Annotated in this window: 34 protein-coding genes and 4 pseudogenes; 22 read left to right on the plus strand and 16 right to left on the minus strand. The window is 69.2% G+C overall.

Features of this window, described 5'->3' with window-relative positions:
- Positions 1–262 precede the first annotated feature (262 nt).
- The 6 genes from ABT115_RS26850 to ABT115_RS26875 all read left to right on the plus strand — a co-directional run bounded on the left by ABT115_RS26850 (position 263) and on the right by ABT115_RS26875 (position 5,546).
- Positions 263–463: a hypothetical protein gene (locus tag ABT115_RS26850; protein ID WP_351794826.1), complete on the plus strand. Its 201-nt coding sequence runs from the start codon at positions 263–265 to the stop codon at positions 461–463.
- Positions 464–770: 307 nt separating this feature from the next.
- The gene (locus ABT115_RS26855) at positions 771–1,847 is read left to right on the plus strand and encodes a tyrosine-type recombinase/integrase (protein WP_351794829.1); all 1,077 of its coding nucleotides are present in this window, start codon (positions 771–773) and stop codon (positions 1,845–1,847) included.
- Positions 1,847–2,176: a helix-turn-helix domain-containing protein gene (locus ABT115_RS26860; RefSeq protein ID WP_351794831.1), complete on the plus strand. Its 330-nt coding sequence runs from the start codon at positions 1,847–1,849 to the stop codon at positions 2,174–2,176. Before ABT115_RS26855 ends, ABT115_RS26860 begins: the two co-directional genes overlap by 1 nt.
- A 10-nt stretch (positions 2,177–2,186) precedes the next feature.
- Positions 2,187–3,830 carry a site-specific integrase gene (locus ABT115_RS26865; RefSeq protein ID WP_351794834.1) on the plus strand — a complete coding sequence of 548 codons (1,644 nt, stop codon included), beginning with the start codon at positions 2,187–2,189 and terminating at the stop codon, positions 3,828–3,830.
- A gap of 169 nt (positions 3,831–3,999) precedes the next feature.
- Positions 4,000–4,863, plus strand: a complete 864-nt coding sequence (locus tag ABT115_RS26870) for an LLM class flavin-dependent oxidoreductase (protein WP_351794837.1) — start codon at positions 4,000–4,002, stop codon at positions 4,861–4,863.
- A gap of 176 nt (positions 4,864–5,039) precedes the next feature.
- Positions 5,040–5,546, plus strand: coding sequence for a GNAT family N-acetyltransferase (locus ABT115_RS26875; RefSeq protein ID WP_351794840.1), 507 nt, complete (start codon positions 5,040–5,042; stop codon positions 5,544–5,546).
- A 283-nt stretch (positions 5,547–5,829) separates the two neighbouring features.
- On the opposite strand, the gene ABT115_RS26880 is transcribed toward ABT115_RS26875, so the two are convergent.
- Entirely contained in the window at positions 5,830–6,045 is a 216-nt protein-coding gene (locus tag ABT115_RS26880; RefSeq protein ID WP_351521646.1) for a hypothetical protein, read from the minus strand.
- 92 nt (positions 6,046–6,137) lie between these two features.
- Between ABT115_RS26880 and ABT115_RS26885 the strand changes: the two genes are divergently transcribed.
- The 7 genes from ABT115_RS26885 to ABT115_RS26915 all read left to right on the plus strand — a co-directional run bounded on the left by ABT115_RS26885 (position 6,138) and on the right by ABT115_RS26915 (position 14,324).
- A complete protein-coding gene (locus ABT115_RS26885) occupies positions 6,138–6,731 on the plus strand; it encodes a TetR/AcrR family transcriptional regulator (protein ID WP_351794842.1) in 594 nt (197 codons plus the stop codon).
- A 1,166-nt stretch (positions 6,732–7,897) separates the two neighbouring features.
- Positions 7,898–9,160, plus strand: coding sequence for a sensor histidine kinase (locus ABT115_RS26890; protein WP_351794844.1), 1,263 nt, complete (start codon positions 7,898–7,900; stop codon positions 9,158–9,160).
- Between the two features lies 1 nt (position 9,161).
- The gene (locus tag ABT115_RS26895) at positions 9,162–9,821 is read left to right on the plus strand and encodes a response regulator transcription factor (protein WP_351794907.1); all 660 of its coding nucleotides are present in this window, start codon (positions 9,162–9,164) and stop codon (positions 9,819–9,821) included.
- Positions 9,822–9,927: 106 nt separating this feature from the next.
- Entirely contained in the window at positions 9,928–10,875 is a 948-nt protein-coding gene (locus ABT115_RS26900) for a CPBP family intramembrane glutamic endopeptidase (RefSeq protein ID WP_351794847.1), read from the plus strand.
- A 65-nt stretch (positions 10,876–10,940) separates the two neighbouring features.
- A complete protein-coding gene (locus tag ABT115_RS26905) occupies positions 10,941–11,990 on the plus strand; it encodes a hypothetical protein (RefSeq protein ID WP_351794850.1) in 1,050 nt (349 codons plus the stop codon).
- Between the two features lie 103 nt (positions 11,991–12,093).
- On the plus strand, positions 12,094–12,990 hold the full coding sequence (locus tag ABT115_RS26910) for an aminoglycoside phosphotransferase family protein (protein WP_351794852.1): 897 nt from the start codon (positions 12,094–12,096) through the stop codon (positions 12,988–12,990).
- Positions 12,991–13,271: 281 nt separating this feature from the next.
- Positions 13,272–14,324 (plus strand): threonine/serine dehydratase, encoded by a 1,053-nt coding sequence (locus tag ABT115_RS26915; protein ID WP_351794855.1) that lies wholly within the window; start codon positions 13,272–13,274, stop codon positions 14,322–14,324.
- Between the two features lie 162 nt (positions 14,325–14,486).
- Here the strand turns inward: ABT115_RS26915 and ABT115_RS26920 are convergent, their stop codons facing one another.
- The 4 genes from ABT115_RS26920 to ABT115_RS26935 all read right to left on the minus strand — a co-directional run bounded on the left by ABT115_RS26920 (position 14,487) and on the right by ABT115_RS26935 (position 18,177).
- Positions 14,487–14,705, minus strand: a complete 219-nt coding sequence (locus ABT115_RS26920) for a hypothetical protein (protein WP_351794858.1) — start codon at positions 14,703–14,705, stop codon at positions 14,487–14,489.
- Positions 14,706–14,789: 84 nt separating this feature from the next.
- Positions 14,790–15,683: an SDR family oxidoreductase gene (locus tag ABT115_RS26925; protein WP_351794861.1), complete on the minus strand. Its 894-nt coding sequence runs from the start codon at positions 15,681–15,683 to the stop codon at positions 14,790–14,792.
- Complete coding sequence (locus tag ABT115_RS26930; RefSeq protein ID WP_351794864.1) at positions 15,680–16,657, minus strand: alpha/beta fold hydrolase; 978 nt, start codon at positions 16,655–16,657, stop codon at positions 15,680–15,682. Before ABT115_RS26930 ends, ABT115_RS26925 begins: the two co-directional genes overlap by 4 nt.
- Positions 16,654–18,177: a flavin-containing monooxygenase gene (locus ABT115_RS26935; protein ID WP_351794867.1), complete on the minus strand. Its 1,524-nt coding sequence runs from the start codon at positions 18,175–18,177 to the stop codon at positions 16,654–16,656. The genes ABT115_RS26930 and ABT115_RS26935 overlap by 4 nt, the downstream gene beginning before the upstream one ends.
- A gap of 168 nt (positions 18,178–18,345) precedes the next feature.
- Here ABT115_RS26935 and ABT115_RS26940 point away from each other — a divergent pair, with 168 nt between their 5' ends.
- On the plus strand, positions 18,346–18,996 hold the full coding sequence (locus tag ABT115_RS26940) for a MerR family transcriptional regulator (RefSeq protein ID WP_351794910.1): 651 nt from the start codon (positions 18,346–18,348) through the stop codon (positions 18,994–18,996).
- A 583-nt stretch (positions 18,997–19,579) separates the two neighbouring features.
- Here the strand turns inward: ABT115_RS26940 and ABT115_RS26945 are convergent.
- A complete protein-coding gene (locus tag ABT115_RS26945; protein ID WP_351794869.1) occupies positions 19,580–20,923 on the minus strand; it encodes an NAD(P)/FAD-dependent oxidoreductase in 1,344 nt (447 codons plus the stop codon).
- 288 nt (positions 20,924–21,211) lie between these two features.
- Here ABT115_RS26945 and ABT115_RS26950 point away from each other — a divergent pair, with 288 nt between their 5' ends.
- Entirely contained in the window at positions 21,212–21,793 is a 582-nt protein-coding gene (locus ABT115_RS26950) for a TetR/AcrR family transcriptional regulator (RefSeq protein WP_351794872.1), read from the plus strand.
- Here the strand turns inward: ABT115_RS26950 and ABT115_RS26955 are convergent.
- Positions 21,771–22,054: pseudogene (locus ABT115_RS26955) on the minus strand (P-loop NTPase family protein); the annotation flags it as partial. The gene ABT115_RS26950 and the pseudogene ABT115_RS26955 overlap by 23 nt on opposite strands.
- A gap of 20 nt (positions 22,055–22,074) precedes the next feature.
- Positions 22,075–22,437, minus strand: coding sequence for a DUF6042 family protein (locus ABT115_RS26960; protein ID WP_351794874.1), 363 nt, complete (start codon positions 22,435–22,437; stop codon positions 22,075–22,077).
- A gap of 95 nt (positions 22,438–22,532) precedes the next feature.
- Here ABT115_RS26960 and ABT115_RS26965 point away from each other — a divergent pair, with 95 nt between their 5' ends.
- Both ABT115_RS26965 and ABT115_RS26970 read left to right on the plus strand, forming a co-directional pair.
- Positions 22,533–23,276 (plus strand): SDR family oxidoreductase, encoded by a 744-nt coding sequence (locus tag ABT115_RS26965; RefSeq protein WP_351794877.1) that lies wholly within the window; start codon positions 22,533–22,535, stop codon positions 23,274–23,276.
- A gap of 253 nt (positions 23,277–23,529) precedes the next feature.
- Positions 23,530–23,760: pseudogene (locus ABT115_RS26970) on the plus strand (recombinase family protein); the annotation flags it as partial.
- A gap of 87 nt (positions 23,761–23,847) precedes the next feature.
- Here the strand turns inward: ABT115_RS26970 and ABT115_RS26975 are convergent.
- Positions 23,848–24,441, minus strand: a complete 594-nt coding sequence (locus tag ABT115_RS26975) for an XRE family transcriptional regulator (RefSeq protein ID WP_351794912.1) — start codon at positions 24,439–24,441, stop codon at positions 23,848–23,850.
- 286 nt (positions 24,442–24,727) lie between these two features.
- Here ABT115_RS26975 and ABT115_RS26980 point away from each other — a divergent pair, with 286 nt between their 5' ends.
- Positions 24,728–24,922, plus strand: a complete 195-nt coding sequence (locus ABT115_RS26980) for a hypothetical protein (RefSeq protein WP_351794880.1) — start codon at positions 24,728–24,730, stop codon at positions 24,920–24,922.
- A gap of 263 nt (positions 24,923–25,185) precedes the next feature.
- Here ABT115_RS26980 and ABT115_RS26985 read toward each other — a convergent pair whose 3' ends face one another.
- Positions 25,186–26,001: an exodeoxyribonuclease III gene (locus ABT115_RS26985; protein ID WP_351794882.1), complete on the minus strand. Its 816-nt coding sequence runs from the start codon at positions 25,999–26,001 to the stop codon at positions 25,186–25,188.
- Between the two features lie 50 nt (positions 26,002–26,051).
- On the opposite strand from ABT115_RS26985, the gene ABT115_RS26990 reads away from it, so the two are divergent.
- Positions 26,052–26,531, plus strand: coding sequence for a GNAT family N-acetyltransferase (locus ABT115_RS26990; RefSeq protein ID WP_351794885.1), 480 nt, complete (start codon positions 26,052–26,054; stop codon positions 26,529–26,531).
- A gap of 78 nt (positions 26,532–26,609) precedes the next feature.
- Here ABT115_RS26990 and ABT115_RS26995 read toward each other — a convergent pair whose 3' ends face one another.
- The 5 genes from ABT115_RS26995 to ABT115_RS27015 all read right to left on the minus strand — a co-directional run bounded on the left by ABT115_RS26995 (position 26,610) and on the right by ABT115_RS27015 (position 37,919).
- Positions 26,610–27,395, minus strand: coding sequence for an SAM-dependent methyltransferase (locus ABT115_RS26995; protein ID WP_351794887.1), 786 nt, complete (start codon positions 27,393–27,395; stop codon positions 26,610–26,612).
- 189 nt (positions 27,396–27,584) lie between these two features.
- Positions 27,585–29,726, minus strand: a complete 2,142-nt coding sequence (locus ABT115_RS27000; protein WP_351794890.1) for a DEAD/DEAH box helicase — start codon at positions 29,724–29,726, stop codon at positions 27,585–27,587.
- Entirely contained in the window at positions 29,723–31,072 is a 1,350-nt protein-coding gene (gene brxD, locus ABT115_RS27005) for a BREX system ATP-binding protein BrxD (protein ID WP_351794893.1), read from the minus strand. Before brxD ends, ABT115_RS27000 begins: the two co-directional genes overlap by 4 nt.
- Positions 31,069–33,858 (minus strand): BREX-2 system phosphatase PglZ, encoded by a 2,790-nt coding sequence (gene pglZ / locus ABT115_RS27010; protein ID WP_351794895.1) that lies wholly within the window; start codon positions 33,856–33,858, stop codon positions 31,069–31,071. The genes brxD and pglZ overlap by 4 nt, the downstream gene beginning before the upstream one ends.
- Positions 33,858–37,919, minus strand: a complete 4,062-nt coding sequence (locus tag ABT115_RS27015; protein WP_351794898.1) for a DUF6079 family protein — start codon at positions 37,917–37,919, stop codon at positions 33,858–33,860. Before ABT115_RS27015 ends, pglZ begins: the two co-directional genes overlap by 1 nt.
- Before the next feature lie 155 nt (positions 37,920–38,074).
- Here ABT115_RS27015 and ABT115_RS27020 point away from each other — a divergent pair, with 155 nt between their 5' ends.
- From ABT115_RS27020 to bla, 3 genes and pseudogenes are all read left to right on the plus strand, one after another.
- Positions 38,075–39,028 (plus strand): LysR family transcriptional regulator, encoded by a 954-nt coding sequence (locus tag ABT115_RS27020; protein ID WP_351794901.1) that lies wholly within the window; start codon positions 38,075–38,077, stop codon positions 39,026–39,028.
- Positions 39,029–39,178 (plus strand): annotated as a pseudogene (locus ABT115_RS30950) (transposase); the annotation flags it as partial. It lies immediately after the preceding gene.
- A 222-nt stretch (positions 39,179–39,400) separates the two neighbouring features.
- Positions 39,401–40,321 carry a class A beta-lactamase gene (bla, locus tag ABT115_RS27030; RefSeq protein WP_351794904.1) on the plus strand — a complete coding sequence of 307 codons (921 nt, stop codon included), beginning with the start codon at positions 39,401–39,403 and terminating at the stop codon, positions 40,319–40,321.
- Between the two features lie 256 nt (positions 40,322–40,577).
- Here the strand turns inward: bla and ABT115_RS27035 are convergent.
- A pseudogene (locus ABT115_RS27035) lies at positions 40,578–40,778 on the minus strand (hypothetical protein); the annotation flags it as partial.

The raw sequence follows: 40,778 nt of genomic DNA on the forward strand, positions 1-40,778 counted from the left end.
GTCACGAGCCATGTACCCGACGGCGTCTGGACGACCGGGACCGGCATACGGCCCTCCTTCGCCCACGTCCACGCGGTCTGGTAATGCACACCGTTACGCACCGCCCACTCCGAAAGCTTCACAACATCACGATATTCACCGAAGGTGACAGATATCCACTGAAAGAAATAGGAACTGTTGTTCACCCCACTGGCTACCGGGCCAGGACAAACCGCTGCCCCTCGGCCCGCACAACGCCGTCCCCTCACTCCGAGAGGCCCTGATGCCCTCCCTGGACCGCCGGTCGTTCATCGTCTACACCAGCGGCTCGCTGGCCGTTCTCGCCCACCAGTGGGCCGTCACCGAGCCCGGCTGGTTCGCACGGATCGCCGCGCCCGGCGAAGTCGACGCCGAGACCGGCACCGACTCCTACCGCCTCGCCAGCACCCGCGCACGAGCCGAAGAGCCTGCCAAGGCCGGCTGACCTCTGCCGCTACGTCTCGATGGTCCGCCGCCCTCACGAGCGGCGGACCATCCCCGCTCAGCCCGCCAAAGTGCCCTGGTGAAAGTACATGCACCAGCCCGTTTCCGTCATACGCCACAGGGAGCTTCGCCATACTGTGCGACATCCCGTGAGTTCTTCTGAGCCTCGCTGAGTCTCTGACCCTGTGGCCAGGGGGTTTTTCCTCCTTCGAGTGCCCTGTGGTCGCGTGACGTAACTTCGGGATTCTTGAAGCGTTCTCACCGTGTCCGACTGATCCGCAGTCGGGTCGAAGGTGAGGGGGCTCGGGTTGGCGGCGCTGGCAGTTGTACGGGACATGCGCGAGCACTGGGCGCCCGCGTCGGCGGAGGAACTGGAGCAGTTCGAGACCGACGCGCTGTCCGGGTTCGTCCTCGCACGCGCCTCGGCAGGACTGGCGGACGGCACGATCCGCGGGGATGTCGGACACCTGGACCAGATCAGAACCTGGTTCGGCCGACCGCTGTGGGATATGGAGCCGGCCGACGCCGACGCGTACTTCGGCAAGGTGCTGCGTGGCTCGCCGAGCGGCACTCGGCTGGCCCGGTCCCAGGCGCTGAGCACGTACTTCATCTTCCTGGAGCTGCGGCACAAGGTCGAACTGCACCGGATGACCGGCCGGGTCATCGAGTGCCCGATCGACGAGATGAACAAGCCGCGCGGCGCGAAGGACGCTCAGCTGCGGATTCCACCGAGCGAGCCGGAGGTCGGGGCGCTCTTCACCGGCTGGGGCAGTGAGCTGGCCACCTGCCGCAAGTTCGCCCCTACCGCCAGGAACTACACCGCCTCGAAGCTGTTGTCCCAGGTCGGCCTGCGGGTGAGCGAGGCATGCGGGCTCGACCTGGATGACATCAAGTGGGACCTGGGTCGCTTCGGCAAGCTCCACGTCCGCCACGGCAAGGGCGCCCGCGGATCGGGCCCGCGCGAACGGATGGTCCCGCTGATCAACGGGGCCGACCGAACCCTTCGGTGGTTCATCGAAGACGTCTGGGGCCAGTTCGACGACGACCACACCCGCCCCGGCGCCCCGCTGTTTCCCTCCGAGCGCAAGAACGCCGACGGGTCCTCGCGGCGGGTGGGCGACGATGCCCTGCGCAATGGGCTCAAGGACGCGGCCAAAGTGCACCTGCCCGGGTGGGGCAAGAAGCTGACACCGCATGTCCTGCGACATTTCTGCGCGTCCCAACTCTATGGAAACGGACTGGACTTGATGGCAATCCAGGAGGTTTTGGGACACTCGTGGATCGCCACCACGATGCGATACATCCACGTCCAGCAGACCCGGGTCGAGGACGCCTGGGTCGCCGGAATGGAACGGGCCGCGAAGCGGCTGGAAGGACTGGTCTGATGAGGTGGAACCTGCGGCTGACCGCCGCGAACAAAGGGGTCTGGAAGGCTTCTGAGCTCCAGCGGAACCTGGCCGAGCATGGGTTGGTGATCTCGGCGGGGAAGATGTCCGGCCTGTGGTCGGGGCAGCCCGTTTCGCTCAAGCTGGAGGACCTGGACGTCATCTGCGTCGTCCTCGGCTGCGAGATCGGCGACTTGCTGATCCCCGAGCCCGAGAAGGTCAGCCGCCCGGGGCAGGCGGAGACGGAACGAGCGGTAGTCGGCGCGGGGACTGCCACACCGGCGGTGATCCCCAAGCGCCGGGACGGCCGATCCCTCCCGCCGGCCTGACGCCGCCACGATGAGCAAAATCCGCGACAACAAGCCTGCGGTCTCCTGCGTGGGCTGCTTCGCCTGGGGACAGCTGCCCGGCCGGTTCTGCCGGGCCTGCTACACCTACGGCCAGCTCAACTCGCCTGGCACGTGTGCTGTCTGCCGTCGCGAGGTTCCCGTCCACGACGGCCACTGCCGGCTCTGCCGGGCCCAGGCCAGCTGGGCCATCAAGGCTGCGGGCGTCAACGGCGAGGCCGCCGCACTGGCGATCTTCCTTCGGCGGGTGAAGCACCAACAGCTCTTCTTCGCGAACCTGCAGCGGCCTCGCAACGGCGGACCGCCCGTCGGCAAGCAGGGGCGCCGCGTCCTTAAACGGGCACCAAGGCCAGCCCCTGCGCTCGTGATGACGGGCTGGATCCAGCCGCCTCTTTTCACCACCACCCGGGACTACCGCACCTTCGAACGGGAACGGCACGCCGACCTGGCCAACCCGTGGCTAATCCGGGCCCGGCGGGCAGCGCGCGCTCTGGGCGAGGCGCGCGGGTGGACCCGCTGGGTCGCCAGCGATGTCGACCGGGCCCTGGTCATCGTGCTGTCCGGCCATGCCGAGGGCGAGTCGATCCGCTACACCGAGATCTTCCCGGCCCTGCGAGGCCGGGGACTCCCGGTCGGTCGGACCGCCGAAGTTCTCGATCAACTGGGCCTGTTCACCGACGACCGCACGCCAGCGGTCGACCGGTGGTTGGACCGCAAGCTCGACGCCGTTGCCCCGGGCATCCGTGGCGAGGTCGAATCCTGGGCCCGGACCCTACTCGACGGCGGCCCGCGGTCCGAGCCCCGTGCACGACAGACCGCCTGGACCTACCTCAACGAGATCCAATCGGTTCTGCTGGAGTGGTCCAGCCACTACGACCATCTGCGGGAGGTCACCCGGGAGGACATCATCGCCGCCCGGGACGCCGCCAGCGGCAAGCAGCGGGAAAGCCGGGTCGTCGCGCTGCGGTCGTTGTTCCGTCACGCGAAGAGGAACGGCCAGGTCTTCCGCAACCCCACCCAACGGATCCGTGTCCCCCGGCAGGCTGGCGGCGTCGCCCAGCCCCTGGGGCAAGCGGACATCGACCAGGCCGTCGCCAGCGCGACCACCCCGGACATCAAGCTGATCACTGCCCTGGCCGCCGTCCACGCGGCACGGCCGAAGATGATCCGAACGATGCAGTTGGACGACGTGGATCTCGGCAACGGGCGAATCACCGTCGCCGGTCACGTCCGCCCGCTCGACGACCTCACCCGCCAGGCCGTCCTGGACTGGCTCGACCACCGCCGAACCCGCTGGCCGAACACCGCCAACCCACACCTGCTGATCACCCAGAAGACGGCCGTCGAACTCGGGCCGGCGGGCAAGCTCTGGACCACCCGGGCCACCCGCAACCTCACTGCCACCCTCGAACGACTTCGCGTCGACCGACAGCTCGAAGAGGCCCTCACCCACGGCGCTGACCCGCTCCACCTCGCACTGGTCTTCGGCATCGACGAGAGGACCGCCATCCGCTACGCGGACTCGGCGCGGGCACTGCTAGAACAGACAGCCGAGCACTCACCATCTGTCGACGGTCACTCGATTCCCCAGGGGCTGTGCTCACGTAGTTCCTCAGGTGGTGGCCGTAGCAGCTGACGGGTTTCGCGCGTGATGCGGAGTCCGACGGGTCAGTCCTGTCCGTTCGACTGTGGTTCGGAGATCACCATGGAGCCTGCGTGGTCCTACGCCTGTCCGTAGCCTGCCAGGAAGTCACCTGGATTGAAATCCGATTGCCCCCTCGTGGCCGGCTGCACATCCTGCTGAGATGCGCTTCTCCATCAACATCCCCAACTTCGGCGACTTTGCCGACCCCCGTAACGTCGCGACCGTGGCGGCCGCCGCCGAACAGGCCGGCTGGGACGGACTCTTCGTCTGGGACCACGTGCTGCACCGACGGCACCAGGATCGTCCCTTCGGTGACCCCTGGATGCTGCTGACCGCGGCCGCGCTTGCGACCTCCCGGATCCGACTGGGCACCCTGCTTACGCCGGTCCCCCGTTACCGTCCGCAGCAACTCGCCCGCCAAGTGGCCACCCTGGACCACCTCAGTGGCGGCCGGGTGGTCTTCGCCGCCGGCCTGGGCGGTCCGATCGAGGACGAATACCGCAGCTTCGGCGACACTGCCGAGCCACGCCTCCTCGCGCAGCGGCTGGACGAGGGACTGGAGTTGTTGAGACGCTTCTGGTCCGGCGAGCCGGTGAACCACCACGGTCAACACTACGAGGTCCGGGACGTGAAGATGCCGCCCGCCAGCGTGCAGCGGCCGGGTCCGCCAGTGTGGATCGGCGGATTCTGGCCGCACCGTCCGCCCATGCGGCGGGCAGCGCGGTGGGACGGCGCGGCGCCACTCTTCGAGACGGCCCGGCATGGACATGTGCCCGATGCCGCGGAGGTACGGGAACTGGTCAGCTATGTACGCAAGCACCGTACAGCCGGGGACGAGCACCCCTACGAGTTCGTACTCGGCGGAGCCACGCCGCCGGACGCAGCGAAGGCCAAGGACGTGATCGGCCCACTGCACGACGCCGGCGCCACCTGGTGGGACGAGCGACAGGTCCAAACCGGCCCCGACCTGGACCGCCTGCCCCCCGTACTGCGCCGCATCGAGGCGGGGCCACCGGTGGTCTGATCACCCTTCGAGGGTGTGCCGCGCGGTCACCATCCCCCTGGAGAATCGTGACCGCGCGGGTGGGGAACCACGTGACGCTGATCATGCAGGTCGTGGGGAAAATCCTTGACCGTCGACACCATCGCCCTCGGGAAAAAAACTTGGCCCAAATTGACGGGACTTGAAGAATGACAGCCATGCAGATTCGACAGGCATGGCCTGATGATGCTTCAGAGGTCGCTGGCGTCTACGTGCGCTCCTGGCAGGTGGCCTTTGCCGGTCTTGTTCCCCAGCACTACCTCGACGCCATGGACCCGAGCCGCGAAGAGTCCGAGTGGAAGACACGAATCGCGAAAACACGGTGGCCGTCGTCGGGAGTACTGGTAGCTGAAACCGGGGCCGGGATCGTCGGATTCGCAAGTTTCGGCCCGTCTCAGGACACCCCTGTCATCGCGGAAATCGGCACGCTCTACGCGATGCCCGAGGTCTGGGGCACGGGAATCGGAAGGCAGTTGATGCTGGCCACGTTGGCGGCCCTCGGACAGGCCGACTACACGCAAGCCACCTTGTGGGTCCTGGAAGACAACGAACGCGCCCGGCGCTTCTACGAAGCCGCTGGCTGGGGCGCAGACGGCGCGGCCGTGGAGGACTCCACTGGCGGCGGATCTCTCAACAAGTTGCGTTACCGCTGCCCTCTTGGCTAGCTGTTCTGTCCACGGAGCCCGGAAACGGCGTGGTCACGAGTTGGAGTCGAACTCGCGGGTCCAATGCCGTTCAGCACGACGACGGACCCCCGGGTTCCCAGCGAGAACTCTTCAGTTTGCCTGAACTCGCGGAACTCTCGGCCCCGGACTCCTATCTCTGACCCACGGTGCAAAGCAGGCCGCCGGGCCCGCTGATGGTCCCGGCGAAGCGGGCCCGGCGGGACTCCGAGCGGGATAGAGGCCGGAATGTGCTGCGGCAGCCCGCTGGGCGCCGTGGTGGGTGTTACTTGAGGTGTCCGAGGGCCTTGGCGCGACCCTGTGCCCAGCCGGCGAGGAGGACACCGATGGCGAGGGCAGCGATGTAAACGCACAGGGCGCCCGGAAACGGTAATCCGCTGAGCACCCCACCGTTGTCGTGATCGATGAGCAGCCGGATCGCGGCTTGGCCGCTGAAGACTACTAAAGCCATTCCGATGATCAGCAGAACGACGAACTTCATGATACCCCCTCAGTTTTTCACAATGCACTTGCATTGTAATAGACTGCCGATGGCGATGCAATGCGAACGCATTGGCTTGCCAGGGAGGATGCATGCCGAAGATCGTTGACCATGAGGAGCGCCGACACCGCCTGGCCGAAGCCGTCTGGACGCTGACGCTCCGCGACGGACTGGAGGGTGTGACGCTTCGCAAGGTCGCGGTGGAGGCCGGGGTGTCCATGGGCCAGGTGCAGCACTACTACGCCACCCGGGAGGACCTGGTCCGTGACGCGATCGACCGCGCCGTGCGGGCACTGAACGCCCGAATTGAGGCATCCATCAAGGCAACAGACCCGGCGAGCGCGGAGACGATGCTCCGTGAATGCCTGCGCGCGATGCTCGCCCGTGACCCGGAAAGCCTGCGCCTACTCCAGCTGTCAGTCGCGGCCGTCGGAAGGGCGATCTCGGATCCGGCAATGGCCGGCGTGCTGGCGCCAGGTAGCGGCGAGCTTCTGGACTTCACCGCAGGACTCATCGCCGCAGCCCGGCAGGAACGGGGCGCGCCAGCACGGGGCAACGGCCTGATCGACGCCGACATCTGTTGGAATCTGGCCACGAGCCTGGGGGTCGACGTCGCCCTGGGGCAGCGTTCTCCCGACGAGGCACTCAGGGTGCTGGACTATCACCTGGACAACCTCCTGGGCTGACCACCGCCTCGCCCAGCGCATCACGCGGCGACACCGCGTTTCGTAGGTGGTCGCTCATAAAACAGCGAATCGACGTCGCATTCCAGCGCCTGCCAGACGCCGGCCAGGAGAGCGGCAGTGAGGCATCGGAAGAACGCTCGGCTGCCGGAATCGGCGGTGAGGGTGAACGTCGAGTCGCGTCGCGGAGCTGTTCGATCTCGGCTCGGATGTCAGGCTGACAGTAGAGCCAGGAACGGGCGATGCTGGCGCGCGCCGGGCGACGCCCTCGAAGGACACCGGGGCTCCAGTGCGGTCGAGTTCCCGCACGGCCTGGATGGCCTTGGCGCGTGTCAGTTCGTGGCGCTTTCGGGCAGCAGCAGCGAGCGGTGCGGTGTTGGGCCCAGGAGGCATCGGCCGCCGCCTCAGCGCTGTCTGACCGGCCGTCGTCATGTGCTCGGACCCGCCGGGGCCGATCTCCTCGTAGGAGGCCGTGAAGTCCTCGACGTCGGGCCGTCCGTGCGCAATCCAGCGGCCGTCATGGCCGGTGCAGAGCACCGCGGTTCCCCTCACCCACAAGTCGCAGTAGCTGATCCGGCAGACCTCGGACAGCGGCGACGGGGGCGGCAAGGGCGCCGCGGAGTTCTGCCATGCCTCCATCTGACGGATGTGACCGTCCGGCCCGCAGCAATCGCATGTGCTGGGGGCACTCCGTCCGTTGGGCTCACGCGGGCAGGCCCGATCTCGACACGTTCATCGCGACCACGGCCCTCCTGCCGAAACTCGGGGCGGATCGCAGCCATCAGCTTCTCCAGCAGACCCACATGCTGAGCTTGTTCGCGGTCTGCTGAACCTGGTCGGCGGGAACGCGGTTAGGGCGCGCACCTGCTCGGCGGTGGGCAGGGCGGTGACGGTCGTGGTCATGCTCCTGGAGCGTACGGGCGTGGAACCCGGCAGATCAGCCGGACAGACGAAGCTAAAGCTACTGGCGGGTTACTTGCTGGTTCGCTGCTCGTTAACGGCACCCCAACGAGAGATACGGCAGGTCGTACGTCCCGACCCCGGGCGGGCGTCAACACCCTTGCGGCATAAGACCGACCGGCAGATGAGGGGAGGCGCCCCGACCCCGGCCAGGAGTCAACGCCCTTGCGGTTTAAGGTGGTACCGAACGATGGAGTACGGGGGAGTGCATGGCGACCCGGCAGGACACCGCGGCCGACGGCCTCGCGGCGATCGGCATACGGACCTTGCGAGCCGCCGGTGCCGCGATCGGGCAGCTCGCCGGCGGGCTCGGTACGGCCGTCATGGCGCTGGGCGTGCTGGTTCTGCTGGCCCTGACCGTGGTGACCGCTCCGATCGGCGCGGGCCTGCTCATGGCGCCCGTCGTGCTGCGCGCCCTGCACGCCCTGGCCGGCCGGGAACGCGAACGGCTCGCCCGCCGGGGTCACGAGGTCGTCCCCCCTGAGCCGCCGCCGACGCGGCTGCGGCTCGCCGTCACCGACCCCACCACTCGGCGGGAACTGCGCTGGCTGGTCCGGCACAGCACCCTCGGGTTCCTGCTGGCACTGCTCGGCGCCTTCCTGCCGCTCTTCGCCGTGCGCGACAGCACCTTTCCGCTGTGGTGGCGGTTCATCCCTGAGGACGCGAGCAGTACGTCACTGGGGTTCGGCATCGCGCACTCCTGGCCGGACGCCTTCGCCGTGTTCCTGCTCGGCGTGGGCTGGATCGCGATCATCCTGGGCCTGGCACCCGGCATGGCACGGCTGCAGGCCCGGCCAGGACAACGACTCCTGTCGGCCGGACCGGACACCGACCTCTCCCTGCGAGTCGCGGAGTTGACCGCCACCCGGGCCGCCGCCCTGGACGCCCACGCCACCGAGCTGCGCCGGATCGAGCGCTCGCTGCACGACGGCACCCAGAACCGGCTGGTCACCGTCACCGTCCTGCTCGGCGCCGCCCGCCGCATGGTGGCCCGCGATCCGGGGGGCGCCGACGAACTCCTCGAACGCGCCCAGTCCGCCGCCGAACAGGCGCTGGCCGAACTGCGCACCGTCTCCCGCAGCATCCTGCCGCCCGTCCTCACCGACCGGGGACTCGCGGGCGCCCTCTCCGGCCTCGCCGCCGAGTGCGCGGTACCGTGCCGCACCGACGTCGACGCCCCCGAACGCTGCGCCGCGTCCGTCGAGGCGACCGCCTACTTCGTCGTCGCCGAGGCTCTGACCAACATCGCCAAGCACAGCGGCGCCGAGCAGGCCGCCGTGACCGTCCGCAGCCGCGCCGGCCGGTTCCACCTGCGCGTCGAGGACGACGGGCGGGGCGGCGCCGACGAGGACGGCGGCTCCGGACTCACCGGCATCCGCCGCCGCGTGGCGGCCCACGACGGTACGCTCCGCCTGGTCAGCCCGCCAGGCGGTCCGACAACCCTTGAGGTGGACCTTCCCTGTGGCACGTGACCTGCGGATCGTGATAGCCGAGGACGACCCGTTGCTGCGCGAGGGCCTCGCCCTGCTGCTGCGCGCGGAAGGCCTCGACGTGGTGGCCAAGGCCGGCACCCCCGACGAGGCCCTGGACGCCCTCGACGCGCACAAGCCCGACGTCGCCATCCTCGACGTACGGATGCCGCCCACCCACACCGACGAAGGCATCCGCGCGGCCGTCGAGGCCCGGCGGCGCCGCCCCGACCTTGCGGTCCTCGTCCTGTCCGCCTACGTCGAGCAGACCTTCGCCACCGAACTGCTCACCGGCGGCGTGGGCGGCCTCGGCTATCTGCTCAAGGAACGGGTGGGCCGGGTGGAGGAGTTCCTCGACGCACTGCACCGGGTCGCCGTCGGCGGCACCGCCATCGACCCCGAGGTCGTCGCCCAGCTCTTCACCCGCTCCCACCAGGACACCCGCCTCGAACGCCTCAGCCCCCGCGAGTGGGACGTACTCGCCCTGATGGCCGAGGGGCTCGGCAACAGCGCCATCGCCGAACGGCTCGTCGTCACGGACGGCGCGGTCCACAAGCACATCCGCAGCATCTTCGCCAAGCTCGACCTCTCCCCGACCGACCGGGTGGACCGCCGGGTGGCTGCGGTTCTGCACTACCTGGAGGACGCCCGCCGAGTACGGTGAGTACAGCCTGCTGTACGGACACTTGGGGTACGCACGGCAATGATCCGCGGACGTCGCGCTGATGTGCTGAACACGTCACTTCAACGCCCTCCGAACGGACACCGCGATGAGCTTCCAACCTCAAGCCCCTGCCGAAACGCGACCGGCCCTCGCAGGCGGGCAGGGCCGCCCCTCCGGCCTCCGTGGCAGCATCCACCGCCGTCCCCTGATCTGGTTCTTCGCGCTGTCCTACCTGCTGAGCTGGCTGGCGTGGATGCCGTACGTCCTGTCCGAAAACGGCGTGGGCGTCTGGCACTTCGCCTTCCCCGCGTTCGGTGGCACGACCCAGCTGCTGGGCGTCCTGCCCGGCGCCTATCTCGGCCCGATCACATCGGCCCTCCTGGTGACCGGGGTCACCCAGGGACGCCAAGGGCTGCGGACCTGGCGGAGCCGGATGACCAAGTTCCGGGTCGGCTGGTACTGGTACGTCCTGGTGCTCCTCTCGGTGCCCGCCGCGCTGACCCTCGCCGCGGTCGCACTGTCCGACCACGGCCCCGCACTGCCGGCCGCCGCGCTGCTCGCCGCGTACCTGCCCGGCCTGCTGCTGCAGTTGGTCACCACCGGCCTCGCCGAGGAGCCCGGCTGGCGCGAGTTCGCCATGCCCCGCCTCCAGCACCGCTACGGCCCCCTGGCCGCAACCCTCATCGTCGGCCCGCTGTGGGGCGCCTGGCACCTGCCGCTGTTCCTGACCGAGTGGGGTGGCTCCACCGACGTGACCGCCATCCAGATCCTCGAGTTCATGGCTACGACGACCGCCTTCAGCTTCGTCATGACCTGGCTGTTCAACCGCTCCGGCGAGAGCATGCCCCTGGTCATGCTGCTGCACTGCGGCGTCAACAACTTCTTCTCCATGGCCTGGGCGGACATGTTCCCGTCGCTGTCCCACGACTACTCCGCCCACGCGTTCCTGCTCAGCTCCGTCACGGCAGCTCTTATCCTGCTGATCGCCACCCGCGGCCGACTCGGGGTGCGGGCAGTGGAGCCGTTCGGCCGCGACCAGCACAACGCCGGGTAGCAGGACCGAGCGCGCCAGGCAGCCCGGCGCGCTGCAGGGGCGACGAGCAGAGGAGTTGGACACCCATGCCTGGGGATGCGGCACGAGGGGACGACGGCCGACGAGAGGGAGCCGGACAGCCGCTGACGGGTCTGGTGCGCGGCCTCCTCGCCGGTCACGGGCGCTCGCTGTACGGGATCGGTCTCGTCGCGACCGCGGTGACCGCGGTCCTCGGACTGTCAGTGCTGGCGGCCGGGTTCGCCATGATCGCGGGCCCGTACGCCACCGCCTGGCGGGAGCAGCGGATCACCCTCGCCCAGGAGGATGCCGCCAGCGGTTACGCCGGGCACATCGGCACCGTGTACACCGTCGGCGCGGTCGTCACGGCCTCGCTGGTGCTCCTCGCCTTTCTCGTGCTGGGCCTGCTGCACACCGCACACGCCGTCGCGGCCGACCGGTACCTCGCCGGAGCGCGGCAGTCGACCATCCGTGAAGTCTGGCAGCGCACCCGTCCCCGCCTCGGGGCCGCGCTGCGGGTGCAGGTGCTCACTGCGGCGCGTGTCGGCACCGCGGTCCTGCCGGGCCTTGTGCTCTGGCTCGTCCTCGAAGCACGTCTGATACCGGGCGTCCAGGACCGGCTGCTGACGGACACCCGGGAGTCCCGGTACGAACTGGCTTGCCAGGGCGTGCTTCTGGCCACCGTGGTTGTGGGCTTCTACGTCGCCTCCCGCCTCTGCACGGCCACCGCCGCCCTGGTCCTCGACGAACTCTCGCCCAGGGAGGCGGTGCGCCGTTCCTGGGCGTTGACCCGCGGGGCCCGGGCCAGGACGTTCGGTGTCTGCCTGCTGCTGACCCTGGCTGTCGGCGCCGCCTTCCTGCTGCTGCGGGAGGCGGCACATCCGCTGGTGCAGCCGGCGGAAACGGCCATGTCGTGGATCAGCGACGACAACCCCTATATGACGGCCGCCCTGGTGACGATCACGCGGAGCACGGTCGGGCTGCTACTCCTGCCTGCGGTCATATCACCCCCGGTGTGTTCCGCCCTCGCGCTGATGTATGGGGGCCGCGCACGTGGCTGCGGGGCACCGAATGCAGGCTTCTCTGAACCTGGAGGCTGGGCGTCCGAGAGCCTCTGATCTGCAGCTCTCTGTAACTGGATTGGTGATGCCAGAGTAATCACAGCAAGTGTTCCGGAGCACGAGAGGCGTTCCGGCTGCCGACTCGGTACTGTGACGTCGCATGGCCGACACCGAGATCGAGATCACCGCAGACCTGGTTCGCGACCTGCTGAAGGAGCAACATCCAGACCTTGCAGGGCTGGCCATCCGGGAGGTGGCGGGCGGCTGGGGCAACCAAATGTGGCGTCTTGGGGATGAGTTGGCTGTGCGCATGCAGCGCATGGACCCCACTCCGGAGCTTCAGTTGAAAGAGCGGCGGTGGCTACCGGTGCTGGCCCCGCGCTTGCCGCTCCCGGTGCCGCTCCCGGTGCGGTTCGGTGACCCGTCCGAGCGCTTTCCCAAGCACTGGACCGTGATGACGTGGGTTCCCGGCGAGCCGCTGGACCATGGCTCGATCAGTCGCGGCGCGCACGCGGCCGACACACTAGCGGGCTTCCTCCGGGCGCTCCATGTGGAGGCGCCCGCCGAGGCGCCGATCTCTACGGACTTCGGTGCCCATCCCAGGAACTGCACGGACGGCTTCGAGAACTTCTTCCAGGCCGTTGTCCCCGACGACATCGCTGCTGACGTCCGGGCCGTCTGGGACGACGCCGTTGCAGCCGACGCGTGGGAGGGCCCGCCGGTGTGGGTGCACGGCGACCTCCATCCCGCGAACGTCGTCGTCTCGGACGGAACGCTCTCGGGCATCGTCGACTTCGGTGCCATGTTCGCCGGCGACCCGGCGTGGGACCTCGCCGCCGCATGGGTGCTGCTACCTGCAGGCATGGCCTCACGGTTCTTCGACATGTACGCGCATGCAGACGAGGCGGCGATCCGGCGCGCCCGCGGGCTGGCCGCGATGAAGAGCCTCTTCCTGATGCTCATGGGGCAGAACGGAGATCGGGGCCTTCCCGGCGGCAAGCCGCACTGGGGACCTGCAGGCCGGGCGGCACTTGATCGTGTTCTGAAGGGCGTTTGAGGCACGCTTCTTTAAACCTGTTCTCGATCTTGGTTGAGGGCCATGCGGCAGCCCACCTTCGTGGGTTCATCGATCACCACGCATGCACGAGTGGCTTGTCGCTCAGGCCAAGTCGGCCGTAGGTCCCTCAACTCCGAGATCCTGCACCGGCTCGAGGCCGGCGCGGCAACGTCTCGACAGACGACCAATCGCCCCGACGGCGATTGCTCATTACCTGCCCTGCTCCGCAGGAGGCCGATTCCTCCCCGGCCCGAAGGCCGGGGCATCCTCGGAGGCACCCGATGATCCCTCTCTCCAGGAGCAACGAAGTGCAGCAGCTCACGTACGACGACATCAAGGCCGCCACCGACCGGATCACCGGGCACGTCCGCCCGGTCGCCGTCGCCCCCGTCGACCCGGAAACGGTCCATACGGCCCTGACGGACCGCCTCGGCGCCCCCGACGGCCGGTCCGAGGCGCCCTGCGGGGAGCTCTGGTTCGCCCTGGAGTTCCTGCAGCACACCGGCTCCTTCAAGGCGCGCGGCGCGCAGAACTTCATCCAGGCCCACCGCGAGGCCAAAACTCTGCCGGACGCGGGCGTGACCATCGCCTCCGGCGGCAACGCGGGACTGGCCTGCGCGTGGGCCGCCCGGCAACAGGGCGTGCGGGCCACGGTGTTCCTGCCGACCGTCGCCCCGGCGGTGAAGGTTGCCAAGCTCCGCGAACTCGGGGCGGACGTACGGGTCGTCGGCGCGGAGTACGCCGAAGCGCTGGAGGCGTGCACGGAGTTCGCCGCCACGACCGGCGCGCTCGCCTCGCACGCGTACGACCACCCGCTGATCGCCGCCGGGGCCGGAACCCTGTTGGAGGAGATCCACACCCGGATCCCCGGGCTGGACACCGTGGTGGTCTCGGTCGGCGGCGGCGGCCTGTTCGCCGGGGTCGCCACCGCCGCCCTGCACCACGGAATCCGTACGGTCGCCGTCGAGCCGGAGAACTGCCGGGCGCTGAACGCCGCCGTCGAGGCCGGCCGTCCGGTCGACGTACCCGTCGACTCGGTCGCCATCGACTCCCTCGGCGCCCGCCGCGCCACCGCCCTGGCCCTGCACGCCGCCCGCCAGGAGGGCGTGCACTCCGTCCTCGTACCGGACAGCGAGATCGTCCGCGCCCGCCAGACGCTGTGGGACCACCACCGCGTCGCCGTCGAACACGCCGCCTCCACCGCCCTGGCCGCGCTCACCGCCCCGGCCCCTCACGGCTACCGGCCGAGCGGCGACGAGAAGATCGCCGTCGTACTGTGCGGCGCGAATACCGACCCGAGCGACCTGGCGCCCGCCCTCACAAATCGTTCGTGACACCTCCGCGGCGGGTGAGCCAGGCTTCGAACACCGCAGTGCGGGCCGTTCCTCCGGCGGGGGTGAGGTTCCGGTGCGGCACCGCGCACCCACGCCGAAAGGGGCGCACCCGGCCTCCCCGGGCGCGCCCCTCGCAGACAACGCGCAGAGTCGCGAAGCGCGTCAGCGGTCGGACTTCTCGTGGGCGTCGCGCATCGCCGACTGGGACTTGTTACGGCCCTGCTGTGACCCCTTCGGGGCTCTCTGGGACGTCCCCTGCGTCCGCTCACGGCCCTCGTTGCGACCCTCGTTGCGACCCTCGTTGCGACCCTCGTTCTGCTTGTGCTTCGCCTGGTCGGCGAGCTCCTGCGCCTTGTCCTTGAACTGGTCTGCGATACCCATGCTGTTCACTCCTAGTGGTGCTTGGGGTACGGCCTGTAGCGGCCTCGACCAGAGTTACACGCGCCGACATTCATCGCATTTCGATCACTTACTCTGCGTGCGCACCGCCCGCGCAGCCTGGTCCGCGGCGCCTCCCGCGCCCAAGAGCCCCTTGCCCACGCCCGCCGGCCGTGACCCGAACCGCCGTATCTCCCGCTGTCCGACGACACCGATCACCGAGGGGAGACAGCCCCGCACGGGCTGCATCCCGCGCAGCCACCACTGCGCGTACACATGCACGGACCGCCGTTCGATGCCGGCCACGATCCGGTCGACGGCCGGGCCCAGCGGATACGTACGGTTCGACGGCCAGGGCAGCCGCTGCCGCAGTTCCCGCATCACGTCGTCCTCGTCGGCGCCCCGCACCATGTCCGTGTCGGTCCAGGACAGATAGCCGACCCCGACCTTCACCCCGCGGTGGCCGACCTCGGCCCGCAGGCTGTGCGCGAACGCCTCCACGCCCGACTTGGACGCGCAGTACGCGGTCATCATCGGCGCCGGGGTCATCGCGGCGAGTGAGGCGATCTGAAGGAAGTAGCCGCGGCTCTCCATGAGCGCCGGCAGGAACGCCCTCCCAGTCACCGCGCCACCGATCAGGTTGACCTCGATGACCCGGCGCCACGCCTCCGGGTCGGAGCCGACGAGCGGACCGCCCGACGCGACTCCGGCGTTGGCAACGACGACATCGACCTTCCCGAACCGCTCCTTGACCTGCCCGGCGACGTGCGCCATCGCTTCGTGGTCGGTGACGTCCGCGAACCAGTGGTCGCTGTCCCCTTGCAGCCGCTCGGAGACCTTCTTCAGCTCGTCCGGTTCCAGGCCGACCAGCGCGATCTTGGCTCCGCGCGCCGAGAGCTTGCGCGCCAGCAGTTCGCCCACGCCACGCGCCGCACCCGTGACAACGACGACCTGTCCTGCGAGACTCCGCCTGCCGCTCATGCGACATCCTCCTTCTCGGCCGTACCGTCCACACCGTCCACACCGTCCACACCGCCCCCACCGCCCCCGCCGCCCGCCGGCACGTACGCGGTGACCAGCTCCCGGATCTTCGCGGTGACCGCCTCCGGCGCCTCCACCGGTGTCATGTGCCCCATGCCCGTCAGCATCGTGAGCCCCAGGCAGTCGGGCAGCGCCGCCGCGATGGCGCGGGCGTGCAACGGCGGCGTCAGCCGGTCCTCCGTACCCGCGATCACCGCCGTGGGCACCCGCAACTCCCTTACCCCCACGTCGAGATCGAGCTCCGCGAGAACGTGCCCCCAGGCGACCCGCGCCGCCCGCGGGCACGCGTGCACGATCCGGGCGCAGGTGTCGACCCGTTCGGGGGCCGAACCCGGTCCCATCGTCCCGTACTTCAGTATCCGCCTTGACAACGGCGTGACCGGCCCGAGCGGTGCCCGCGACCCGAGGATCGCACGGGTCATCCGAGTACGGACGGCCCCGGCCCGCAACGGCACCACCCGCGACTCGGCGATCAGCCGCGAACTGCCCGTGCTGCACAGCAGCACGGCGGCGGCGTGCGCACGCAGCCCGGCCCGCCGCGAGGCGGCCATCACCGTCATCCCGCCCATGGAATGCCCAGCGATCACCGCCTTCTCACCCGGTTCCAGGGTGGCGGCCAGCACCGCTTCGAGGTCGTCGGCGAGGGCGTTGGTGCTGTACCCTTCGCGGCCGACCGCGGGCGAACGGCCGTGGCCTCGTTGGTCGTAGGCGACGACCCGGTGGTCCACCGCCAGGTTCCTGATCTGCGCGGCCCAGAAGTGGGTGCTGCAGGTCCAGCCGTGCGACAGGACCACCGCGGGGGCACCTTCCGGCCCGTGCACCTCTACATGGATCCGGGCGCCGTCAGCGGAGAGCGCGGTCAGCTCACGCGCGGGGACCGGCGGGGCGACGTCGCGCCGCAGCAGCCTGCTCATCCTATGACCTCCTCGACGACGGACTCCTGGGGAGCGGTGGCCTGCCCCGGTATCCGGACGACCTCGTACTCCGCGAGATCGACCGACCGCGTCACCTTGCGGAATTCGGAAGTGGTGCCCGGCCAGACCGTCGTGTTGCGCCCGTTGGCGTCCAGGTACCAGCTGTTGCAGCCGCCGGTGTTCCATACGGTGCGCTTCATCCGTTCCTGGACCCGGCGGTTCCACGCCGCGACCGCCGAGGCCCGTGCGTCGAGTGCGACACGGCCGCCCAGCACGTTCAGCCGCCGCAGATAATCGGCCATGTAGTTCAGCTGCGACTCGATCATGAGGATCATCGAGGAGTTCCCCAGCCCCGTGTTGGGGCCGATGATCGTCATCCAGTTGGGGAAGCCGGACACGCTCGCACCGCGCAGCGCCTGCATGCCGTCCTTCCAGGAATCGGCGAGCGTGATGCCTTCCGCGCCCACCACCCGGTCGGCGATCGGCATGTCGGTCACCTGGAAACCGGTGCCGAAGATGATCGCGTCGACCTCGGTCCGGGTGCCGTCGGAGGCGACGACCGTGGAGCCGCGCACCTCGGCCAGACCGGAGGCGACCACCTCCACATTGGGCTGGGCGAGCGCCGGGTAGTAGGCGCCGGAGAGCAGGATGCGCTTGCAGCCGATGCGGTACGAGGGAGTCAGCTTGGCCCGCAGGGCCGGGTCCTTGATGGACCGTGCCATGGTGGACTTGGCTATCGTCTCGACCAGACGCAGCTCGTTCGGGTGCTTGGTGAAGGCGCTGACCTGCAACTCCCTTATGCCCCAGAGCAGTCCGCGGCGCGCGGTGCCGGTGAAGGGGAGCGCACGGTGCAGTCGGCGCTCGGCGCCGCTGATCCTGCGGTCCATGCGCGGCAGGACCCACGGCGGGGTGCGCTGGAAGAGCGTCAGCTTGGCGGCCTTCGGCTGGATCGAGGGGACGATCTGGATGGCGGAGGCGCCGGTGCCTATCATCGCGACGCGCTTGCCGGCCAGGTCGTAGTCGTGGTCCCAGCGGGCCGAGTGGAAGGCCTTGCCGGAAAAGCCGTCGAGCCCGGGGATGTCCGGCATCTTCGGGTCGGAGAGCGGGCCGGTCGCGGAGACGACGACATCGGCGGTGAACGTGGCCCCGTTACCGGTCCCGATGACCCAGTGGAGCTCGTCGCGCTCCCAACGCATCATCATCACTTCGTGGTTGAGCCTGATGTGCGGGCGCAGCCCGAAAGTGTCCGCGACACGCTCCAGGTAGGCGCGGATGTGTTCCTGCCCGGAGAAGGTGCGCGGCCACTCGGGGTTGGGTGCGAACGAGAACGAGTAGAGGTGGGACGGTACGTCGCAGGCGCAGCCCGGATAACTGTTGTCGCGCCAGGTGCCGCCGACGGAGCCGGCCCGTTCCAGGACGACGAAGTCCGTGATGCCTTCGCGGCGCAGCCGGACCGCGGCCCCGAGGCCTCCGAATCCGGATCCGATCACTGCCACTCGTACGTGCTCGTGCTGGGCCATGCTGCCGCCTCCCGCGATACACCACACGACTCCGCCAGCAATCACTGGCATTGTCGGGAGAGTAGAGCAGCTCCGTACCGATGGGTAGGGGCGCGACAAGGGAAAGTTACCGACGGTACAACGTAGGCTGCCGGCGTGGCTGAGGGACGTGATCACCGTGAATACCGGATGGAGGAGCTGGCCAAGAAGGCCGGCATCCCCGTGCGGACCGTGCGCTTCTACCGGGAACGCGGCCTGATCTCGCCACCCCGCCGCGAGGGGCGCATCGCCTGGTACGACGACCACCACCTGGCCCGGCTGCGCACCATCGCGGCCCTGCTGGAGCGCGGCCACACCCTCACCGGCATCGCCGATCTCGCCCGCACCTTCGAGAGCGGCCATGATGTCGCGGAGGTGCTGGGCCTGGGCGAACCGACCGAGGAGACCCCGGTCCGTCTCACTCCGGAACAGCTCGCGGACCACTTCGAGGGCGAGGTCACCCCGGAAAATCTGGCCGCCGCCCTCGACCTGGGCTATCTGGCCACCGACGGCGACGAGATCGTCCACATCAGCCGACGCCTCCTGGAGGCGTCGGCCGAGCTGGTGCATGAAGGGGTGCCGCTGGCCACGGTGCTGTCGGCCGGCCGCCGGGTCCGCGAGCACGCGGACGCGCTCGCCGACCTCTTCGTGAGCGTCCTCGAAGCCCGCAGCGACGAGACGGAACCACCCCAACTGCGCCCGCTGGCCCGCGCGGTGGTGGACGCCGAGCTCTCCATGGCCCTGGACCGCCGCCTGCGCCGCGAGACCACCGACCGGCCGCCGCGGGGACCCGCCTCCTGACACGAGGGGCCAAGGAGCCACGGAACAAGATCATGACGAGCCCGCGCCGCACCCGGCAGAATGGGGCAGCGTTTCAGAGGGGCGACGCACCGCCGGCTGCGCCCATTCGTAGGGGGCGCGATCCAGGGGGAGTTCGGCTTCGATCAGGCCGTGGGGGTCGTGGAGCACGGTGTGCGTGTCGCTCATCGGTGCCCAGGCTCGTCGTCTTGGCCGTGGTCGCCGGGGCCGGCGTCCGGGACCTGAACGCGAGGAAGCGGGCGTAGCCGTGGTTGGCGCGTTCCAGCAGCGCCGGGGGGCGGCCGAAGGCGGGCGGCTGGAGGCCGGTGGCGGCGTCCGCGGCGTCGTTGGGGGTGCCCTGGAAGGTGCTGATGGCTGAGGCCGTCGCAGCAGCACGATGGATCGCTATCCGCAGGCCGGCCATGGCGCTTCAGCCAGCCGTGCGCATGGTCGGGCTTCTCGCGCGAGACCGACCTCGATCGCGGTGACGGGCGGCGGCCATCGGAGTCGAAACCACACCAGTCCGACAAGAAGCCTCCCGGGGCATGAGAGGCAATCAATCGAGAGCGGACGCCCTCTCGCGAGGTCAGGCGCCCGCTCGGCTCCGCCGGGCGTTGCGTCGACTGCCGTTGAACCGGTCGGCGATGCGGTCCATGAGCCAGACGGCACGGAGACCGGCCCGGGTCATGGCCGGCGCGGGGAAGAACTTGGGCTTCTTGCGCCACAGGGCGAGGAGGTCCTCGTGTGGAGCGTCGCCAACGATGTGGTCGGCGATCAGCTGCCCGAGGTAGGGGGCTTGCCCCAGGCCGTGCCCATTGCAGCCGATCGAGTAATAGATGTTGTCGGCGACCTGGCCGGCCACGGGCAGCCAGCCGGGCGTGACCGCTATCCAGCCGCCCCACGCGCGGTCGAACTCGACGTCTGCAAGGGAGGGGAAGTGCGTCCTGAACCCGTCCACGAGACCGGCCACCACTGACTCGTCGGCCGTACGTCCCGGCGAGAGCGGGTACTTTCCCCGCTGCAGCCTGCGCACGCCGGTTACGATCGTGTTGCGCGGCGTCAGCCGGTAGTTCTGCATGAAGGCGTGCTGGGTGACCACCCCGGACCGGCTGGTCCAGCCCAGCGCGGCGAGGCGGGCGGGATCGATCGGCATGGTCTCGACCTCCGTGACCCAGATCGGTGAGGCGAGTCGCTTCGGCGTGACCTTCAGCTCTCCGCCGAACGCGTTGGTGGACAGCACCACCTGGTTGGCCCGGACCTGGCCACCGGGGACCGAGACGCGTACGCCGTCCCCGGACGGCTCGACGTTCTCGACACGCGACTGTTCGAATACACGTGCGTTCGATGCGAGCAGGGCGCGGCGAACACCCAGGGTGAACTTCCCCGGGTTCATCATGCCGCCGACCGGTTCGAGGTACCCGCCGATGAAACCGCGCGGGATCCCGAGCTCTGTACTGTTTCCGACCTCTACGGTCGCGCCGCACCTGGCGAGGATCTTGGCGACCCTGCGGACCCTGCCCATCTGGCCCTTCGAAACTGCGACACCGACATTGCCCGTCGGTTCATAGTCGCACTCGATGTCGAGGCGCTTCATCAGGCTCTCGATGAAATGGGCGGAGTTCTCAGCGAACCTCACGATGGAGGGCAGGCGCTTGGGGTAGAGAATATTGATCATCTGGATGTCGCCGCCGGGACCACCCGCCAACTGTCCGGCATTGCGCGAACTCGACCCGTGGCCGCAGAACTCCGCCTCGAGCAGAACGACGTCGACTCCGCGCTCGGCCAGGCGCAAGGCGGTTGACATGCCTCCGAGACCGCCGCCGATGACTGCCACATCGCAGGTGATCTCCCCCTTGAGTGCCGGAAGGACGTCGGACGGCGGATCGATCCACCCCGTGAACGTCGTGTAGTCGATCTTTCGGGTCCTCATGTCACCGTTCCTCATGCGTGTGCTGCGCCGACGGTGCAGCTTCGGATGAAATATTCGAACTCGTATCGAGTTTGAACATACTGGGGATGCGATGTCAAAAGGCGCGCTCGGGTCGTGGCGAACACGGCCTGCTAAGATGTCGACTCGTGATCGACTTTGCTCTTCCGGCCGGGGCGTGACATGACTAAGCGGAGTAGCGGCGGGTCGAGATGCGTCGCTTCGACGGGTGGCACGCCCACCGCCCATCAGGCACCAGCCCGACCGAAAGCCGTACTGCAGCGGCGCGGCGTGGCCCGGGTCAAGGCGATCCTGGACGCCGCGGAGGAGATCTTGGTGGAGGGCGGCTACGAAGCCGCCACTCTCAAGGCCATCGGCGAACGGGCGGGCATTCCCACACCGTCGGTGTACCACTACTTCTCCGACCGCTACCAGGTGGACGCGGCGATCATCAGGCGCCACGTCGATGCACTGACAGACAAGCTGGACCGCATCGGCGACGAGGACTTCCGATCGATCCCGGATGCGGTGACCGTCGTGTTCGATCCGATCGTCGAGTACTTCCGAACGCATCCGAGTTGCATCGAGCTGTGGTTCTCCGGTCGCAACGAGGCATTGACCGCCCTCTTTCAAGAGTTCGACGATCACGTCTCCGAACACATGTGGAGAGTGGTCATCGATCGTCGACTACTGCGCGCCGACACGCCGCTACTCGCCATGAGGCTGGCCTTCGAGGCCGGCGGACACCTCTTCGACATCGCGTTCAAGCAGGACCGGAACGGCGACGAGGCAACGATGACGGAGCTCAAGCGACTGGTGAGCGCCTACCTCGGGACGTACGCGGCTGGGAGTACGACCGTTCAAGCGAACTGAGGCGCGCAACGACGGCGATCGGCTTCGTGGCGTGCCGGGCCATGGTTTCCGGTTTTCTCGAACGGCACATCGAGGTAGTAGCCGTGGGTCAGGCCGCGGTGGTCGGCGCGCAGCCGGGCGCAGCATGTCGCCGTAGTGGTCGGCGTAGAGGATGCCTTCCAGGACGACGTGGTATCCGGCGTCCAGGGCGTAGCGGGCTGTCAGGTCGACCGAGGCGCTGTTGCCCCGGACCACGATCAGGCGGGTGTCCTCAGTTCCCACCGCGCCCGGCACGAGCTGAGTCACGCGTCGTCGGCCTTGATGCTCAGCTCCATCCGGGTTTCGTAGAAGTGGTCCCAGTGCATGACCAGGCGGAAGCGCTGGTGCGCCTCCAGCCGTTCCGCGTCGGCCTGCTCCTGTCCTCGATGCACCTGGGCGTCTCCGGCCTCTACGAGTTCCGCGAGGGCAATGCGGACATCGTCGGAATCGCGGCCGGTGGCAGCCGCCAGGCGGTCCAGGGAAGTGAGCACCTCCTGCGGCTCTGCCAGATCATCGACCAGGTACTTGATGAGCCCGTTGACGAGCGGGCCGGTGCGCATCGTCCAGCGGATCCAGTCGAGCCGCTTGGTGAGTTCGGCCCCTTGGATGAAGGGGAAGTGCTCCATCAGGTCGGTGGACCTCCAGAGCGCCTTCACTCTTTCGAAGCCGCCTGGTAGGTATGGGTGTTCGCGCCAGAGGGTCATCAAGGTATGGAGAGATCATGGCGGTGCTCGCAGGCAAGGCAGCTGTCGTTACCGGTGGCTCGCGGGGGATCGGCCGGGCCATCGTGCTGCGGCTCGCGCGGGACGGAGCGACTGTGATCTTCAACTACGCGCAGAACCGGGATGCTGCGGATGAGGTCGTGCGGCAGGTTGAGAAAGCGGGCGGGAAGGTCATCGCGGCCCAGCTGGATCTGGCCGAGCCCAGCGCGGCCGAGGAGCTGTTAGCCACTGCCGAACATCAGCTCGGCTGTCTGGACATTCTGGTCAACAACGCGGCTACGCACACCGAAGTCGTGCCCATCGCACAAACGGAGGAGGCTGTTTTCGACAGAGTGATGGCCATGAACGCAAAGGCAGTTTTCCTCACGGTGCGCTATGCGGCGCGGCACATGCGTGACGGCGGGCGCATCGTGAACATCTCCACCCTCAACACCGCTTTCCCTGCTCCCGGCAACGCCCCCTACGCAGCCAGCAAGGGCGCCCTCGAACAGCTGACCCTGGTAGCTTCACGCGAGCTGGGTGCACGGGGCATCACGGTCAATGCCGTATCGCCCGGTGCCACGGACACCGATCTTCTAAGAGCGGCCAACGAGCCGGAGAAGTTGGCGATGGCCATCGGAATGACCTCGCTTGGACGCCTCGGCCAGCCCGAGGACGTGGCGGATGTCGTCGCCTTCCTTGCGGGGCCGGACGGACGGTGGGTGACAGGCCAGAACATCCGTGCCAACGGAGGTGTTCTCTAACGCCGTGGTCACTGGTTGCGGGCGGCGCTTCACCGTCGCCCGACCCTCACAGTGGGATCAGCTGGCTTCCGCCCGGGCGCGGGTGCTGGCCAGGCGGTAAGAATCGCCAGTCTCCACCGATGGCCAGGACCGCAGTTGCAGCACGATGCGCTGGCTGAGGCAGACTGTGCCCGGATCTTCACGGACGAGGCGAGCAGCAAGAACACGGACCGCCCGGAGCTGACGGCCGCTCTGGCGCTTTGCCCGTTCCGGGGACACCCTGTGCGTGTGCAAGCTGGACCGCTTCGCCCGCTCGCTGATTGACCTGGAGACCCTGGTGGACTCGCTCGCTGCCCGGGGGATCGGCTTCAAGGTGCAGACGGGCGCGCTGGCGGGCATCGACCCGAACGCCCCGGACGGTCGGCTCATGCTCCAGGTGGTGGGCGCCATGGCGGAGTTCGAGCGCAGCCTGATCAAGGACCGGACCCGGGCAGGTCTGGAAGCTGCCAGGGCTCAAGTGCGCGTGGGCGGCCGTCCGGCCGTGATGGACGCGGACAAACTCGCTGCGGCCAAGGCTCGGCAGCTGACGTGCTCATGCGCGAACGGCAGGGTCCCTCGGAACAGCGCGCTCCCACAGCGCCTCGCCGTGCTCCGCGAACCGGTCGAACATGCCCCCACTGCCGTGGCGGCGCAGGTGCAAGAGAGGCGAGTCGTGCCCCATGAGTCGGGCGAGATGTGGTGTCACCAGGGCGTCGTCATCGAAGCGGAACACGGACAGGCTCACGTGGTTGATGGCGTCCAGCGGGGCGGAGACGCGCGCCTCTACCTTTTCGAGCGGGCCCAGGCGGTCCAGGTGCTCCAGCGTGATCCTGATGCGCGTGGAGACGGACAGGGCCACGTCCTCGATCGCTTCGCGCTGGCGTGCCACCTCCCCGTCCGGGTCTCCCACGAGGAACCGCACGCGGCACCCTGACTCGACCTTGCGCCGGATTGTCTCCGCGAAGTGGGGGACCTGCGTCCAAAAGAAGTAGTTCGTGTAGCCGGCGAGGAAGAGTTCCGTGCGCGCCGACTCGACAAGTTCCGTCCAGACCGTTGATGGGCACGCGGATCGGTAGGGGTAGCTGTGGACCAGCTCCCGATCGGTGCCAGTCTTCACGCGTTCCCGTACAGCCTTCGGCCACAACATCTTTTCGTCCACTCCCAGCGCCCGGCAGGCGTCCGCTCGGTTCCTTGCATGTGGTGTCAGGTCAGCATTGCTCAGCCATCGTTCCACCTGCTTCGCGGATACCCCCACCCGGTACGCCAACTGGCGCGTGGACACCCCTGCGCCTTCCATTGCGGACTGAAGAGCAGCGTTCAAGCCAACCCCCTCGCCGTGACCTTTTGGGCTTTCTTCGACCCTAGCGTCGAACGTCTCAACTGTCCGACATGCGAGGGGAGATACGTCCGTGAGGGTGGGTGACGCTCTCGCTATGACCGAACCGACGCGCCATAGCGCGGAACCGATCGAACTGCCACTGAACCTGGAACGGGAGCCGGACCCTGCCGAGGACTGCGCAGGATGCACCGAACTCGCCGCCGTGCGCAGCCGTGCCCGCGCCGTGGGCGACTGGACGACCGTGTCCGACTGCAACGTCTTCATGCGACGCCACCCCGAGGGGCACTGATGGTCACCCCAGTGGACATCGGCAAGCGGGTCGTGGACCACGTTGGACGGGTCGGTGTGCTGCGCGATGTGATCGCGGACTACGAGGACCCCGCCCAGCTCCTGGGAGAGCGCCGTAATCGCCCCACGGCATTCTTACGGCCCGAAGGCGGGGGCCAAGAGTGGCTGGTCCCGCCCTACGACGTGCAGCACACGAGCGCCCCCAAGCAACCCCGTCCGGTCACAGCGAGCAACACAGCCGGGCGGGGCCTTTCGCTGTCGCTCCTACAGGTCGAACACAGCGGTTACGGGGGCGTGGTCGCTCCACCGCTCGGCATGGCTCGCCGCCCGCTCCACGTATGCCTTCACGCGCCGCTCGGCCAAGCGAGGCGAACTGACGACAAGGTCGATGCGCCAGCCCGTGTCGTTATCGAAGGCGCGCCCCCGGTAGGACCACCACGAGTACGGCCCCTCCTGCTCCGGGTGCAGCGCCCGTACGACATCGACGTACCCGGCCTCGTCGAAGACCCGGGTCAGCCACTCACGCTCCTCGGGGAGGAAGCCGGAGTTCTTCTTGTTGCCCTTCCAGTTCTTCAGGTCGGCCTCCTGGTGCGCGATGTTCCAGTCGCCGCACACCACGACCTCACGGCCGTCGGCCGCCGCCCGCTTTTTGAGGCCCTTCAGATACGGGAGAAAGGCGGCCATGAACCGTTCCTTCTCCTCCTGCTTCGCCGTGCCGACCTCACCGGAGGGCAGATACAGGCTCGCGACCGTGACGCCGGGCAGGTCGACCTCGATGTAGCGGCCGCTCGCGTCGAACTCCTCACTCCCGGCGTCCCCGAAGCCACCGAACCCTATCTGCACGCGCTCGGGCGCCCGCCGCGTATACAGGGAGACACCGGCCCGCCCCTTGGCGGCGGCCGGTGCGTGCACGGTGTGCCAGCCCTCGGGCTCGCGCACCTCGTCCGGCAACTGCTGCGGCTCGGCCCGCACCTCCTGCAGGCAGATCACATCGGCTTCGGTCCGGGCCAGCCACTCGACGAACCCCTTCTTGGCGGCGGCGCGGAGCCCGTTTACATTGACGGTGGTCACAGTGAGCATTACGGCACGATACCGACACGCGCCGGTCGCATACATGTACCATCGATCGCATGATTATCCGCCCTCGGCCCTTCGACCACGCCGACGCCGTCAAACTCAACGACCAGGTGCAGCTCGAATACGCCGTGCGGTACGGCGACGAGGGCGATGTCACACCGCTCGACGCGTCGATGTTCGAACCGCCGAACGGTCTGTATCTGCTCGCCTACGATCCGCAGGGCCGCCCGGTCGCCACCGGCGGCTGGCGCTCCCAGGAGCGGAACGACGAGGGCTACTGGGACGGCGACGCCGAGCTCAAGCGGATGTTCGTGATCCCCGAGGGCCGCGGCAACGGGCTGGCGCGCCGCATACTGGCCGCCCTGGAGGCCGATGCCCGGGCGGCCGGCCGGACCCGCATGGTGCTGGAGACCGGGGACAAGCAGCCCGAAGCAATCGCGCTGTACACGTCCAGCGGTTACACCCCGTGCGAGAAGTTCGGCCACTACCGCACGTACGAGAACAGCATCTGCCTCGCGAAGCCGCTGCAGTAGTCCTTGCCGGCCGAGGACGGCCGGATCGCGCTGGACTCATCGGCCCCGGACGTCAGAAGCTGCTGTCCAACCCCCGGCTCAGCGCACCCGCCCGACACCCACGTAGAAGCCACTGCGTTCCCGTACCGGCGCAGGCTCCTCCTGGTACCACTCCGTGGCGAACACCAGCCCGGGCTCGACGAGGTCCAGGCCGTCGAAGAAGGGCTCGACCTCTCTCCGGGTACGCATCCTCAGCGGGATCGCCCCCTTCTTGTACGCGGTCTCGGTCTCCTGCTGGAGCTCGGGATGCTGGTCGGCCGTGCCGTGCGAGAGCACCAGGAAGCTGCCCGTCGGCAGGGCATCGACCAGGGTGCGGGTGATGCCGTACGGGTCCTGGTCGTCGGGCAGGAAGTGCATCAGGGCGATCAGGGACAGCGCGACGGGCCTGCTGAAGTCCAGCAGCTCACGGGCGCGTTCGAGGATCACCTCCGGCTGCCGTACATCCGCGTGGATGTAGTCGGTGGCCCCCTCCGGGCTGCTGATCAGCAACGCTTCCGCGTGGCGCAGGACGATCGGGTCGTTGTCCGCGTAGACGATCCGGGCATTGGGTGTGATGGCCTGGACGACGTGGTGCAGATTGGGCGCCGTGGGGATGCCGGTGCCGATGTCGAGGAACTGGTCGATCCCGTTGCGGGCCAGCCAGGCGGAGGCCCGGTGCATGAAGGCCCGGTTCCGCGCCGCGTTGCCGCGCGCCTCCTCGGGCAGCGTCTCCCCTACCTGCTGGTCGACCGGATAGTTGTCCTTGCCGCCCAGCAGCCAGTCGTAGACACGCGCGGGGTGCGGCTTGCTGGTGTCTATCTGGGGCTTGGGTATTCCGGCCGTCACAGGACCCTCCTCCGTACGGGGAAATCACGAGCACGCGAGCGCCTTCAGCGTAGGCGACGCGCAGCTCGAACTTTCACCGCGGATTGACATACCGTCAACACCGTTCGGAAACAGATGAATTCGACACTCGTGGGCTCCGACGCACCCACCGCATCCACACACCCCCAGCCGTTGCAGCGGGAACAGTGGCTACTTGTTGCCGAGCGTGATGAAGCGCGCCGGTTCGGCCAGGACCCTGCCGGCGCTCTCCTCGTCCGTCATGCGCGCAGCGAGGGTGGCTTCGGCCAGGCGGGGCGGGAGAGCTTCTCCGAACTTGAGGCCACGAATCGCCCGGCGGTCTACGTCGGGCAGGCACAGACCCGCCTCGGTATCCGCGCGGGCGATCTGCCAGACCTGAGGCGTGAGGTCGTCGCGGAGCCGGATCCACTGGTCGCTGACGCGCCGATGCGGGGCCCCCACCGAGGCCAGCGAGGCGGCCAGAGTGGCGTTGGCGCGGTGGCCCGCCCAGGTCCACCAGCGGACGTCGCCGTCGGTGTGCCGGCTGATCACCGTCCCACCGGGATGGACTGCGTGCAGATGAACGTCACGTGCTTCGGCGAGTTTGGCCGTTGCGCGTGCGGTCAGGCGCACCGGTGGGTCCTGGCCGAGGAGTACGTCCCGGGCCGCGCGGGTCAGCGCGAAGGAACGGACACGTTCCGCGCCGAAGCCGCTCCAGCGGGCGCGCCCTCCCTCGTCTGCCGGTTCCACGAAACAGCGCTTGCGCGTCCAGTCGATGTAGGTCACCAGCCAGTTGCGACCCGCGAGGAGCAGCTTGCGCGGGCCCTCGATCTCCTCGGTGAGCAGGTCGGGGTCGGTGCGGCCGATCTCGGTACGGCCGTTGAGTACGGTGAACTCCGGCGGGGCGGTGAACATCGCCGTCAGGTTCATGAAGTGGCGTTGACCGTAGCGTCGTTCAGCTTCCGGGCCGATGAACAGCAGCCCGCCGTCCTGGTCCAGGTACCCCTCCTCGACCAGATGGCGAACGACGGGCAGCGCGCCCGGCCCGAAGGGGCCCATGCCGCCCCACCACTCCTGCCACAGGTTCTCCCCGACCCGGTGCTCCTGCAGGCAGAGGGCAAGCAGTTGCTGGGCCACCAGGTGGCGGGGCTCGGGGGGAGCGACGACGGGTTCGACCCAGCCACGGGACCACTGCAACAGGAGCGCGGCTGCCGAGAGCAGCCCTTCGGGGTCGAGCGCGAGGAAGAGGCAGTTGCGTGTGGTGTCCGAGCGGCGTCCGGTGCGGCCGATGCGCTGGAGGAACGAAGCGACTGTGGACGGAGCGTCGAGCTGGATGACGCGGTCCAGGTCGCCGACGTCGATGCCGAGTTCCAGGGTGCTGGTGGAGACGATCACGCAGTCGCGTGCTTCGGCGAAGGCTTCTTCGGCGCGCCGCCGTTCATCGACGGACAACGAGGCGTGGGACAGGAAGGTCGTGACGCCCTTCAGGCGCAGTTGCTCGCCCAGTTCCTCAACGGTGCGGCGGGTCTCGCAGAAGACCAGACGCTTCTCACCCCGGTGCAGGGCCGCGATGACAGTGGCGGCGTTCGCGACGGAGCCGACGTAGTCGAGCTCCACATCACCGGACGGCGGCGTCGCGGGCGCCTGCGCCTCCGTTTCCGCGAGGTGAGGCGCGACAACCCGCGCGGGCCGGCGCCCGTGTGCTGAGCCCTGAAGCCAGGTCAGCAGCTCACCGGGGTTGCCGATGGTGGCGGACAGGCCGACCCGCTGGAGCGGGCGGCCGACGATACGGCTCAGGCGTTCCAGTACGGCGAGCAGGTGCCAGCCCCGGTCGTCGCCCGCGAACGCGTGCACCTCGTCGATCACGACAGCATGGAGGCCCGAGAAGAAGGAGCGGTGGTCGACGTGGGCGCTGACCAGCATGGATTCCAGGGACTCGGGCGTGGTGAGGAGGATGTCGGGGCGCTGGGCAAGGATGCGGCGCCGTCGGCTCGTGGTGATGTCGCCGTGCCACAGCTCGGCCGTGCGGCCCATCCACCCGGTATAGGTCCGCAGCCGTGGGTGGAGGTTGTTGAGCAGGGCCTTGAGCGGGCACACGTACAGCATGCTGGTGCCCTTCCAGCCGTGCCGGTTCATGCGCGTCAGCAGGGGGAAGGCCGCCGCTTCGGTCTTTCCTCCCGCGGTGGGCGCGAGGAGTACGGCGTCCTCGCCACCCAGGAGCGGCTCTACCGCCTCTTGCTGCAGGGGGCGCAGGGAGCGCCAGCCGAGGGCGTTGACGATGTGATGAGCGAGGACGGGGTCCAGGAGGTCGAAGACGTCGGCCGTTTCCTTCATGACGGGTACGGCTCGGGGTTAAGGTCCAGCTCGATGTCTCCGGCACCGGTGGCCGCGCTGCGTTCCGTCTCGTTGAGTTCGGCGCTGTTGAGGGTGAGCGCGTAGTGCGCACGGGGATCGAAGTCCGCGAACTCGTCGACCCTGTCGAGGACGTCGGCGACGAGCTTTCGCAGGTACAGGCGTGGGGCGATGCCGACCTTGCCGCCGAGGGACCCGGTGACAGCATGGGCCAGTTCGTCGAGGTAGGCGTCGTCCACACGGTCGGCGAGCCGCTGCGGGTGGCGGGCCGCTCCCGTGTACAGGTCCCGTACCTTGCGTCCGAGTTCGCCGAGCGAGTCCAGGTCGAATCCGGCCAGCCGCAGTTGGACGGCGCGGGGGGAGTCGAAGCGGGGGTCGGTGGTGAAGTCGGTGGCCAGCCGCTGGGCGAGGGGCGCGAGGCGCTGGACGCCCTGCTGTCCGTCGTAGAAGGCGGGGGTGCCGGTGATGACGAGGAAGAGGCCGGGGAAGCGCCCGGCGTCGATCTCGTCGAGGAGCTGGCGCAGCGCGTTGAGGGACTTCTCGCGTACGTCGCCGCGCACGCGTTGCAGGGTCTCCACTTCGTCGAGGACCAGGAGCAGTCCGGGGTGTCCGCAGTCCCGCAGGACGGTCAGCAGGCCCTGGAGGAAGCCGAGGGCGCCGAAGTGGTCGAGGTCGCCGCGGATACCGGCGGCGCGTTTGGCGGAGGCGGCCACCGATTTCTGGCCGCCGAGCCAGGCGATCAGCGCCTCGGCGTGCGCGCCGTCGCCGGCGGCCACCGCACGGCGGTAGCCGCGCAGGGCGGCGGAGAAGGCCGGGGTGGTGCGGGCGACGTCGGCGAGCCGGCGTTCCAGCAGTTCGTCGACGGCCTGGGCCAGCGCCTCCTCGTCGTCGTCGGCGACCTCACCACCGGCGAGGACCTCTTCCTCCAGGGCGTAGAACCAGGAGTCGACGACCGCCCGGAGGGCGGAGGGCTGGTGGGTTGCGGTGGTGAGTCGTTCGACGAGTCTGCGGTAGACGGTCTCCAGGCGGTGCAGCGGCGTCTCGGTCTCGGAGATCTGCACCTCGCTCACCGCGAGTCCGCGCCGTTTGGCACGTTCGGCGAGCCAGCGGGCGAAGAAGGTCTTGCCGGAGCCGTACTCTCCTCGCAGGGCGTGGAACGCCGAACCTCCGCGGGCGGCGGCGGCCAGGTCGTCGTCGAGGGCCGCTTCGAAGCGCTCCAGGCCGACAGCGAAAAGCCCGAGGCCGGCCTGCGGTACGGTGCCGCGCCGCAGCGCGTCGACCACGTCGCGCCGTCGCACGGCGCTGACGCCGGATACGGGTGTGTTCATGCCGTCTCTCCGAGGAATTGCTGCTCCAGCAGTGCCCTGTCGAGCTGGACGGTGCGTCCGGACTCGACGAGCTGGAGCACGGAGTAGCCGTCGATGTTGAGGAGGCGTTCCAGGACGGTGGCGAAGCGTTCCGGGTTGCGCTGCGAGCGCCCTGTGGCGGCCTGGGCTGCGGCGGTCACCGCTCCGGGTGACAGTTTTCCTCCCGCCGCGAGGAGCGCGTCGAGCACGGCGGCGACGGCCTTGTCAGCGGGTGCGCCACGGACGAACTCGCGCTGGGACTTGTAGGACGCGGACCGTACGGTACGGGCGCCGGGGCTGTCCTCACCGGAGGTGTCCGCGGTCTGAGCCTCCTGGGTTCGGATGGCCGGCCTCTTCCCGAGGACCGTCGTGTCGGTGTCCAGTTCCGGCCCAGCGGCGTCCAGGACCGGCTCGATGGCGGTGGCAGGACTCGTCTCGTCGTCGTGCCACCAGCCCGGGGCGATACGTTCGGCCGGCAGCAGTGTCCATCCCTCGGGGACCAGGTCCGCCGACGGCACCAGGGTGATGACGGGGACGGTGACCTCGGCAAGGGAGGCACCGCCGTGGTAGCCGGCCTGCCGGGCGGTGTAGCGCAGGTCCTCGCGCCACGCCAGGGTGACCCGGCCGCGCACCCGGGGACCGGATACCTCGATCTCGCCGTCCGCCGGGGTCCCGGTGCGCCACCGGGCGCCTTTGGCCTTGCCCGCCAGGGGCTGCTGGCCGTGGCCCCGCGGGGTGCGGTCGATGATGTGGCCGTGGTCGGAGACGAGGACGACCGGACGGCCGTAGTTGCGTGCCTCTTTCAGCAGGTCGGGCAGTTTGCCGATGTCCTCGGGCACCCACCGGCCCCGGGCGCCCTCGCGTCCGTCGGCGAGCGCGTCGTCGACGGTGTTGAGGACGACGCCGACGATGTCGTCGGAGGCGAGGGCCTGAAGTACTTCGGGGGCCAGCCGATGACCGGGCGGCCCTTCGTATGCACCCTTGTGGAAGAGCTGGGCGGCGCGGTGGCGCTTCTTCCAGAAGGCGGCGAACCCGGCACGTTCGGCGCTCTGTCCGCCCTCGGCGGGTTGTCCGCACAGCAGGGAGGCCCGGCTGAGGGTCGTCACGGACGGCAGCATCGACACGGCGGCCCGACGGGCGGTGTCCTCGCCGGGGCGCGGCTTGGGTACCACTTCGGTCCATGCCCGCCGGTCGAGCGCACCGACGAGCTGTACGGCGACGTCGGCGCTCATGCCGTCGAGTACGAGGATCAGCGGTCTGCCGCGCTCGCGGTCGGCTGCCCCGCCGCCGTCGCGTTCGAGCGTCCTGCTGAGCGGTACGGCCGCCTCGGCCAGCACGTCCTCGATGAGCAGTGCGCCTCCGGGTGCCTGCCGACAGGCACCTTCGCTCCAGAGGGCGAGGCGCTGGGCGAACTGCTCGTCGAGGGTGGCCCTTCGTGCCCGTACGGCTCCTATCAGCCGCTGGTAGGCGTCCGCGACGGCCGGGTCCCGGGAGGCATCGCCCTCGGCGAGGATCCCGACGGCGAGGTCGGCCCAGCCGAAGGACGTCAGATGGCTTTGGACACCGTGGGCCACCGACTCCACGGGCTGCAGGGGTTCCTTCAGCCAGCGGACCAGGCGCACCGCCGTGCGGGCGTTCTCGGTGGAGTCGGCGTACAGCGTGGCGAGGTGGTGCCCGGTGAGGTCACGCAGTGCGGCCTGGGCGTCGCTCGCCGGGCCGTGCAGGGTGCCGGCGAGGTGACGCAGCCGGGTCCGGTAGCCGGAGGGCAGCAGCCGGTCGGTTCCGGTCAGGGGGCCGAGCCGGGCGTCGTCGGCGAGCCGGTCGGCACGGTCAAGGATGTCGAGTACCCGGTCACGGGCGTCGGCCCGCTGCGGTCCGTGGCCTTCGGCCTCGGCGATCCAGCGGGTGAGGACTCCGGTGACGGCGTCCGCGAAGGGCCGCAGCGCGTCGAAGGAGGCGAGCGCGGGGCCGAAGAGGGTACCGAGCGCGAATCCGGTGGATTCCGGCGTGGCGGAGGCCAGTGCGGCGGATGCGAGTGCGCCGAGCGGCAGAGCGTCCGCGCCGCGTCCGTCGGCGGCAAGGGCCAGGAGGGTGGGTGCGGCCGGTCCGACGGTCCGGGCGAGCCAGTCGCTGAGCCCGTCGCGTTCGGCGACGGGCAGCGCGGCGTAGCGTGCGGGGCCGGTGGGTGTACGCGTCCAGGCGAACAGCGTGTCGGCGTCGAGGTCGAGGGTGTCGGTGGTGGTGTCACCGAGTGAGAGCCGTGCGGCGAGGAGGGTGCGTACGGCCCGGTCGCGGGTGAGGACGGCTCCGGCACGCGGCCAGCCGTCGGCCGGTTCGGCTTCCAGCAGCGCGTCCAAAAGCCAGCGTTCACCGGCCATCCGGGGGTCGACGTCGGTGGCGCCGAAGAGCTGCTTGACGATCTCGGCGCGGTCGACGGCCAGCGGCCGGTGGCGGACGGCGTGCGCCCGCAGGTCCCAGCCGAGCTGATCGGCGGGGACCGCTCCGGTGATGACGAGGACGCTGTCGCCGTCCGGGTCCTCCTCGGTGCTGTGGCGCTGCCAGGCGTCGGCGATGCCGAGCGGGGAGTCCTGGTCGGTGATCCGGACCCGGCGGCTCGTGTCCGCGACGCGCAGGGTGAACTCGGTGTCCTGCCCGGCGCCGTCGTAGGTGGCGTCGACGAGGACGAGCCGCCGCCCTCCGGCGTCCGGGAGTTCCGCTTCCAGCAGGACCTCGATGGCGCGTCGGCCCACGGCGGGGCGAGTGCCCATCAGCGGTGTCCTTCCGTCCCGGCTCCGAGGCCGTCAAAACCGCCGGCGGAACCGGGACCGCCCGAGGGGCCGGGTACCGTCGCACCGCCGGTCTGCCCACCGGTGTCGACCGCCCGCCAGGTGATCTCCACAGGTGTGTCGGGGTTCCCGGCGCGGAAGTCCTCGATCTCCTGCCGTACGGCGGCCAGTTCATCGGCGAGCAGCGTCTCCAGGCCGCTCGCCGCGGCCCGCACGACCCGCCGGGCAGCTCGGGGGCCGGGCACGGCCCCGGTCGCCGCTTCGGCACCGGACCCGGTCGCGGGCCCCGGTGCGGGCCACAGGAACTCGGTCTCCGCGGTGCCTGCCGACGGACCTGCCGACGGTTCCTGGCGCGAGGACACCGCCGGGCTGCCGTGTTCGGTGAGGGAAACCGTTCCGGGTCCCGGCGCGGGGGCCGGCGGCAGCGGCGCCGTCCGTTCCAGCTGGAGCGCCGCGTCGAAGATACCCATCGCCGTCGACCGCACCTCACGGAGCACGGGCGCCAGCGGCCGCTCGAACTCCGATGCGTGGACGGTCTCGGCGATGTGGTCGAAGAGCCGCCCGGCCCGGTCGCCCACGCTGTCGTCCCGGTCACGCAGACTCCGGACGCGCTTCAGCACGGGCCAGTCGGTGGCGTCCAGGGCGGCGAGCACGCCCTCGGCGCTTTCCATGGTGTGGGCCAGTTCCCGGGCGGGGATCTGGTGGGTGACCGCGGCGAGTTCCTTGACCAGGGCGGTCGCGTCGCTGCCGTGCCGCCCGAGCCGGGCCAGCACACCCGCGGCATCCCGCAGCGTCGCGGTACGCGGTACCGCGGCACCGGCGTCGAGGCCGACCAGCTCCGCGTGCCGGTCCAGTGCGGCGCGCACACCCGCCACGTCCTTCTCGAACTTCTCGGCCTTGGCGCGCACGTCGGCGGCCAGTTGGTTGACGTTGCGCGCGTACGGGTGGGGCTTGGCGGACACACCGAAGAGGCGCCCGGCACGGTCCCTGGCCTTCTCGTACTCCTCGTTGTCGGGCAGCGGCTGGGCGCGCAGCCTCCAGCCGGGCCCGATCGACATGAAGTCCGGGGCCACGCTCTCGGAGCCGGAGTGGAGCACCCAGGCGCGGTCGTCCAGCAGCGCGTAGGCGGCGATCAGCAGGTTGGTGGTCTGCTTGTCGAGACCGGAGTAGCCGAGGGGTTCCTCGGTGATCCAGCGGCGGATGTCCTCGACGGAGAGGTCGTCCCGCTCCTGGTGCTGGGCGGCGGCCTGGTTGATACGGGCACGCCAGTCGGCGCGCAGGACGAGCGGGCCGTCGTGGACCGTGCCGAGTTCCAGCGGTTCGACGATGCGTTTGACGGTCGCCACCTGGCCGCGCTCGACCTCCACGCGTCCCCCGTCATCCATGGCGCGGGTGATCCACTCCAGGGCGGTGCGCAGCTCGGCCGGGGTGACGGCCCTGCGCTGGCCGTGGCGGTCGGGGCCGAAGTCGGGGTGCTTGGGGTGGAGCGCGCCGAACATTCCGTCGGCGAGGTGCAGCACATTGTCCGTGAACTGCTTGCCGCCCTCCGGCTCGGGGCGCGGGAACTGCGGCAGGAGCGACAGGACATGACGGCCCTCGACCACCTCGGCCGCCGTGGTGCCCTCCTTGGGCGCGGAGATGCCGTACACCTCGCCGAGCGAGGTGACGAGGGTGTGGGTCAGGGTGTCCCGGCCGATTTCGAGCTGACGCCGGGCCTTGACCCGGTCGTCGGGCGCGTAGGTACGGGTGTACTCGTCCAGCCGGTTGCGCTCCAGCAGGAAGTTGATCCGCATCAGCCGGCCGAGCTGGGCCTTGCGCTGCTCGGAGAAGAAGTCGGGCAGCCAGACCAGGGTGGCGGCGGACAGGCCGTTCTTCTCCAGCTCCTTCACCCGCTGGTAGTCATAACTGGGGTATCGGCCGTCCTTGTCGTCCCAGGGGTAGTCGACGACGAAGCGGACGTGCGCACTGTCGGACGGCGTGAAGTGCTCGTCGGCCACCTCCCGCGGATCGCATACGTTGCCGAACACGAACTCCGCGGTGCGCCGGGTGCCCCGCCAGACGATCTCCTTCTCGACGATCAGACCGTCCTTGACGCCGAACAGCTCCCACAGCTGGTCGCGCACCCACACCCGTCGCACGCCGACCTTGTCCTCACCGGCGACGGCGTCGAGCAGCGGCTCGATGTCCAGGTCGGACAGGTGCAGCGAGAACACCGGATCGGTCTGGCCCTCGGCGAGCAGCTCGCTGTGGAAGGTGCCGCGCAGCGCCTGCATCCTGTCGGCGACCTTGTCACCGGGCGGGACGGTCCGCGACCGTACGGAGCCGTGGTTGAGGGCGGCCAGCCGCGCGCCGGTGAGCCTGCGCAGCGCGGGGACGTCGGGAGCGAGGGCCGCGAGCAGCAGCGTCTTGACGAACCGGTCGTCCGCCAGGAAGTCGGGGTGGTCCGCCCGGCCGTACTGCTCCAGCAGGTGAGCCCGGGCCTTGACGTGGAACTTCTCGGCGGCGTCGGACTCGTGCTTGAGCTGCTCGGTGAAGGCCGCCCCGGTGCCGTCGACGAGGATGTCCCACAGGTCGCCGAGCGGGATGAGCTGCCCGAGCGGGGCGTCGGCGTTCTTCTCCAGCAGCTGCTGGACCAGCTTCAGCCCGCTGCGTTCACGCTGGAGTGCGCCGGACAGCGCGACGAGCACGTTCAGCAGGGCCGGGGAGAGCGGGTAGACGGCACGGAAGTCGTCCCAGTTCGCGCTGGTGGCGCCCTGGTCGTCCAGCAGGATGTCCTTGACCTGCTGGTTCGACCGGTCGATCCCCGCGAAGGCGCCTTCCAGGACCTCTTCCTGGCCGGGCTTCGCCTTCAGCACCCGCTCTTTGATGATCTCCGGGAGGTTGCGGTCCTCCAGGTTGATGACGGTGAAGCGCTCCTCCAGATATTCGAGCGCCTGCTCCATGTTCTGTACGTCGGAGCCGAGGATGTCCTTGCCGACGAGCTGGGACAGGTCGCGCTGCCGGGAGATGAAGGAGACGATCGGCACCGGCCGGGCGGCGTTGCCCGACTCGATGAGCTTGACCAGCTTCTGGATCTCCTCGTTGACCCAGGTGCGGTCCCGCATCCGGGCCTGGAGCCAGAGAATCAGCTCGTCGAGGAAGAGCACGACGCCGTCGTAGTCGAGCGCCCGGGCGTGCTTGCTGATCTCGCTGAGCCCGTCGTCCAGCGATACGAACGCACGCACATCGTCGGCCTTGCCGGTGGCGTACGACTTCATGGGGCCGCTGAGGAGGGCGGAGACGAGGCGCTTGCGGCCGTCGTCGTCGGCGGGTGCGGCAAAGGCGGCGTCGAGCCCGGCACCGGTCCACGGGGTGCTGGTGGCGGAACCGATGGGAGCCAGGCCGCCGTCGGGGGCGGAGCCGATGGGAGCCAGGCCGTCACCGATGGGGGCCAGGCCGTCATCCGCGACAGGCGTACGGGGCGCGGCAGGCGCGGCGGTACCGGTGGTGGGCAGCAGCCGAGCGAACGCCTCGTCGCCCAGCGACTCCCGCATCGCCCGGGCATCGGCCAGCAACGCGTCCGCCTTGTAGACTGCCGGGGTCGGCGCGTCCGGATGCTTGGCACGCACGGTCCTGACGTAACCGTCGAGCAGCGCGGAATCCAGGTTGGCGGCGCCGATCAGGTGGTAAGGCACCATCAGGAACTTCTTGCCGGGCAGCCAGTCGTTGTGCTCCCCGACCACCTCGCGCAGCCGGGGCTTGGCCCTGGCCGCCGGGTCGCCGTTGAGCACCGCGTGCAGCACGGTCAGGAAGTGGCTCTTACCGGAACCGAAGGAGCCGTGCAGATAGGCGGCGTACGAGGTGTTCTTCCGCACCGCGCCCCGCACCAGCCGCAGCGCCTTGTCGAACTCCTTCGCCAGCTGCTCGGTGACCACATAGTCGGCTACCGACCCGGCCTGGGCATCGCCGAAGCCGTCGGTCAGGGCGACCTTGAAGTCACCGGCGTGGGCATCCTCCTTGATGTCGAGGACATCCCTCAGCACGACATTGCCGCCCCTGACCATCAGCCGCTCCCCACCGCGTCCTGCCAACCCGATCGGCCGGCTATCCGGCGGAGCCCGCAGTCACCCGCGCCCCCGCACAACCCCTCCATCCTGCCAGCTCGGCCCGGGGAGGCGGGGGGACCGGGGAACAGGCCCTGAGCGGATAGCCTTTCTCCATGACTGCACGCAGCAACGGAGAGTGTCACTCACGGCGTGAGTCAAGTGAGGTCTCCGACCCGAGTGTTCATCAGCTTCGACTGTTCGTGGTGCTGGCAGAGGAGTTACATTTCCGGCGCGCCGCCGCCAGGCTCTTCATGACACAACCGGCATTCAGTCAGCAGATCCGGGCGATGGAGCGGCGGTTGGGGCTTCGGCTGGTCGAGCGCACCAGTCGCGTCGTGGAACTGACTCCTGCCGGGCACGCTCTGCTTCCTGAGGCCCGCGCCGTTACGGATGCCATGGCCAACCTCCGGCAGGTCGCCCAGGCCCGGTCACGCGAGGTCTCCGGGCGGATCGTCATCGGTACGCTCGCCGCCGAGCCCGCCATGCCCCATACGCAGGCCATCCTCGACGAACTGCACAAGCGCCACCCCAAGCTCACCATCGAGACGCGCAACCTCAATTTCATCAATCAGTACGAGGCACTTGCCTGCGGCGAAGTCGACATAGCTTTTCTACGCCCGCCCGCGCCTTCTCATATACAGATCCAGCACCTGGCCGAGGAACCTCGTATCGTCTGCCTTCCGGCCGGTGATCCACTGGCTGCCGAAGAGTCCCTCACCCTTGCACATCTGTCTGATCGCACCATGGTTACCATGCCGCCGGAGTCCCCCCAGGTGTGGCGCGACTTCTGGAGCATCAATCCACGGCCCGGCAACGTCCCCGTACGGTTCGGCCCGTTGGCGGTTGACGTTGAGGGCGTCCTGCACGCCATCGCCCGCAGGAAGGCGATCGGATTCCTGCCCGCCTCCGCTCGGGATTTCTATCCACGTCCGGGAATCGTCTATCGCGACGTGGTTGATATGCCGCCCTGCACCATGGCGCTTACCTGGTTCGCCGAAAACCGCGATCGCCCCGATATCAGCGCGGTCCGGCAGATCGCCCGGGCTGTCCTGCAAAGTCAGAGCTAGGACCATCAACAGCTGCCGCAGTTCGCTTCCTCCTCCACCTGGGACTGGGTCAAGGTCCGTGAGCGGTTGACCCATTGGGCTGCTGCGCACATCTCGCCCGAGGCGTACGCAATCGATGACGTGGGTTTCCCCAAGGATGGCTACGGCTCGCAGCGGCCAGGGCCGCCCGCCCGGCCCGGCATACCCCCCCCACACCGCTTTGCGCCAACTAGCCCTGGGCGAAGGGCGATCCACGCTACGGCGGTGACCTGGCGTCAGGGCAGCAAGGCCACCAGGAGTGCCAACGAGGCACCGCCTATCTCCTCAACCGGAACCAGGAAGTCCGGGTGTGCGTTCTAACAGTGAAGACCTGACCTGGAGGAGAGAACGGCCATGGACACCGCAGGAAGGCCCACGTCCCGGCGTACGGCGCTCACGCTGGGAGCTGGGGTGGCGCTCGCCGCTACCCTGTCTGGCAGCGAGAGCGCATACGCTGCAACCGTCGACGGCAGCAGCGCGATCTCGCGCCAGCTGAAGGATCTGGAACAGCGGCATTCCGCCCGCCTGGGCGTCTACGCCCGCAACACTGCCACAGGCCGGATTGTGCAGTACCGCGCTAACGAGAGCTTCCCCATGTGCTCGGTCTTCAAGACGCTGGCCGCCGCGGCCGTGCTGCGCGACCTCGATCACGACGGCGAGTTCCTGGCCAGGCGGATCCGGTACACCGAGAAGGACGTCACGGACTCGGGTTACGCACCGATCACCGGCAAGCCCGAGAACCTCGCCCGCGGAATGACGGTTGCTCAACTGTGCGCCGCCGCGATCTGCTACAGCGACAATGCCGCCGGCAATCTCCTTCTCCGCGAGTTGGGAGGGCCGACAGCGATTACACGGTTCTGCCGATCGATCGGGGACAAAACGACACGGCTCGACCGGTGGGAGCCCGATCTGAACTCCGCCGAACCGTGGCGCAAGACGGACACCACCAGCCCGAAGGCCATCGGGCAGACCTATGCACGCCTCACCCTTGGCACCGCACTCGGGGCTGAGGACCGCGAGCGGCTCACCGACTGGCTGCTGGCCAACACCACGGGCGGCGAGAAACTGCGCGCCGGCCTGCCCTCCGACTGGACCGTCGCGGACAAGACCGGGGGCGGCAAGTACGGGACCAACCATGACGTGGGCATCACCTGGCCCCCGGACCGCTCGCCCATCGTCATGGCCGTCCTGACGACCAAGCGCGAGCCCGACGCCTCGCCCGACAACCCCCTGATCGCCAAAACCGCCACACTGCTGGCAGCAGAACTGACCTGACCCACGCGGGCCGCCGCCTGGGCTACGGAAAGCCCCTGACATCAATTCAGGTGTGACCCACTGCCGCGGCACGGCACCTCCTACTGCCGGACCCGCCCCCCACCTTCACCAGGCACCGAGCAGACGCCCGCCAGCAGCCCCCGCTTTCCCTGACGAGGCTCACGTTTGTCGGCCAGGGCTGCTCTATCACCCCCAGCCCCGGTCCGGTCTGCCGATGCGGGCAGGCCGGACCGGGAGGTCCCAAGGAGAGTTCCGGTCACACGTCACGGATTCCGACATCGCGAGCATCCGCGACACCCTCGGCGTCCTGGATGTCCGTTACGGGCAGGCGCATGCCGCGCGACTCGGCGACCCGCAGCGCATCACTCAGGCACTCGGCGAGCCTGATCCCGGCGTACCGCACCTCGCTGTGCGGGGACATGATGTCCCCCAGTACCTCGCGGGCACGGTCGAGGAT

Origin of the sequence: Streptomyces sp. NPDC001832, assembly GCF_040297265.1 — a bacterium.
Taxonomy (GTDB): Bacteria; Actinomycetota; Actinomycetes; order Streptomycetales; family Streptomycetaceae; genus Streptomyces.

What these genes read in the sequence shown, in the direction of transcription:
- ABT115_RS27000 (WP_351794890.1), bottom strand. Translation starts at nt 29,726, where the DNA reads ATGAAGGAAACGGCCGACGTCTTCGACCTCCTGGACCCCGTCCTCGCT.
- ABT115_RS26945 (WP_351794869.1), bottom strand. Translation starts at nt 20,923, where the DNA reads ATGAGGACCCGAAAGATCGACTACACGACGTTCACGGGGTGGATCGAT.
- ABT115_RS26885 (WP_351794842.1), top strand. Translation starts at nt 6,138, where the DNA reads ATGCCGAAGATCGTTGACCATGAGGAGCGCCGACACCGCCTGGCCGAA.
- ABT115_RS26915 (WP_351794855.1), top strand. Translation starts at nt 13,272, where the DNA reads ATGATCCCTCTCTCCAGGAGCAACGAAGTGCAGCAGCTCACGTACGAC.
- ABT115_RS27015 (WP_351794898.1), bottom strand. Translation starts at nt 37,919, where the DNA reads ATGGTCAGGGGCGGCAATGTCGTGCTGAGGGATGTCCTCGACATCAAG.
- ABT115_RS26890 (WP_351794844.1), top strand. Translation starts at nt 7,898, where the DNA reads ATGGCGACCCGGCAGGACACCGCGGCCGACGGCCTCGCGGCGATCGGC.
- ABT115_RS26980 (WP_351794880.1), top strand. Translation starts at nt 24,728, where the DNA reads ATGACCGAACCGACGCGCCATAGCGCGGAACCGATCGAACTGCCACTG.
- ABT115_RS26865 (WP_351794834.1), top strand. Translation starts at nt 2,187, where the DNA reads ATGAGCAAAATCCGCGACAACAAGCCTGCGGTCTCCTGCGTGGGCTGC.
- ABT115_RS26960 (WP_351794874.1), bottom strand. Translation starts at nt 22,437, where the DNA reads ATGGAGCACTTCCCCTTCATCCAAGGGGCCGAACTCACCAAGCGGCTC.
- brxD (WP_351794893.1), bottom strand. Translation starts at nt 31,072, where the DNA reads ATGAACACACCCGTATCCGGCGTCAGCGCCGTGCGACGGCGCGACGTG.
- ABT115_RS26940 (WP_351794910.1), top strand. Translation starts at nt 18,346, where the DNA reads ATGGAGGAGCTGGCCAAGAAGGCCGGCATCCCCGTGCGGACCGTGCGC.
- ABT115_RS26935 (WP_351794867.1), bottom strand. Translation starts at nt 18,177, where the DNA reads ATGGCCCAGCACGAGCACGTACGAGTGGCAGTGATCGGATCCGGATTC.
- ABT115_RS26920 (WP_351794858.1), bottom strand. Translation starts at nt 14,705, where the DNA reads ATGGGTATCGCAGACCAGTTCAAGGACAAGGCGCAGGAGCTCGCCGAC.
- ABT115_RS27020 (WP_351794901.1), top strand. Translation starts at nt 38,075, where the DNA reads ATGACTGCACGCAGCAACGGAGAGTGTCACTCACGGCGTGAGTCAAGT.
- ABT115_RS26985 (WP_351794882.1), bottom strand. Translation starts at nt 26,001, where the DNA reads ATGCTCACTGTGACCACCGTCAATGTAAACGGGCTCCGCGCCGCCGCC.
- ABT115_RS26930 (WP_351794864.1), bottom strand. Translation starts at nt 16,657, where the DNA reads ATGAGCAGGCTGCTGCGGCGCGACGTCGCCCCGCCGGTCCCCGCGCGT.
- ABT115_RS26880 (WP_351521646.1), bottom strand. Translation starts at nt 6,045, where the DNA reads ATGAAGTTCGTCGTTCTGCTGATCATCGGAATGGCTTTAGTAGTCTTC.
- pglZ (WP_351794895.1), bottom strand. Translation starts at nt 33,858, where the DNA reads ATGGGCACTCGCCCCGCCGTGGGCCGACGCGCCATCGAGGTCCTGCTG.
- ABT115_RS26965 (WP_351794877.1), top strand. Translation starts at nt 22,533, where the DNA reads ATGGCGGTGCTCGCAGGCAAGGCAGCTGTCGTTACCGGTGGCTCGCGG.
- ABT115_RS26925 (WP_351794861.1), bottom strand. Translation starts at nt 15,683, where the DNA reads ATGAGCGGCAGGCGGAGTCTCGCAGGACAGGTCGTCGTTGTCACGGGT.
- ABT115_RS26875 (WP_351794840.1), top strand. Translation starts at nt 5,040, where the DNA reads ATGCAGATTCGACAGGCATGGCCTGATGATGCTTCAGAGGTCGCTGGC.
- ABT115_RS26860 (WP_351794831.1), top strand. Translation starts at nt 1,847, where the DNA reads ATGAGGTGGAACCTGCGGCTGACCGCCGCGAACAAAGGGGTCTGGAAG.
- ABT115_RS26990 (WP_351794885.1), top strand. Translation starts at nt 26,052, where the DNA reads ATGATTATCCGCCCTCGGCCCTTCGACCACGCCGACGCCGTCAAACTC.
- ABT115_RS26900 (WP_351794847.1), top strand. Translation starts at nt 9,928, where the DNA reads ATGAGCTTCCAACCTCAAGCCCCTGCCGAAACGCGACCGGCCCTCGCA.
- ABT115_RS26905 (WP_351794850.1), top strand. Translation starts at nt 10,941, where the DNA reads ATGCCTGGGGATGCGGCACGAGGGGACGACGGCCGACGAGAGGGAGCC.
- ABT115_RS26910 (WP_351794852.1), top strand. Translation starts at nt 12,094, where the DNA reads ATGGCCGACACCGAGATCGAGATCACCGCAGACCTGGTTCGCGACCTG.
- ABT115_RS26850 (WP_351794826.1), top strand. Translation starts at nt 263, where the DNA reads ATGCCCTCCCTGGACCGCCGGTCGTTCATCGTCTACACCAGCGGCTCG.
- ABT115_RS26975 (WP_351794912.1), bottom strand. Translation starts at nt 24,441, where the DNA reads ATGTTGTGGCCGAAGGCTGTACGGGAACGCGTGAAGACTGGCACCGAT.
- bla (WP_351794904.1), top strand. Translation starts at nt 39,401, where the DNA reads ATGGACACCGCAGGAAGGCCCACGTCCCGGCGTACGGCGCTCACGCTG.
- ABT115_RS26870 (WP_351794837.1), top strand. Translation starts at nt 4,000, where the DNA reads ATGCGCTTCTCCATCAACATCCCCAACTTCGGCGACTTTGCCGACCCC.